Annotated in this window: 55 protein-coding genes and 4 pseudogenes (1 of these 59 cut by a window edge); 21 read left to right on the forward strand and 38 right to left on the reverse strand. The window is 72.8% G+C overall.

The annotated features are described in order from the left end of the window. Nucleotides 1–163: 163 nt before the first annotated feature. From ligA to ACIP60_RS25150, 9 genes are all read right to left on the reverse strand, one after another. On the reverse strand, nt 164–2,218 hold the full coding sequence (gene ligA / locus ACIP60_RS25110; RefSeq protein ID WP_400687981.1) for an NAD-dependent DNA ligase LigA: 2,055 nt from the start codon (nt 2,216–2,218) through the stop codon (nt 164–166). Between the two features lie 244 nt (nt 2,219–2,462). Beyond that, the gene (locus ACIP60_RS25115) at nt 2,463–3,803 is read right to left on the reverse strand and encodes a cytochrome P450 (RefSeq protein WP_400687983.1); all 1,341 of its coding nucleotides are present in this window, start codon (nt 3,801–3,803) and stop codon (nt 2,463–2,465) included. A 656-nt stretch (nt 3,804–4,459) separates the two neighbouring features. Further along, the gene (locus tag ACIP60_RS25120; protein ID WP_400687985.1) at nt 4,460–5,029 is read right to left on the reverse strand and encodes a hypothetical protein; all 570 of its coding nucleotides are present in this window, start codon (nt 5,027–5,029) and stop codon (nt 4,460–4,462) included. Further along, nucleotides 5,026–5,517: a hypothetical protein gene (locus ACIP60_RS25125; RefSeq protein WP_400687987.1), complete on the reverse strand. Its 492-nt coding sequence runs from the start codon at nt 5,515–5,517 to the stop codon at nt 5,026–5,028. Before ACIP60_RS25125 ends, ACIP60_RS25120 begins: the two co-directional genes overlap by 4 nt. Nucleotides 5,518–5,700: 183 nt before the next feature. Further along, entirely contained in the window at nt 5,701–6,405 is a 705-nt protein-coding gene (locus ACIP60_RS25130; protein WP_400687989.1) for a hypothetical protein, read from the reverse strand. 76 nt (nt 6,406–6,481) lie between these two features. Further along, nucleotides 6,482–7,636 carry an IbrB-like domain-containing protein gene (locus ACIP60_RS25135; RefSeq protein ID WP_400687991.1) on the reverse strand — a complete coding sequence of 385 codons (1,155 nt, stop codon included), beginning with the start codon at nt 7,634–7,636 and terminating at the stop codon, nt 6,482–6,484. Then, nucleotides 7,633–8,079, reverse strand: a complete 447-nt coding sequence (locus tag ACIP60_RS25140) for a GNAT family N-acetyltransferase (RefSeq protein WP_400687993.1) — start codon at nt 8,077–8,079, stop codon at nt 7,633–7,635. Before ACIP60_RS25140 ends, ACIP60_RS25135 begins: the two co-directional genes overlap by 4 nt. Next, nucleotides 8,066–9,451, reverse strand: coding sequence for a DUF3440 domain-containing protein (locus ACIP60_RS25145; RefSeq protein ID WP_400687995.1), 1,386 nt, complete (start codon nt 9,449–9,451; stop codon nt 8,066–8,068). Before ACIP60_RS25145 ends, ACIP60_RS25140 begins: the two co-directional genes overlap by 14 nt. Continuing rightward, the gene (locus ACIP60_RS25150; RefSeq protein ID WP_400687997.1) at nt 9,403–10,929 is read right to left on the reverse strand and encodes a hypothetical protein; all 1,527 of its coding nucleotides are present in this window, start codon (nt 10,927–10,929) and stop codon (nt 9,403–9,405) included. Before ACIP60_RS25150 ends, ACIP60_RS25145 begins: the two co-directional genes overlap by 49 nt. Nucleotides 10,930–11,082: 153 nt before the next feature. Here ACIP60_RS25150 and ACIP60_RS25155 point away from each other — a divergent pair, with 153 nt between their 5' ends. Genes ACIP60_RS25155 through cas5e form a run of 5 tightly spaced genes read left to right on the forward strand, consistent with a single transcriptional unit; the run spans nt 11,083 to nt 15,885 of the window. Further along, nucleotides 11,083–11,865, forward strand: a complete 783-nt coding sequence (locus tag ACIP60_RS25155; protein WP_400687999.1) for a hypothetical protein — start codon at nt 11,083–11,085, stop codon at nt 11,863–11,865. Nucleotides 11,866–11,898: 33 nt separating this feature from the next. Then, nucleotides 11,899–13,326 carry a type I-E CRISPR-associated protein Cse1/CasA gene (casA, locus tag ACIP60_RS25160; RefSeq protein ID WP_400688001.1) on the forward strand — a complete coding sequence of 476 codons (1,428 nt, stop codon included), beginning with the start codon at nt 11,899–11,901 and terminating at the stop codon, nt 13,324–13,326. 11 nt (nt 13,327–13,337) lie between these two features. Then, nucleotides 13,338–14,015 carry a type I-E CRISPR-associated protein Cse2/CasB gene (casB, locus tag ACIP60_RS25165; protein ID WP_400688003.1) on the forward strand — a complete coding sequence of 226 codons (678 nt, stop codon included), beginning with the start codon at nt 13,338–13,340 and terminating at the stop codon, nt 14,013–14,015. Continuing rightward, nucleotides 14,012–15,193 (forward strand): type I-E CRISPR-associated protein Cas7/Cse4/CasC, encoded by a 1,182-nt coding sequence (cas7e, locus tag ACIP60_RS25170; RefSeq protein ID WP_400688004.1) that lies wholly within the window; start codon nt 14,012–14,014, stop codon nt 15,191–15,193. Before casB ends, cas7e begins: the two co-directional genes overlap by 4 nt. Then, the gene (gene cas5e / locus ACIP60_RS25175) at nt 15,190–15,885 is read left to right on the forward strand and encodes a type I-E CRISPR-associated protein Cas5/CasD (RefSeq protein WP_400688005.1); all 696 of its coding nucleotides are present in this window, start codon (nt 15,190–15,192) and stop codon (nt 15,883–15,885) included. The genes cas7e and cas5e overlap by 4 nt, the downstream gene beginning before the upstream one ends. Before the next feature lie 114 nt (nt 15,886–15,999). Here cas5e and ACIP60_RS25180 read toward each other — a convergent pair whose 3' ends face one another. Both ACIP60_RS25180 and ACIP60_RS25185 read right to left on the reverse strand, forming a co-directional pair. Further along, nucleotides 16,000–16,185: a hypothetical protein gene (locus ACIP60_RS25180; RefSeq protein ID WP_400688006.1), complete on the reverse strand. Its 186-nt coding sequence runs from the start codon at nt 16,183–16,185 to the stop codon at nt 16,000–16,002. Between the two features lie 236 nt (nt 16,186–16,421). Then, nucleotides 16,422–17,171: a hypothetical protein gene (locus ACIP60_RS25185; RefSeq protein WP_400688008.1), complete on the reverse strand. Its 750-nt coding sequence runs from the start codon at nt 17,169–17,171 to the stop codon at nt 16,422–16,424. Between the two features lie 734 nt (nt 17,172–17,905). Between ACIP60_RS25185 and ACIP60_RS25190 the strand changes: the two genes are divergently transcribed. The 3 genes from ACIP60_RS25190 to ACIP60_RS25200 all read left to right on the forward strand — a co-directional run bounded on the left by ACIP60_RS25190 (nt 17,906) and on the right by ACIP60_RS25200 (nt 19,305). Then, nucleotides 17,906–18,070: a hypothetical protein gene (locus ACIP60_RS25190; RefSeq protein ID WP_400688010.1), complete on the forward strand. Its 165-nt coding sequence runs from the start codon at nt 17,906–17,908 to the stop codon at nt 18,068–18,070. Nucleotides 18,071–18,247: 177 nt separating this feature from the next. After that, the gene (locus ACIP60_RS25195; RefSeq protein ID WP_400688012.1) at nt 18,248–18,919 is read left to right on the forward strand and encodes a hypothetical protein; all 672 of its coding nucleotides are present in this window, start codon (nt 18,248–18,250) and stop codon (nt 18,917–18,919) included. Beyond that, on the forward strand, nt 18,916–19,305 hold the full coding sequence (locus ACIP60_RS25200) for a hypothetical protein (protein WP_400688014.1): 390 nt from the start codon (nt 18,916–18,918) through the stop codon (nt 19,303–19,305). Before ACIP60_RS25195 ends, ACIP60_RS25200 begins: the two co-directional genes overlap by 4 nt. A 141-nt stretch (nt 19,306–19,446) precedes the next feature. Here the strand turns inward: ACIP60_RS25200 and ACIP60_RS25205 are convergent, their stop codons facing one another. Both ACIP60_RS25205 and ACIP60_RS25210 read right to left on the reverse strand, forming a co-directional pair. After that, nucleotides 19,447–19,590: a hypothetical protein gene (locus ACIP60_RS25205; protein WP_400688016.1), complete on the reverse strand. Its 144-nt coding sequence runs from the start codon at nt 19,588–19,590 to the stop codon at nt 19,447–19,449. Between the two features lie 4 nt (nt 19,591–19,594). Continuing rightward, nucleotides 19,595–20,341 (reverse strand): SpoIIE family protein phosphatase, encoded by a 747-nt coding sequence (locus ACIP60_RS25210; protein WP_400688018.1) that lies wholly within the window; start codon nt 20,339–20,341, stop codon nt 19,595–19,597. A 351-nt stretch (nt 20,342–20,692) separates the two neighbouring features. On the opposite strand from ACIP60_RS25210, the gene ACIP60_RS25215 reads away from it, so the two are divergent. Continuing rightward, nucleotides 20,693–21,880 (forward strand): hypothetical protein, encoded by a 1,188-nt coding sequence (locus ACIP60_RS25215; RefSeq protein ID WP_400688020.1) that lies wholly within the window; start codon nt 20,693–20,695, stop codon nt 21,878–21,880. Between the two features lie 26 nt (nt 21,881–21,906). Continuing rightward, nucleotides 21,907–22,100, forward strand: a pseudogene (locus ACIP60_RS25220) (transposase); the annotation flags it as partial. Between the two features lie 2 nt (nt 22,101–22,102). Here ACIP60_RS25220 and hemC read toward each other — a convergent pair. From hemC to ACIP60_RS25295, 15 genes are all read right to left on the reverse strand, one after another. After that, a complete protein-coding gene (hemC, locus tag ACIP60_RS25225; protein ID WP_400688022.1) occupies nt 22,103–23,038 on the reverse strand; it encodes a hydroxymethylbilane synthase in 936 nt (311 codons plus the stop codon). 130 nt (nt 23,039–23,168) lie between these two features. After that, the gene (locus tag ACIP60_RS25230; RefSeq protein ID WP_400688024.1) at nt 23,169–24,266 is read right to left on the reverse strand and encodes an NUDIX domain-containing protein; all 1,098 of its coding nucleotides are present in this window, start codon (nt 24,264–24,266) and stop codon (nt 23,169–23,171) included. Then, complete coding sequence (locus tag ACIP60_RS25235; protein WP_400688026.1) at nt 24,263–25,756, reverse strand: B12-binding domain-containing radical SAM protein; 1,494 nt, start codon at nt 25,754–25,756, stop codon at nt 24,263–24,265. Before ACIP60_RS25235 ends, ACIP60_RS25230 begins: the two co-directional genes overlap by 4 nt. Beyond that, complete coding sequence (locus ACIP60_RS25240; RefSeq protein WP_400688028.1) at nt 25,713–26,549, reverse strand: hypothetical protein; 837 nt, start codon at nt 26,547–26,549, stop codon at nt 25,713–25,715. The genes ACIP60_RS25235 and ACIP60_RS25240 overlap by 44 nt, the downstream gene beginning before the upstream one ends. 173 nt (nt 26,550–26,722) lie before the next feature. Next, entirely contained in the window at nt 26,723–28,060 is a 1,338-nt protein-coding gene (locus ACIP60_RS25245; RefSeq protein ID WP_400688030.1) for a tetratricopeptide repeat protein, read from the reverse strand. 72 nt (nt 28,061–28,132) lie between these two features. After that, entirely contained in the window at nt 28,133–29,005 is an 873-nt protein-coding gene (locus ACIP60_RS25250) for a hypothetical protein (protein ID WP_400688032.1), read from the reverse strand. Nucleotides 29,006–29,019: 14 nt separating this feature from the next. Beyond that, the gene (locus tag ACIP60_RS25255) at nt 29,020–29,883 is read right to left on the reverse strand and encodes a hypothetical protein (protein ID WP_400688034.1); all 864 of its coding nucleotides are present in this window, start codon (nt 29,881–29,883) and stop codon (nt 29,020–29,022) included. Continuing rightward, entirely contained in the window at nt 29,880–30,722 is an 843-nt protein-coding gene (locus ACIP60_RS25260) for a hypothetical protein (RefSeq protein ID WP_400688036.1), read from the reverse strand. Before ACIP60_RS25260 ends, ACIP60_RS25255 begins: the two co-directional genes overlap by 4 nt. After that, nucleotides 30,719–31,747, reverse strand: coding sequence for a phosphotransferase family protein (locus tag ACIP60_RS25265; protein WP_400688038.1), 1,029 nt, complete (start codon nt 31,745–31,747; stop codon nt 30,719–30,721). Before ACIP60_RS25265 ends, ACIP60_RS25260 begins: the two co-directional genes overlap by 4 nt. 61 nt (nt 31,748–31,808) lie before the next feature. After that, the gene (locus ACIP60_RS25270) at nt 31,809–32,027 is read right to left on the reverse strand and encodes a hypothetical protein (RefSeq protein ID WP_400688040.1); all 219 of its coding nucleotides are present in this window, start codon (nt 32,025–32,027) and stop codon (nt 31,809–31,811) included. A gap of 64 nt (nt 32,028–32,091) precedes the next feature. After that, complete coding sequence (locus ACIP60_RS25275; protein ID WP_400688042.1) at nt 32,092–33,633, reverse strand: hypothetical protein; 1,542 nt, start codon at nt 33,631–33,633, stop codon at nt 32,092–32,094. A 92-nt stretch (nt 33,634–33,725) separates the two neighbouring features. Continuing rightward, on the reverse strand, nt 33,726–34,211 hold the full coding sequence (locus ACIP60_RS25280) for a hypothetical protein (RefSeq protein WP_400688044.1): 486 nt from the start codon (nt 34,209–34,211) through the stop codon (nt 33,726–33,728). A gap of 56 nt (nt 34,212–34,267) precedes the next feature. Next, entirely contained in the window at nt 34,268–34,837 is a 570-nt protein-coding gene (locus ACIP60_RS25285; RefSeq protein ID WP_400688046.1) for a hypothetical protein, read from the reverse strand. A 295-nt stretch (nt 34,838–35,132) separates the two neighbouring features. Then, entirely contained in the window at nt 35,133–35,840 is a 708-nt protein-coding gene (locus tag ACIP60_RS25290) for a hypothetical protein (protein WP_400688048.1), read from the reverse strand. A 20-nt stretch (nt 35,841–35,860) separates the two neighbouring features. Further along, nucleotides 35,861–36,304: a recombinase family protein gene (locus ACIP60_RS25295; RefSeq protein WP_400688050.1), complete on the reverse strand. Its 444-nt coding sequence runs from the start codon at nt 36,302–36,304 to the stop codon at nt 35,861–35,863. Nucleotides 36,305–36,774: 470 nt separating this feature from the next. Here ACIP60_RS25295 and ACIP60_RS25300 point away from each other — a divergent pair, with 470 nt between their 5' ends. From ACIP60_RS25300 to ACIP60_RS25310, 3 genes are all read left to right on the forward strand, one after another. Beyond that, the gene (locus tag ACIP60_RS25300) at nt 36,775–38,076 is read left to right on the forward strand and encodes a hypothetical protein (protein WP_400688052.1); all 1,302 of its coding nucleotides are present in this window, start codon (nt 36,775–36,777) and stop codon (nt 38,074–38,076) included. Nucleotides 38,077–38,094: 18 nt separating this feature from the next. Beyond that, complete coding sequence (locus ACIP60_RS25305) at nt 38,095–38,649, forward strand: GNAT family N-acetyltransferase (RefSeq protein ID WP_400688054.1); 555 nt, start codon at nt 38,095–38,097, stop codon at nt 38,647–38,649. 535 nt (nt 38,650–39,184) lie between these two features. Beyond that, entirely contained in the window at nt 39,185–40,003 is an 819-nt protein-coding gene (locus ACIP60_RS25310; RefSeq protein WP_400688056.1) for a hypothetical protein, read from the forward strand. A 350-nt stretch (nt 40,004–40,353) separates the two neighbouring features. On the opposite strand, the gene ACIP60_RS25315 is transcribed toward ACIP60_RS25310, so the two are convergent. After that, the gene (locus tag ACIP60_RS25315) at nt 40,354–40,974 is read right to left on the reverse strand and encodes a peptidase inhibitor family I36 protein (RefSeq protein ID WP_400688059.1); all 621 of its coding nucleotides are present in this window, start codon (nt 40,972–40,974) and stop codon (nt 40,354–40,356) included. A gap of 410 nt (nt 40,975–41,384) precedes the next feature. On the opposite strand from ACIP60_RS25315, the pseudogene ACIP60_RS25320 reads away from it, so the two are divergent. The 3 genes and pseudogenes from ACIP60_RS25320 (at nt 41,385) to ACIP60_RS25330 (ending at nt 43,188) form a co-directional block, all read left to right on the forward strand. Next, nucleotides 41,385–41,740, forward strand: a pseudogene (locus ACIP60_RS25320) (phosphotyrosine protein phosphatase). 26 nt (nt 41,741–41,766) lie between these two features. Beyond that, nucleotides 41,767–42,228, forward strand: a pseudogene (locus ACIP60_RS25325) (GNAT family N-acetyltransferase); the annotation flags it as partial. Between the two features lie 423 nt (nt 42,229–42,651). Next, a complete protein-coding gene (locus ACIP60_RS25330) occupies nt 42,652–43,188 on the forward strand; it encodes an NUDIX hydrolase (protein WP_400688173.1) in 537 nt (178 codons plus the stop codon). Between the two features lie 418 nt (nt 43,189–43,606). Here the strand turns inward: ACIP60_RS25330 and ACIP60_RS25335 are convergent, their stop codons facing one another. The 6 genes and pseudogenes from ACIP60_RS25335 to ACIP60_RS25360 form a co-directional block, all read right to left on the reverse strand. Continuing rightward, complete coding sequence (locus ACIP60_RS25335; protein ID WP_400688061.1) at nt 43,607–44,227, reverse strand: hypothetical protein; 621 nt, start codon at nt 44,225–44,227, stop codon at nt 43,607–43,609. Between the two features lie 117 nt (nt 44,228–44,344). Continuing rightward, on the reverse strand, nt 44,345–45,043 hold the full coding sequence (locus tag ACIP60_RS25340; RefSeq protein WP_400688063.1) for a hypothetical protein: 699 nt from the start codon (nt 45,041–45,043) through the stop codon (nt 44,345–44,347). A 51-nt stretch (nt 45,044–45,094) separates the two neighbouring features. After that, entirely contained in the window at nt 45,095–45,715 is a 621-nt protein-coding gene (locus tag ACIP60_RS25345) for a DUF4328 domain-containing protein (protein ID WP_400688065.1), read from the reverse strand. Nucleotides 45,716–46,132: 417 nt separating this feature from the next. Next, nucleotides 46,133–46,300, reverse strand: coding sequence for a hypothetical protein (locus ACIP60_RS25350; protein ID WP_400688067.1), 168 nt, complete (start codon nt 46,298–46,300; stop codon nt 46,133–46,135). Nucleotides 46,301–46,445: 145 nt separating this feature from the next. After that, a complete protein-coding gene (locus ACIP60_RS25355) occupies nt 46,446–46,985 on the reverse strand; it encodes an SMI1/KNR4 family protein (RefSeq protein WP_400688069.1) in 540 nt (179 codons plus the stop codon). A gap of 56 nt (nt 46,986–47,041) precedes the next feature. Continuing rightward, nucleotides 47,042–47,227 (reverse strand): annotated as a pseudogene (locus ACIP60_RS25360) (DUF4259 domain-containing protein); the annotation flags it as partial. Between the two features lie 104 nt (nt 47,228–47,331). Here ACIP60_RS25360 and ACIP60_RS25365 point away from each other — a divergent pair. Continuing rightward, on the forward strand, nt 47,332–49,038 hold the full coding sequence (locus ACIP60_RS25365; protein ID WP_400688071.1) for a proline--tRNA ligase: 1,707 nt from the start codon (nt 47,332–47,334) through the stop codon (nt 49,036–49,038). Between the two features lie 280 nt (nt 49,039–49,318). Here ACIP60_RS25365 and ACIP60_RS25370 read toward each other — a convergent pair whose 3' ends face one another. After that, nucleotides 49,319–49,783 (reverse strand): ATPase, encoded by a 465-nt coding sequence (locus tag ACIP60_RS25370; RefSeq protein WP_400688073.1) that lies wholly within the window; start codon nt 49,781–49,783, stop codon nt 49,319–49,321. 233 nt (nt 49,784–50,016) lie between these two features. Between ACIP60_RS25370 and ACIP60_RS25375 the strand changes: the two genes are divergently transcribed. Continuing rightward, the gene (locus ACIP60_RS25375) at nt 50,017–50,169 is read left to right on the forward strand and encodes a hypothetical protein (RefSeq protein WP_400688075.1); all 153 of its coding nucleotides are present in this window, start codon (nt 50,017–50,019) and stop codon (nt 50,167–50,169) included. A 329-nt stretch (nt 50,170–50,498) separates the two neighbouring features. Here the strand turns inward: ACIP60_RS25375 and ACIP60_RS25380 are convergent, their stop codons facing one another. Continuing rightward, a complete protein-coding gene (locus tag ACIP60_RS25380) occupies nt 50,499–51,056 on the reverse strand; it encodes a DUF4328 domain-containing protein (protein WP_400688077.1) in 558 nt (185 codons plus the stop codon). Nucleotides 51,057–51,620: 564 nt separating this feature from the next. Between ACIP60_RS25380 and ACIP60_RS25385 the strand changes: the two genes are divergently transcribed. Continuing rightward, the gene (locus tag ACIP60_RS25385) at nt 51,621–52,094 is read left to right on the forward strand and encodes a hypothetical protein (protein ID WP_400688079.1); all 474 of its coding nucleotides are present in this window, start codon (nt 51,621–51,623) and stop codon (nt 52,092–52,094) included. 425 nt (nt 52,095–52,519) lie between these two features. Here ACIP60_RS25385 and ACIP60_RS25390 read toward each other — a convergent pair whose 3' ends face one another. Then, nucleotides 52,520–53,497 carry a glycoside hydrolase family 16 protein gene (locus ACIP60_RS25390; RefSeq protein ID WP_400688081.1) on the reverse strand — a complete coding sequence of 326 codons (978 nt, stop codon included), beginning with the start codon at nt 53,495–53,497 and terminating at the stop codon, nt 52,520–52,522. 440 nt (nt 53,498–53,937) lie between these two features. On the opposite strand from ACIP60_RS25390, the gene ACIP60_RS25395 reads away from it, so the two are divergent. Both ACIP60_RS25395 and ACIP60_RS25400 read left to right on the forward strand, forming a co-directional pair. Beyond that, nucleotides 53,938–55,116, forward strand: a complete 1,179-nt coding sequence (locus ACIP60_RS25395) for a glycosyltransferase family 2 protein (protein WP_400688083.1) — start codon at nt 53,938–53,940, stop codon at nt 55,114–55,116. Nucleotides 55,117–55,137: 21 nt separating this feature from the next. Further along, a protein-coding gene (locus ACIP60_RS25400; RefSeq protein ID WP_400688085.1) for a hypothetical protein crosses the window boundary here: on the forward strand, nt 55,138–55,342 show its 5' portion. It continues 2 nt past the right edge of the window; 205 of the gene's 207 nt are visible here — the first part of the coding sequence; its start codon is at nt 55,138–55,140; the stop codon is cut by the window's right edge — 1 of its three bases falls inside, at nt 55,342.

Genomic DNA, 55,342 nt, shown 5'->3' on the forward strand with positions numbered 1-55,342 from the left:
CCGGCGGGGCGCCCCCCCCCCCCGGGGGGGGGGCCCCCCCCGGGCGGGGGGGGGGGGGCCCCCCGGGGGGGGGGGGGGGCGGGCCCCCCCCGGGGGGGGGGGCCCCGGGGGGGGGGGCCCCCCAACGCTGTGCACCGTGGTGGGCCGGGGCCTTCTGCCGGAGTCAGGACACCGGGATGTAGTCGGCCACGAGGACGGCGAACTCCTCGGGGGCGAGGATGCGGACACCGAGCTCCTCGGCCTTGGCCCGCTTGGAACCGGCCTTCTCTCCGGCGACGAGCACGGTGGTGCGCTTGGAGACCGAGGAGGATGCCTTGCCGCCCGCCCGCTCGATCAGCTCGTTCATCTCGTTGCGGGACAGCGCGGCCAGCACGCCGGTCATGCTGCCGGTGACCACGACAGCCTCGCCCGTCAGCGGTCCCGCTGCCCCCGTAGAGGCGGCGGCAGCCCCCTCGGTCGTGCTGACGGCTCGCTGGGGTTCACCGATCTGGACGCCGACCCGCTGCGCGGCCAGCTTGTCGAGCAGCGGCGCGATTTCGGCCAACTCGGCGGTGATGACCCGGGCCTTCTCGGTTCCGATGCCGTCCACCATCGCCAGGGTCTCCGCGTCGGCGGCCCGGATCGCGGCCATCGACCCGAAGTACGCGGCGATCCGCCGCGCCATGGCCCGGCCGGTGCCCCGCACGCCCAGTGCGCCCACTACCCGGTTCAGCGCCGCTCCGCGGGCTGTCTCGATCGCCGCGAGGAGGTTGTCGGCGCTGGTGGCGCCCATCCGCTCCAGCCCCAGCAGCTGCTCGCGAGTCAGGGTAAACAGGTCGGCGATGTCGGCCACCAGGCCGCTCTCCACGAGCTGGACGGCGCGGGTGCGGCCGAGCCCCTCGATGTCGAGCTGGTCGCGGCCGGCCGCGTAAATGATCGACGCCACCGCCTGGCAGTTGCGGCCCCGCACGCACCGCCAGCGCTGCTCCGAGCGGTCCACCTCGTCGCCGCAGCGCGGGCAGACCTCGGGAAAGACGATCGGCGTCTCGCCACCGGTGCGCTGATCGACCAGCGGCGCCTCCACCCTCGGAATCACATCCCCCGCGCGGTAGACGAACACCTGATCGCCGATCATCAGGCCGCGGCGGGTGATGTCGGCCGGATTATGGAGGGTCGCATACGTGACGGTGACACCTTCGATCACCACAGGCTCCAAGACGGCGCGCGGCGCGATGATGCCGGTACGGCCCACCGCCCACTCCACCTCGAGCAGCCGAGTGGTCTTGTGTTCGGCCGCGAGCTTGCGGGCGACCGCCCACCTGGGCGCCCGGGAGCCGGAACCGGCCTGCGCCTGGTCGGCCGCCGCGTCGGCCTTCACCACCACGCCGTCGATGCCGAAGGGGAGTCGGGGGCGCAGCGCGGTGATCTCCTCGATCCGCCGCTGCACCTCCTCGATGCTCTCGCAGCGCAGCGGGGCGGCGGCCGTGCTGACGGCGGTGTTCGCGCCGAGCTGCGCCAGGCGCTCCAGCAGCGCGTTGTGGCCGAGGCCCTCGTCCAGACCGACCGCGCTGTAGGCGAAGAAGGTCAACTCGATCCGGTAGGGGCGATCCTTGGCCCGTAGCGTACCGGCCGCGCCGCTGCGCGGATGGACGAACGGGGAGGCCTCGTGCGCCAGCCGGATGCGGTTGGCCTCCTCGAACTGGGCCGTCGTCAGCAGTACTTCGCCGCGCAGTTCGACGTCGACCGGCTCCGCGAGGACCGCGGGCAGACCCAGCACGTCACTGGCGGCATGCGTGATGTCCTCCCCCGCGAGGCCGTCGCCGCGGGTCAGCATCCGCCGCAGCACACCTCCTTCGTACCGGGCCGCGACCGCCAGCCCGTCCAGCTTCGGTTCCACGCACCACCCGGCCACCGGCCGGCCCAGGCGCCGCTCCAGGCCCGCTGCCCAGTCCGCGAGCTCCTGCCCGGAAAAGACGTTGTCGAGGGAGAGCATCGGCGCGCTGTGCGGCACGTCGCCGACCACCGCACCGCCGGCCACCTTGCCGGTCGGCGAGTCGGCCAGCACCTCCTGCGGGTTCTCCCGCTCGTACGCCTCGATCTCCCGCACCAGCGCGTCGTACTCGTCGTCCCCCAGCGGGGAACTGCCGTCGGTGTAGTAGGCGGCGGAAGCCGCCACAGCGGTGGCCACGGCGGCGGCGTAGTCATCGGAGGTGGACAGGGCTTCGGCAGGTGATGTCATGGCGGCATGATCCCGCGCGGCAGTGACAGCTCCGCGGAGCGGCTGCTGCGCCTGGCCGGGCGTACCGGTGCGAAATGAGGGGCCGGCAGGCAGAGGCAGCCCTTCCGGCGGGCGGCATGCCTTCTGGCCGCGTTGCGCGTTCGGCGCGGCGCGGCCATCCGGGCACCCGGGCCGCGCCGGTGGTGGCCCGTCAGTGACCGGGCCACCACCGGCGTGGTCAGTTGTTCGGGGCTCCTGCGCCAGGCTAGGACCGGGCGTGGAGGGTCATGAGGACCTTGCCCGGTGACACTGTGACCCCGTGGATGGGCTGGACGACGTGTCCGGGAGCGGGTTCGAGCCGCCAGCGGGCCAGCAGCGTGGCCATGACGACGACAGCCTGGGTGGTGGTGAACACGTCGCCGATGCACTGCCGGGCACCGGCGCCGAAGGGCAGGTAGGCGGTGCGCGGCATGGCTGTGGTCTCCGGTCGTCCCCATCGGTCCGGGTCGAAGCGGTCCGGGTCGGGGTAGAGGGCCGGGTCGTGGTGGAAGAGGAGGGGGCTGGTCATGACCTCGGTTCCGGCGGGAAGCCGGATTCCGTCCAGTTCTACGTCGGTGATGGCCTTGCGCATCAGGAGGTTGGCCGGCGGGTGCACGCGCAGCACCTCCTTGACCGCGTGCTGCAGGAAGAGCATCTGCGGCACGTCGGTGGCGGTGACCGCTTCGGCGCCCACGGCCCGGTGGACTTCCTCATAGGCCCGCTCCTGCAGGTCGGGGTGCTGGCCGAACTCGTACAGGGCCCAGGCCACGGTGTCGGAGGTGGTGTCCATCCCGGCCGCGAAGATGGTGACGAGCTCGTCCCGGATCTGCTCGGCGGGCATCGCTTCGCCGTTCTCGTCACGCGCGGCGATCAGCAGCGAGAGCAGGTCGCCGCGGTCGACGCCCTCCTGCCGGTACTCGTCGATGACCCTGTCCAGGATGCCGCGCATCTGGGCGGTCGCCTGTTCGAAGCGTCGGTTGGCCGGGGTGGGGAGCTTCTCGAGGAACGGGATCGGGGACATGGTCCTGCGGGCGATGGTGTCCTGGAGGACGGGCATGGACGCTTGGGCCTGCCGGGTTGCGGCGCTGCCGAGTTCGGTGGCGAACAGGGTCCGCCCCAGGATGGTGATCATCGTGTCGTTGAGCTCGGCGCGGACGTCGACCGTCTGCCCGTCTTCGAAGGTGTCGGCCAGGTCTCGGGCGAGGCTGCTCATGACGTCGATGTAGCCGGCGACGCGCTCGCGGTGGAAGGCCGGCTGGATGAGGCGACGCTGCTGCCGGTGGAAGCGGCCGTTGCTGGTCATGAGCCCGTTGCCCATGACCGGCCGGATCTTGTCGAAGAGCCTGCCCTTGTGGAAGGACTTCGCGTCCGTGACGAGGACGTGCCGGGCGAGGTCGGGGGTTGCCGCGACGACGACGGGCCTGGGCCCGAGGTAGATGCGGACGAGCGGGCCGTACTGGGCGAGGGATGAGAGGAAGGCCAGCGGGTCGCGGCGCATGGCCAGGCCGTGGCCGATGCCGGGCAGGCGGCCGGGAGCGACTGGGATGGCGGCGAGGGGGGATGTCATGCCGTCTCCTTGGGGGTGGTGGCCAGGGGGTGGTGGTATCCGGTTGGGCAGCGCGAAGGGCTGGGGCCTGGCACTGCCGCGGTGGGTGGGGCGCTGGTTCGGCGGCGTCCGACGGGTGTCGTGGCTGGACGTGCGAGAGGATCCTCATCCGGGTCGCCTGTGGACAGAGACCGCGCCCGGGAGCAGGCGAGCGTCGTCGAAGAGCGGTGCGCGGCAGCGGCGGTCGGCGAGGACATGGGCGGGACGGTGGCCCGCGGCCGCTCGGGGGCGTTGAGGGCCAGCCGGTCGAGGTGGTGCCGCATTCCCCGGTTGTCACCCTACGGCGGCGTGCTGACGGCTTCGCGGACCGCCGCCGTCCGAGGCTTGTTGCGCGGAAGGCCGCGTGTGGGGCCGGGTGAGGAGGTTCTTCGCGACCCGGTCGGCGGTGCCGGCGCCGCTGTCGCACGGCGGCGGCTGGTCTTCGCCGGAATCCGGGCGCTGAAGCGTTTCGGGATCAGCCGCCGGTCCAGCGGCTGAAGGGCCTTGCCGCAGGCCGTCCGGTCCGTTTCGGCGCCGGGCTCGGAAGGGTCAGTGGTCCTGACCGTCCCGGCTGAGTTCCCAGGTTTCGGCTTTCCGTTCCGTGGTGCGGCTTCGGCCCGGCCTGCTGGGGGAGCCGTTCACAGCTGCGGCCTGCCCTCGTCGGAGGCGAGGGGACCGAGGTGTTCCGTCTGCCCCGGTGCGCGGGACGGAACGGGGAGCAGCGCGATCGCCTCTGTCGGCAGACCGTGTTCCAGGAGTTGCTCGTTCGGCGGAGTGCGGAAGTCGTGGGGGGCGTCGGCGAGGAGCGGCGCGCACTGGCGGCGGGTCTGCTCGGCACGCCGGAAGGCGTGGGTGTTGGGAATGCCAAGGTAGTGGGTGGCGTGCCCGTCCGGTAGCGACGGGTCGGCTACGGCGCCGTCCGGCTCCAGGCACCAGGCGTGTTCGAAGACGGGCCACTGGTGCAGCGCGGGGGCGTAGGCGAACCCTTCGACGTAGATCGCCCCGGTGGCTTCGGCGTACTCGGTGGCTGCGTCGAAGCAGCGCCCAGGGGCTCGCTGCGGGCGCCTGCCGGGCCATGGCGCGGCCGGGAACAGGATTCCGAGGTCGAGGATCGCGGCGGCGAAAGACCGGTAGCGCCACCCTTCCGGACCTACGTGGAGTCCGGCGAAGACGGCAACCCGACGCAGCAGTTCCTGCTCGCCGCTCATCTCCGGATCGGGTTGGGCTCATGCACCTCGATGACGCCGCGGGAGGCTGCCAGACGCATCACCAGCGATCGGGGGCCGGCCTGGGCGTGGCTGGCGAACCAGGCGCACACAGCGGCGGGCAGATCGTCCGGGTTGCCGGGCAGGGTCTTGTGGCACACCGTGTGGCCCTCATCGAACGTGCCGTCACCCTGGCAGCCGGCGAGTTGGCCAAGCCGTTCGGGATCCAGCCCTGCGGGATTGCCGCGCCGGCCGATGCACGTGGTGCACTGGCCGCCCATCACCCGGACTCTGCCGGTCGTCTCGTCGATGACCGGCGGCGCTGCTCCGGCCGGATCGGCCGTCGGAGCGGCAGGGCGCCTGGCTGGTGCCGTGCGAGGGGCGTGATTCGCGGGGTCGCTGGCGAACTGGCGGAAGCTGACCAGGTCGGCCTGCTCTTCGGGTCCGGGAACGAGCTCGCGGATGCCAGCCCGCTGAATCGAGTCCGTCACGGTCTACTCCCTTGTCTGACTTGCGACCGGTCTGCGCCCTGGATTGTAGGCACTTCGGCACGTGCGGGCACAGGCGTTTCCGCCACGGCCTGCCACCGGCTGATCGGGGCGTCTCGGGCGCAGCCGGAGCAGCGTGGGAAGGCAGCGCCGCTCAGAGCCCGTTCAGGACTCTGGCCGGGGCGGTCAGTTCGCTCGACGGAGGAGCTCGGCCACCGCTGCGGCGTAGTCCCTGGCTCGCTCCCACACCGCATGCTGGTTCAGGAATGCCTGGTCGAACGCGTCCGTCATGTCGGCGCGCACGCGTATGCCGAGCCCGGGCCTGAGGGAGGTCCAGAGCTTCAAGTTCGCCTTCGGGCTCAGTCCTGGAGCGGCAGGAACGGACGGCCCTTGGCCGAAGGTCTCGAGACGTCCGGTACTGACGTAGGCCTCGTAGTAGTCGTCGCGTGCGAGATACCCCTGCAGGCTGGCCTGTAGAAGCAGGGCTTGTCCAGTGACACCCAGCACCGCTGCGTCGCTGCCGAAGAGCCCCACTCGCTCTTCCGGCCCAGCGTCCGGGATGAGTCTCCAGATTCCGGCGTCATCACGGAAAACCGCCCGACACCACCAGCCGGGAGTGACTCGGCCGGGCAGGAGGCGGCCGGACAGAAGCCGCCGCGGTGCGGAACGCCCATCTGCTCGGCGCTGCAGCAACCAGCGGGCCGAGGACAGAAGTGCCGCATCGCTGGCCCTGCTCAGAGCCATGGCCGCACGCACCGCCCGCCTGTCATGCCCATTTTCCTTCGGGTTCTCCCGGGCGAGGCGATCATCCGCCTCTTCGGCAGCCGACCATGCGGAACGGGTCAGGTCGACACGCGCGTCCAGCGCATCGGCGACTTCGCTCCAGTCCATTTGCTCACGGCTCCTCTCCAACCAGGGGACCGTGCAATCATGTCAGCGGATGCCGACGTACCCGGTCGGCCCGGGGTCAGGCGGCTGTCTCGATGGCGGCGAGGGTGATCGGTGCGGGGAGGTCGGCGAGGTCGGGTGTGCCGCCGCCCAGCAGGATGCCGTACGCGACCAGGCGCGCGTCCTCGTCGGCGAAGTCGCCGGGGAGGTCGGCGAGGCCGGGCACGCTCAGGCCCTTACTGCGGGCGTGGTTCTCGACGTCGGCCACGGTGGTGGGCCGCCCGGCCTCCCGGGTGTCGGCGGAGTGGACCTTGAGGTCGTCGAGGGGGAAGTGCTTCTCTCCGCCGAGGAAGACGCCGTAGGCGACCAGGACCGCCGCCCGGTCGGCGTACGCGCCCGGCAGGAACTGCCCGTCGAGGGCGATGGTGTAGGCGGGCGGCTCGTCCGGCAGCTCCACTAGGTAGGCGGTGAGGCGGCCGATCGTCTCGCTGTTCTCGGGGCGGGAGGGGCTCCGCGGGGGAAGCGGATCGGTGCGGTCGGTGCCGGTGAAGGCGTCGGGTTCCCAGCCAGCGCTGAACTCCTCGGCCGAGTAGAACGCGGCCAGGGAGCTGACCTGGCGCAGGCGCAGCACCTCGTCGGGGTCCATACCGAGTTCGCGTCCGATCCACTCATCGCTCTTGCCGCGCAGGTGGAGGTCCTTGACCATCTCGCTCATCGGCTCGACGGAGTGCTCGCCGCGGGCGCGGTTGTGGCGGATCGTGGACGCCTGCCGGTCGGAGCGGTCGGAGCGGTCGGGCCGGATGACGGTGACCGGCAGGCGGCCGTGCAGCGCCGCGGCGAGGCCCTCGCTGCGGCCGATGAGGTGGCGGTGGAAGCCGTCGACCACCTCGTAGCGCTCCTGGTCGGGGTCCTGCCGCCAGGTGACGATCGGCTGGGTGAAGCCGTCGGATTCGATGGACAGCTTCAGCAGCTCCATCTCCGGCGGCGCCACGCTATTCGGGTTGTAGTCGTTGCCGCGGACTTGCTCGGCGGGCACCCACAGCACGCAGTCGACGGGCTGGTCGCGCATCGGCGAGTGGGGGCGCAGGAGCAGCTTGAGCGCGTTGATGGTGTCGATGCGCTGCTCGTCGGGCAGCTCCTGCAGCCGTGCGAAGAGGTCGGCGGCCTGCTGGAGGATGCTCTCGGCGGTCTGGTCGGCGAGGACTTGGTCCAGGCCGGTCTGCTCGGCGCTCACGTCGGCTGCTCCGTGGGGTCGGGGTCGCGGTGCATCCGCGCGTACTTGTCGGGGACGGCGGTGGTGGCGAAGCCGGCCGCCGTGTAGGCGCCCACGAACTGCGGGGGCACGACGGCGCGCAGGCGGCGGGGGCCGGCCGCCTGGACGACGGCGGCGACCAGGCGCTGGGCGAGGTCGGTGTCGCGCCGGTCGGGCACGGTGTAGAGGGACTCGACCCGGCCGGTGCCGTTCTTCAGGAGCACGACGCCGACGAACCCGAGCGCGGGCTCGCCGTCGGCGCCGGCGGTGACCCAGACCTTGCCGTCCTCGTCCCACGGCGGGCCGCCGAGCGCCTTGTGGACGGTGTGGGAGGCCAGGTGCGGGCCCATGACCTGGTAGAAGCCGGGGTCGGTGTTGGTGCGGACGGTCAGCTCGACGGCCGCGGGCCGGTCAGAGTGTGCCATCGAACTTCCACTCCAATCGCTTGGCGCGCATGCGCGCCTGGTGCTTCTCGTACGACTTGGCGTTGGCGGGCGGGGCCATCGCGAACTCCTTGCACCAGTAGTCGAAGGAGAGTAGGGCCTTGCACACGCGCTTCCAGGACGGCGTCTGCTTGTCCATCGGGCCCTCGTCGGGGATGCCGTCGGGGTAGCCGCGGGTGGAGTACCAGAAGATAAACCGGGCGATCTTGTTGCGGAAGTGATCGGCGGTCTGCTCCGGCATCGTGCCTAGCAGGTACTGGGCGTAGCCGAGCCAGGTCATGCCGTCGGGGCAGGTGATGGTGATCCGCCCGCTGATGTTGCCGGTCTTCGTGGAGTACTTGGCGCCGAAGTTCGCGCCGCTGACCCGGGCGACGACGCGGCTCCAGGTGCGGGGCTCCAGGATGTGGTAGAGCCACAGCCCCAGTTTCTGGTCGTCGCCGTAGGGCTGGCACAGCCTCATGCTGTGGATCGTCAGCCCGGCCTGGTGCATCAGGTCGTAGACCTTGTTGTACGGCGCCCCGAATCGTCCGTTGAAGATCCAGATGTCCCGGGTCTGCCAGTCGTAGATCGGATACGCGTTGTACAGGTAGGGGCCGTCGCTGACCAGGGTCGTCCAGCGCAGGCCCTCGTGGGTGCTCTTCTTCAGGGTCGCGATGGTGCGGAAGCGGTTGAGGCTCTCGTCGGAGCGGATGCCGACCAGGCAGGCGGTGAGCCGGTTCCCGTGCCGGGCGGCGTACCAGTGCCCGAAGGCCGGGGTGAACTCTTCGAACTCCATGTACCGGCCGCCGGCCGCGGTGACGTTCGCGGCGGTGTGCTTGGCGTAGAAGTCGAAGAACTCGGGGTCGGTGATCGCCCCGTACGGCACCTCGCGGACCCACTTGTCGCGGGCCTCGGGGTCCCAGCACGTCCACTGCGGGTCGATGCTGCTGACGGCGTTGCGCATGTTGAGGGGCAGGCAGACCCAGTAGGGCTCCAGGACGTCGGCGTGCCGCTCCAGCATGGTGCGGATGAAGTCCTCGGTGGCCCGGTAGCCGGCCTCGAGGTCGACGATGAGGACGCCGAGCTTTTGGCGCAGGCGCCGGGCCTCGTTGGCCGCGATCTCCAGCAGTACCCCGGAGTCCTTGCCGCCGCTGAAGCTCACGTACACGTTCGGGAAGTCGGCGAAGGCGCGGCGCACCCGGCGCAGGGTCTCCTCGTACACGCTGCGGCCGGTGGCCCGCTTGCCGCCCCGCAGCGGCCGGGCCGGCTGCGGGAGCAGCGCCGGGTTCTGCGGGGGCGGGGCGGCGCCGGGGGCCTGGGAGGTGGTCACCGTCGTGCCTCCGGTGTCGCCGTCCCGGCGGTGTTCCTCAGCCACGCCTCTGCCTGCTCCCTGCTGATCCGTTCGATGTCGCCCTGCGCGGTCACCCGCAGGAGCGATCGCTCCTGGGCGGTGACCCGGGTCCGGGCGCCGGTGCGGCGGATGCTGCGCCAGGCGGGATCGACCGGGTCCACCGGCCAGCCGGCCTCGTAGACCCGGTTGGTGCGCAGCGTCCACAGGTACTGCACGCCGCGCCATCCGTACCGGTCCTGGAGCGCATCGTAGCCGCGCCGCGCCGGGAGGAAGGTCCGCTGCAGGCCGTAGCGGGGGTGGTGGCCGGTGATCTCGGCCAGCCAGGGGGCGTCGCCGCAGATCCGCTCCCGCTGCCAGACGGCCCGGTACTGCGAGGCGACAGGGGCGGCGTCGAGGTCGAGGTCGGCGCGCTCCACGAGCAGCGGGATCGCCTCGTCCCAGGTGGCCGGGCGCAGCAGGGCCAGGGTACGGCCGTCGCCGTCCGGGTCGGTGGCGTCCTCGACGGTGGCGATGAGCTCGGCGAAGCCGCTCTCGTCCAGGACGCGGGCGCCGGGGGCGTGCTGGGGGACGGGCGGCTCGCCGGGGCGGGGGCGCAGGCGGACGGTGGTGGTGGCGCCGGGGGCGAGGAGGGCGGCGGCGGGGCGGCGGACCAGCCAGAGCGGTCCCGGAGCGTGGTCAGGGCAGGTGGTGTGGCGGTGGGTGCGGTCGGGGAGGCGGTGGCCCTGGCCGGGGTGGATACGGCGGCGGCAGTGTGCGCACCAGCGGTCGTCGGTGGTGAGGGGGCCGGGTACCGGGGTGGCGGGGCAGGTGCGGTGTTCGGGGGCGTAGCGGGCGCGGCGGGCCGCCGGGGCGGCGGTGAGGGGGCCGGGGGCGGCATCGAGGAGGACGGCGCGGCCGTCGCCGGCGTCGACCCAGCCGTCGCACAGCAGGCACCGGCCCGGGTAGGTGTTGGGCTCGACGGTCTCGGCGGGGGGCGGGCAGTCGCCGGGGCGGTGGGTGAGCAGGTGTCCGTCCGGTCCGCGGTGGAACCAGCCGGTGCGGGCGGCCACGTGCCGGGTGCAGCGGTGGCAGCGGCCGGGGTGCCGGTTGGCGGTGATGGTGGCGGCGATGGTGTGGCCGGCGGCGTCGGCGGCCAGGTGGGCGCGGACGGCGTTGAGCTGCTGGGGGCCGAGCGGGGTGCGGCGGGCCCAGTGCGCGAGGGCGGTCAGGCCATTGTCGGCGTCGGGGTCGGCGCGCAGCAGGGTGATGCGCCACTGACGGCCGGGGTGCTGGTCGGCGGTCAGCAACAGGGCGCCGGCGGGGAGGGCGGCCAGGGAGTCGGGGGTGAGCCAGTGGCCGTCCAGGGCCTGGGTGTCCATGCCGGGGGCGACGGCGGTGACCAGGCGGGCCCAGGAGGTGAGGGTGTCCGCGCCCGCGGACGGGACCTGGACGACGACGGCCTCCGAGGCGCGGGCGGCCGGATTGTCAGTGGCGGCCGACACGATGGCCGTAGCGGAGTGCATTCGCCCGCTCCCTAGCAGTGATCATGAAGCGGCGAGTCCAGAGCTTCATCCGCGACCGCTAATCGTAACAAATCCTGCGATTAGCCGCGAGTCGATGAAAAACTGACATCCCATCACTTTCCTTTTAGGGAAAGCAAGTTGAACGGAACTACCATGCACAGCAGCACCGACCCCACTGAGGGTTCGGCACCCGACCGGCGGGCCGTCACCACCGGCCCCGTCCCCGGCGGGTGGGTCCGGTTGACCGTCCCGCCGGTCCCCGGCGGCGGCCGGCCCGGCAGCTGGCGGTTGGCCGCCATGGGCACCGGTCCCGCAGCGCCGGGCGGGCAGGCGCCGGCCGGCACCCGGCTGTATGCGGGCGACACCGTCGCCTGCCCGGCCGGGACGCTGCTGCTGGTCGTCGACAAGAACGCCACCGGTACCGACCGGAACTTCCGCACCGGCCGCACCTACGTCACCGAGGACGCCACCGTCACCCTCACCCGCGTACGGGCCGACGGGACCACCGAAGTCCTGTGGGGGCCGCGGCACTTCGCCAAGGCCGCCACCGCCCTCGGTGCCACCGTGCGGGCACAGATCGCCAAGGCCCTGGCCGAGCAGGCCCCGGCCGCCGAGCCGCTGCTGCTGGAGGAGGTGCAGCGGCCCAACCGCCGCTACGAGCCCCGCTGTTCCCGGTGCGAGCGCCCGGTCGCCGCCCGCCGCGGCCACCTGGTCCGCCCGGCCGACGGCGACCGCTTCGCCGTCGAGCACTGGCCGGCCTGCCCCGCCGACGACAAGAGCGACCCCGAGCCGCCGGTCAAGCGCGGCAGCTGCGCGGAGTGCGGCACCCGCCGCGGCGTCGTCGAGCGCCACGACAGCAACGGCATCCCCGGCAAGGTCTGCCACCACTGCGACCGCTGGAGCGAGGACGCCGACTACCTGCTCAGCTTCGCCTGAACCCTCTTGCCGGCTACGACCCGAGAAGGCCCCGTGCCCGAATTCGACCTCACCGCCCGTCCGTGGATTCCCGTCCTGGACGGCACCGACCACCGCCACGTCAACATCGCCGACGCCCTCACCCACGCCCACCGCCTGCACCTGGCCACCACCGACCCCACCGAACGCGCCGTGCTGCTGCGCCTGCTGGCCGCCGTCCTGGAAGCCGCCGCCGGCACCGACACCACCGCCCGGTGGGACGCGCAGTGGCGCAGCCCCGTCCTGGACGGCGCGGCGATCACCTCCTACCTGGAGCGCCACCGCGACGCGTTCGACCTCTTCCACCCCAAGCGGCCCTTCGGGCAGTGCGCCCTGCTCACCGCGGCGAACCGGGACAGCCACGCGCTGCGGGCCGGCTCCTGGTCCGGCACGGCCTCGACCCTGTTCGACTGGGCGCAGCTCGGCCCCGCCCGGCCGCTCGCCCCGGCCGAGGCGGCGCTCGCCCTGCTCGTGCTGCAGGGCGTGCACCCCGGCGGCATCCAGTCCGGCCACCCCGGCGACCCGCGGACCAAGGGCGGCAAGGTGTACGGCTCCCACCCGGGCCTGCTCAGCTGCGCCACCCACGTCACGGTCGAACCGGCGGGCGCTCCGCTGAAGGACCTGTTGCTGCTGATGAACCCGCCCGGCCCCCGGGCGGCGGGCGACCGGCCGGCCTGGGAGCAGCCGCCCCCTGCGGCGGCCGGGCGGGAGCGGGAGCCCGCCGGGCGGCTCGATCTGCGGACCTGGCCCACTCGCAGGGTGCGGCTGATGCCCGACGGCGGCGGCCACGTCGCCGCGCTGGCCCTGCACGACGGGGACCGCACCGCCGACCCGGGTGCGGCCGTGCGCGCCGCGGACCCGTGCGCGGCCACCTCCCCCAGCGGGGCCCGCTTCGACCTGCGCGGGCGCGACGGCCGGGGACGCGACCGCGGCTTCGAAGCGCCGTGGGCCGCCGTCCTGGCGCTGCCCGGCGGCGACCGCACCGCCGCCGCGCCGGTGATCGCGCACCTGGTCGACGCCTGCGAACGCTCCGCCGTCGCCCCCGAAACCGTCCTGGCGCTGCGCTTCCACCGCGTCGAGCACACCACCGCCCACCGCGCCGCGATCAGCGCCGTCCTCGCGCCCCTGCTGCCGCTGGGCCCGGCCGCGCACCTGGCCGATCCGGCCGTCCGCGACCAGCTGCTCGCCGCCGCCCGCCGCGCCGCCGCCCTGCGCCACCGCATCCACAAGCTCGCCGAGGACGCCCGCCTGCCCGGCGGCGACCGGATCGACCTGGCCGCCGACCCCGGCGTCCGCACCGCCTGGGACCTGTACCTGCACGACCTGGACCGCCCCGCCTTCGAGGCGGCCCTCGACGACGCCCTGCGCCGGCGTATCGCCCGCCACCTCGGCGCCACCCCGCTCACGCAGGCCGCCGCCGTCCACCAGCTCACCACCGCCTAGAGAGGAACCCCGTGCACCCCCGCCAACCCGACCCCGACACCGTCCTCGACCTCGTCCGCCGCACCACCGACGCGGAGATCGACCGCCTGCTGAACCGCTACCTCGCCGACGCCCCCGACGGCGCCGCCGCCCTCGCCCACCTGCGCCGCACCGGCAACGACGGCGTCCTGTCCCCCACCGCCTGGTCCTACCTTCGCGTCGACCCGCTCCTTCCCCCCGACACCGCGCCCGACGACGACCCCCGGCGCCACGCCCTGAACGCGGCGACCACCGCCCTGACCCTGTGGGCCCACCACCAGCAGTCCCAGCGCAAGCGGATGCACCGCACCCCCCGCCCCGGGCGCACCGACACCTCCCTCGACCTCGGCGGCGCCCTCAGCCGCCTCGCCCACGCCGGCGACAACGCCTCGCTCACCCCCCGTTTCACCCAGCTCACCCGCATGGCGCCCGCCGGCCTGCCGACCACCGCGCTGCGCCCCCTGGTCCGCTGCCTGCGCGAGGGCGGCGTGCCGCTCGACTACGCCGAACTGGCCGTCCAGCTCACCCGCTGGCGCCTGCCCGGGGGCCGTCGCGCAGTCCAGCGCCGCTGGAGCACCAGCTTCTTCGAGACCCGCCCGGCCCCCCGGCCGGACAGCAGCACCGACCCCGAGACCGTCACCGCCGTCACCATCGCGAAGGACACCCCGTGAACACCGCCACCACCGCCGGCCGCCGCGCCCGCTTCCTCGACCTGCACCTGCTGCACACCCTGCCCTCCCACGGCGTCAACCGGGACGACACCGGCGCCCCCAAGAGCGCCCAGTTCGGCGGCGTCGAGCGCGCCCGCGTCTCCAGCCAGGCGTGGAAGCGCGCCACCCGCACCTACTTCGCCCAGCTCCTGGACCCCGCCGAGCTCGGCGTGCGCACCGTGCACCTGGCCGCCGCCGTCGCCGACCGCCTGGCCCTCCTCACCCCCGGCCTCGACGACGCCGCCCGCGCCCTCGCGGCCCAGCACACGGTCACCGCCGCCGGGATCACCCTGGACAAGCCCAAGCGCTCCAGCGCGAGCGGCACCGAGCTGCCCACCGCGAAGGCGCTGGCGTTCCTGTCCGCCGCCCAGCTCGACGCCCTGGCCGCGCTGGCCGCCGAAGCCGGCGCCGACCCGGCCGCGTTCTTCAAGCACAAGACCAACGGCCAGCGCGCCCAGCACCTCGCCGCCACCGCCCACTCCGTCGACATCGCCCTGTTCGGCCGCATGGTCGCCGAGAGCCCCGAGCTGAGCGTCGACGCCGCCGTCCAGGTCGCCCAGGCCATCGGCGTCCACGCCCTGGAAGCCGAACTCGACTACTTCACCGCCCTGGACGACCTCGCCGGCCAGGCCGCCGCCACCATGATCGGCACCCGCGGCTTCAACTCCACCACCTTCTACCGCTACGCCAGCCTCAACCTCGACGCCCTCGCCGCCAACCTCGGCCGCCTGCCCGAGCACACCGAAGGGCGCACCCCGCTGGAGCGCGCCGTCGCCGCCTGGATCACCGCCTTCACCTCCTCCATGCCCACCGGCCAGAACAGCGGCACCGCCCCCCACACCAAGCCCGAAGTCGTCCTCGCCCAGCTGCGCACCGAACCCGCCTCCTACGCCGCGGCGTTCGAGGAGCCCGTCCACCCCGCCGCCGGCGGCCACATCCGCCCGGCCTGCCAGGCGCTGGCGGAGCACGCCGCCGAGCGGGACGCCGCCTACGGCGGCCTCGTGGCCTCCTGGCTGCTGCGCGTCGGCAACGCCACCGAACCGGCCGAGCCGCTCGGCACGCGGATGGCGACCCTGGACGAACTGGCCGGCGCCGCGACCGCCGCCGCCGCCAACCACCTTGCCGGGGCCGCCGCGTGAGCACCCTGCTCCTCGTCCTCGCCGGGCCCATGCAGTCCTGGGGCGGCCCCACCGCCACCGGCCGCCGCGACACCCAGCCCATGCCCACCAAGTCCGCCGTCACCGGCCTGCTCGGCGCCGCCCAGGGCCTGGCCCGCACCGACACCGCCGGCCTCGCCCGCCTCGCCGCCCTGCGCTTCGGGGTCCGCACCGACCAGCCCGGCACCCTGCTGCGCGACTTCCACACCGCCCCCGGCCGCAACCGCACCCGCACCGTCTCCGACCGCTACTACCTCGCCGACGCGGTGTTCACCGCCGCCGTCCAAGGCGACCGCGCGCACATCGGCGCCATAGCCGACGCGCTGCGCAACCCCGTCTACGCGCCCGCCCTCGGCCGCCGCTCCTGCGTGCCCAGCCGCCCCGTCCTCCTCGATGTCCGCCACGACCTCACCCTGGAAGAAGCCCTGGAGGTGACCCCCTGGCAGGCCGCGCCCTGGTACCGGCGCCGCCACGGCCAGCCGCACACCCTGCCCGTCCACACCGACACCCGCCCCGGACAGCGCCCCACCCACCACAGCGGCGACCACCCCCTCGACTACCACCACCGCCGCCTGCGCGCCCGACCCGTCACCGCCACCACCGTCCCGCTCCCCCGCGAACCCGCCGAGCCCGCCCACGACCCCTTCGCGATCTTCTTCGACCAGCTCGACTGACCCGCAACCAGCACTCCCTGTGCCGGGCCGCGCCGACAGCGCGGCCCGGCACAGGCGTTTACTCCCGGCCCCGCCTCGGAGCCCTCCCGCCACGGCCCCGGCCGAGCCGGCGTCCTACTCCATCCCCGCGGCCCGCAGCACAGCGAGCAGTTCCCCGGCCGCCTCGGGCGTCGGGCTCTCAAGCACCCGCGCGCCCGCTTCCTCGATTCGGCCGCGGGCCTGCGCATCCAGATCGCGCACCCGGGCCCCGAGCTGGTCGAGACGGGCGGTGTCCCCCGGCGCGGGGGTGAGGTCGTCCATGCCGCCATGATGCCCCGTCAGGAACAGGCCGCGCCGGGCTTCACCGATCCCGGGACACCGGACGCCCCCTCCACCCGGCCCGGCGTGAACGACCGCTCCGCCCAGCCTCGAACTCCCTGCCGACGCGTTCGCCGACGCAGGCCAAGGCGGTCCACGGCGCGGTTCCGGGCCCCGCGGAACCCCCTGGGCGCTGTGTCGGCCTCTCGAAGCGGCCGGTCCGTACCGGCGGCGTCGGGCTACAACGCGGCGGGATCTTCGCCGTCAAATCCGGCCCAGCCCCTCCCCCCGGGCTCGACATCGGACCTGACCCAGTCCTCCGCGGACTCGTCATCGTCGCCCCCGGGACCGGCCCCCTCCGCAGGCTCGTAGGCGTCGCCGAGCTCCTCCCTCACCGCGGCCCAGCGCGCCTCGCTCGCGGCCCACTGCTGCTCGCGTCGGGCCCTGTCGCGCTCCCGACCCCGCTCCCGCACGTAAGCGGCAACGGGCCTGCCGGGCGGGCACTCAGCCACCCACCCGGCTTCCTCGGCCAGGTCCGCGGCGGCCTGCGCGGCCTGCCCAGCGACGGCGACGGCGTAGTGAAGGGCCTGGGCCACCACCGCGAGCACCGCATCAGCGAACGCGGGCGCGGTCAGAGCGTCGGCCGCCGCGATGCACGCCACCGGGTAGTGCACCCGTGCCACAGGGGTCGGCACCACCCACTCGCCGGTCGGCAACTCGACCGGGAGCAGCGTCGGCATCAGCATGTCGGCGTGGGCGTCGATTCGCCGCTGCAGGCTCTCGTCCTCCGGATCGCCGCTAAGGTGGTCGGCCTGACCGACCCTCACGTACACGGTGAACTCGCCGCAGGCGTAGCGGGCGGTCAGGTCCCGGTCGATCCGCACCTCGGCCGGCCCGGAGCCCCACGCGGGTGGGGCGACCTGCCGCAGCCCGGGGAACGCCGCGGTGACGGCAGAGGTGATCTCTCCGGTGGCAGTGCTCTTGAACATCGACGGCTCCTCGCGGAAGGTGACAGGGGTACACACCCGTGGTGAATCCCGGGTGGAGCCCTGCACAGTGCAGGGAGAGGACGCCCGAGGGGGCGCCGGAACGACCCCGCGTTCGCGGGGAGAAAGTGGCCAATCGGCGACCGCCACCGGGTGGTCGGCCGCCCTGACACCATGATGGCAGTCCGTCAGGGCCGCACGGTGCTGTGGCAGGGCTGGCAACGGGCGAGCCCGGGGGGCGACCTGGCCGCCTATCAGGCGGCGGTCGCCAGGTAGGCGCCGGCTTCTGCCACCAGTGCGTCGCAGGCGGCCTTCGCCCTGATGCGCAGGCGGTCGACCTCGGCGAGCGAGGCGCGGCGGCATCGTCGGCACCCGACCCGGCCCAGCCCCTCCCCCGGGCTCGACGTCGGACCTGACCCAGTCCTCCGCAGACTCGTCATCGCCGCTTCCGGGCTCGTCCCCCTCCGCAGGTTCGTAGGCGTCGCCGAGCTCCTCCCTCACCGCGACCCAGCGCGCCATGCGGCGGAGGCGGCCCGGCGGCTGGCATGCCTTGCTCGCAGCCACTCCGGGAACTTCGCGACCCTGGAGGCCGGCCGCCTAGACTCATACCTGCACTCCCTGACGCTCCGCTGGCGGCGCGCCGTCGCCGACACCTGCCGGGACGGCAGGTCGGGGTGGCGCTGTTCCTCAAGCGCCTCTGACCCCCTCACGGCACCACCACCCAAGGAAGCTTCCCCGTGACCGGATGGACCGACCTCCCCCCGCCGACACCGGCAGCCGAGTGCGCCTCCTGCGGCGACGAGCCCTGCCCCCAGTGCGGAGGCTGCTACTGCCCCGACCTGTACTGCCCGTGCGACGGACCGGGCGTACCGGGGGAACTGGACACCCTCGACGCGCCGTGACCGACGCCCGGGGCCCGGAGAACTGCCCAAGCCTGCGGGCGAGCCGCCGCAGCCGCTACGCTGAACCCGGGCGGCCCCCGCGCCGCCCGGATCATCGTCCCTGGAGGGATGCCTGGCCGCCCGGCCGGGCCGGCGCCGCGACCACGCGGCGCTTCGACGTGCCTTCAGGAGGCAGTAGTGCAGAGCGTGTTGACCCGGGATCTGATCGGTCTCGCGACCCGGTCCCTCGACCGCCCCGGCGCCGGGGGCGCGCCCGACCCGGTCCTCCTCCCCCTCCCCGACACCCTGCCCGCCTCCCGCGGCCGTACGGTCCGCTGGCACCCGCTGGTCGCCCTCGCGGTGGCCGGACACATCTGCCGCCACTGGGCCCAGGGCGAGGGAGCGGACGGCCCGTTCGAGGTCGAGGACGGCCAGTCGGCGTCCGGCTGGATCGTGCTCGCCTCGCCCGGCGACGGGCGGCGCCTGCAGGCCGGCGGCGATCCGTGGGCACCGTCCGGGATCTGGATCACCGAGCTGTGCGGACACCCGGCCTGCCCACAGGCCGCGCCCGCCGGGCCCGGCACCCGCTGCCCCGACCACTTCACCGACCCCGACCCGTACGGCGCGCCGGGCACCCACTGGGCCGACCTCGCCACCCGGGCGTGGGGCGAGCGCTACGGCGGCGACGGCCCCGAACACCCCCGCCGGACCGACGAGCGCCGCCGGTGGCTGGTGGAGGCGGCCGTGGCCGCCGGCCTGCCCGAGGACGAGGTCGCCACCGCGATCGGCACCGGCCCGGCCACCGTCCGGGAGATCCTGCGCCCGGCCCCGCTCCCGGCCCTGGACGCCAACTACGACGAAGGGGTGTGACCGTGGCGCCCTACGTCGCCTCCACGCCGGACCCGTTCCGCTCCCCGCTGACCCCCGCCCAGCGCAGGACGGCCCGGGTGCTTGTCCAACGCCTGCGCGACCGCGGGGTGGTGGTGAACGGTCAGCAGGTCGCCGAGCACTTCGACGCCGCCATGGCCTGGCACCGGGGAACCCTCCGCACGCCCTCCCTCCTCAAGGCCACCGGCTGGGAGCACACCTGGCCCGCCGTCTTCCCCGAAGAGGCCATCTGCCGCGTCGAGCTGACCCTCGACGCACTGGACCACATCCGCCACCTGCTGACCCAAAACGCCACGCCGGAGTCCGAGGCGGCGCTGCTGCTCCTGCCCGTGCCACCGCCGCCAACGAGAACACCTGCCGCGAGGTGAAGGCTTGCTTCGACACGGCCGGGCGCACCCAGATGCGCGGCGGCCCAGGGCGCCTCGCCAGCGGCCCGCTGCTGCTCGCATCGGTCACGGCCCCGCTCCCGCACGTAGGCGGCAACGGGCCTGCGGACGGGTAACGGCCGCTCACCCAGCTTCCTCGGCCAGGTCCGCGGCGGCCTGCGCTGCCTGCTCAGTGGCGGCGTGGTGGAGAGCCAGAGCCACCACCGCGAGCACCGCGTCGGCGAACGCGGCGCTGGTGAGCTCGTCGGTCGCCGCGATGTACGCCATCGGATCACGTCCAGGCGACCACCAAGGCGGTCGCGTCGTCGCGGTAGCCGTCCGCGTCCGGCCGAGCGCCGGCCACGATCGCCTCCACCAGCGCCTGCGGGTTGTCCTGGTGCCTGCGCACCAGGGTGGCCAAGTGCTCGGCCTGGTACTCGGGCAGGGACCGCTGCGGCTCCTCGGCGTCGTGCTGGCCGTACGCGCCATCGCTGGCGATGATCACCAGCCCGCCAGCGGCCTTGCACATCAGGGGGACCGCGTAGGCGCTGATCCGGGCGAGGGTGAGGGTGACGATGTCGGCGAGCGCCCCGACCGGCACGCTCTGCGCCGTGCCCACCGACTTGTTGAGGTAAGCGGCGAAATTGTGGTCGCTCGTCCACAACGTGAGCACCCGGCCGTTCCAGTGGTAGACCCGGGTGTCGCCCGTCCAGGCGACCTCGACGCTGCCGTCGGGGCGGGTGACAACGATCGCGCCGACGGCGTCGGGACGGCTCTCGTCGTCGGTGAGCGGGCCGGGGTCGGCAACATCCTCCCCGGCCGCGAGCAGGCCCGACACCGCGCCCTTGCGGGCCCCGGCCCGAGCGGCATTCCTGGCCATCGCCGGCACCAGGTCCACGATGGCGGGGTCGTGGCCCATGCCGTCGATCACCACGAAGGCGCTCTGGCCGTTGCTGGCGGAGGTGAAGTGGGCGACGCCGTCGGCGAGCGGGCCGGCGGTGCCCTCAAGGGTGGCGGTGGCGACGGTGATGGTGGTCATGATGTTTCCTCGATAGTGGAAGGGGCGCCCGTCCGGCCGAGGCGGGCGGTGACGGCGAAAATCCGGGCCTTGTCCCACTGCGCGAGGCGGGCGAGATGCTCGCCAGCCCACATGCCCAGGGTGAGCAGGAGTTCCCGGGCGTCCTCCACCCATCGGCCCGGGCGGGCGTCCTTTGTGCGCCGTACACCGCCCGGCCCCGTTCGGAGCCCAGCAGCGGGACAGTACCTCCGCGCGCAGACCGGCACTCCGCGAGGGGTGACGGATCATCCGTCACCCCTCGTGGACATCCGACCCTGCCTGGACTAACCTGGTCGATGACGGATTATCCGTCATCCATAATCTGGAGTCATCATGGCCACACGCGAAATCGACAGCGCCGAAGCTGCGGAACTCGGCTTCGACACCGAGGACCCGACCGCCGACGCACTCTGGCACGTGGACGTCGGCACGATGGCCGGCGACTACGTCCCCGACATGGTGCTCGCCGAGACCGGGCCGGGTCCCTGGATCTGGCACTACGCCGAACAGACCGTCCTGTGTGACACGGAGGCCGAGGCGAAGGCGCTGTTCGGCACCGAACTCGCCGACCTGGTACGCACCTGCGCCGAATCCGTCGACCGCGGCGGCAGCGACTTCCTGTGGGAGAGCGGGCAGTTCCTGATCGCCACCGTCGGCCACGCCGAGTACGGGGACGACACCCTCCTCGTCTGGCGGACCGACGGGGATATCTCCTGGCGGGACTGCGCCACCTCCGAAGAGGCCGTCGGCGGCGCGCTCCAACTGGCCGAGGGAACGGTCGAGGATGAAGCGGTGCCCGCCGCCGCCCGCGCCGCACTCGCGGAGCACATGCTGGAGGTCCGCATCCGCCTAGCCCTGTCCTCCAAGGAGGGCGTCGAGGAGTTCTGCCGGTCCTTCAAAGTCGAGGACGCCGACGCCTGGTACCCGGAGGAGTTCGGCGGCATCGCCCTGGCCGAAGCGGGCGGCCGGTGGGTTCTCGCCGTCGAGAACAGCGACCCCGTCAACCCGTCCTACGCGCTGTTCGACGACGAGGCCGCGGCCCGCACCGCCTTCGCGCACAACGTCGCCTCCTACTACCAGTTCGCGCAGGACCGCGCCTACGACTGGACCAGCCTCGACCGGACGCAGGTCGTCCGTGCGGCGCCCATCGAGTCGAGCAGCGACACCTACGCGGTCGTCGCCGCGTTCGGCGACCGGGAGCACGAGCTGACCACCGTCGAGGGCCGTGACGCCGCCCGCTTGCGGGCCGCCGGCATCCTCGCCACGCACTTCCACCGGCTGCCGCCCGTGGAGAAGGCCGCCGACACCGAGGCGCTGATCGCCTACCAGGCCCTGCGCCGCAGGGTGATGCTGGACGAAGCCGCGAGCAGCGAGGCCGTCTTGGGCGCCGCGATCCGCCGCGCCGACAAGCAGAAGCTCTACGGCCACGGCCGCGGCCGTCCGACCTGGACGGAGTTGGCCAACCATCTCGGCGTGCACCGCGACACCGTGACCGAGATCCGCAAGGGCCGGGCCTGGTGACCTGCTGATCTAGGGTCCAGCCCGGCGACCTGCCGGTGCAGGTCCTCGGCCGGCTCCGCTCGGACCGGGCGGTGACCACCACTGCGACCGCACTACGGCACCGCCGTCATGCGGGCCTGGGGGCCGGGCCCATCCGCGGCTGTCGCGCCGCGCGGCCTGGCTGGACCACGACGGCGACCTGCCCCTCCGCGAAGGCGCGGTGTTCCGGCTGGCCGTCGAGAATCAGTGCAGGATCGCGGTGATCAGTTCGGTGGCGCCCTGGCGTTTGAGGGCCAGGGCGGTCGAAGTTCCAAGGTCCTCGGGGCTCAGCGAGCCGGCCCACTCGTGGGCGTCCAGCACGCGCTTGCCGTCGGGGGTGAACACGCGGCCGCGCAGCGAGAGGCGGCCGTCCGACTCGAGCTTGGCGTAGCCGGCGATCGGGGAGTTGCAGTGGCCCTGCAGGACGTGGAGGAACATCCGCTCGGCGGCGGCCTCGCGCCAGGTGCCGGGGTGGTTGAGGCCGGTGACGGCGTCGATCGTGGCGGTGTCGTCCTCGCGGGTCTGGAGGGCGAGGATGCCGGCGCCGATCGGCGGGCACATCGTCTCCACGGGGAGGATCTCGGTGATCCGGTCGGCCGCGCCGATGCGCTCCAGGCCGGAGACGGCCAGCAGCAGCGCGTCCGCCTCGCCGCCGTCGAGCTTGGCCAGGCGGCTGTTCGCGTTGCCGCGGACCGGCACCGTGGCCAGGTGCGGGTGGCTGGCGGCGAGCTGGGCGATCCGGCGCACCGAGGAGGTGCCGATCCGGGTTCCGGGCGGGAGGTGGTCGAGGGTCAGGCCGCCGGGGTGGATGAGGGCGTCGCGGATGTCGTCGCGCTCCAGGTGGGCGGCGAAGATGGTGCCGGCCGGCAGCGGGCGGTCGGCGGGGACGTCCTTGAGGCAGTGCACCGCGAGGTCGGCTTCCCCCGCGAGCAGCGCGGCGTCGACCTCCTTGGTGAAAGCGCCCTTCCCGCCGAGCGCGGCGAGGTCGCCCATCCAGCGGTCGCCGGAGGTGGTGACGGGTACCACCTCGGTGCGGATGCCCGGGTGGAGCGCGGCGAGCGCGGCTCGGACGCGCTCCACCTGGGCGAGTGCCATGGGCGAGGACCGGGAGACGATGCGGACCAACTCGGCAGGGGCCATGTCGAAATGATAGACCGTCAGAAATTATCCTCTGCGGACAGCCCGGGCGCCCAGCACATCGACGTGAACACGTCCCGCCCACTGGCGTATCCGCGGTCCGATGCCGCGCAGGGGCCGGTACTGCGGGGTGCTACGGCCAGTTGTGGTAGGTGAGGCCGCCCGGGTCGGTGAGGCTGCCGTACAGGCCCGCCGCGGGGTAGGGGATCAGGTCTTCGGGGAGGTCGTGGATGGCGAACCATCGCAGATCCAGGCACTTGGCCGGCTCGCGGTTCTGCGGCTCACCGGACCAGGTGGTGGCCTCGAAGAAGAAGCCGATCCGGTCCGGGGTGCCGTCGCCCTGGTGGTGGATGACGGTGTGCATGAGGCGCAGGGCGGCGGGGTCGGTGGTCAGGCCGGTCTCCTCCTCGAGTTCTCGGGCCGCTGCGGCAGCGGGGGTCTCGCCGGCGTCGAGTTTCCCGGACGGGGCGTGCCACTGGCCGTGGCCGTAGGGGCCGCCGCGCTGGGAGAGCAGGATCTTGTCGCCGTCCCTGACGTGCACGTGGACGTCCACGATCGGGCGGCGGACCTGGGCAGGGGAGGTGGTGCTCATGAACTCTCTAACTGTTATGGGGGTGTTGGTGTCGGTAGGGGCCGGGAGCGCGTGCGCGATCCGGGCGGCAACGCCTTCGGGGGTGAGGCGGGTGGTGTCGATGGTGAGGACTGGGAAGTCGAGTCCGGTCAGGACGGAGGTCGCTTCGGTGTAGAGGTCCAGTTCACGGCGGGTGGCCGCGGCATCCAGCTCGAAGCGGTGCCGGGTGCCGCGGTGGGCGAGGCGGCGCAGGATCGTGTCTTCGTCGGCGGTCAGGATGACGGCCAGGTCCGGCACGTCGATGCCGGCGTTGATGGCGAGGAGCAGTTCCAGGGGAACTCCGTCGATGCGTTGGAGTACAAGGGTGGAGGGGAGGTAGCGGTCGAGCAGCACGGTGTGTCCGGCGTTGAGCCGGGGCCGGATCTCGGTGGCCAGGGCGTGGTGCCGGTCGGCGGCCACCGCGAGGGCGAGCGCTGTTCCGGTCATCTCGGCGGCTACCTGCCGCACGGCTGCGCCGTAGGGGGTCTTGGAGGGCTGGGTGGCGGTGTGGATGGTGTGGCCGGCGGCCTGGAGTGCCGTGGCGAGGTGGGGGATGGCGGTGGATTTGCCGGTGCCGCCGGGTCCGTCGATGGTGATGAACGTGCCTGGTCCGGCCGTCACGCTGTCACTGCCTGGCTGCGTTCGAACTGCTGGCGGGACAGGTCGGCCAGGTGCCGGTTGAGCTCGTGGGGCGTCAGTTCGCCGAACTGCAGGCCGGTGGTGAAGTTGAACTCGTCGCGGCCGCGCATCGCCTCGTCGGCGCCGTGGTCGGTGAGGTCGACGTCGCTGTAGGTCTGCATCTGGACGGGGTCGTAGCCTTGCCTCACCAGGTGGTCCCAGACCGGGGAGCCGGGGTAGGGGCGGAAGGTGAACACCGAGGCGCGGAAGGTGCCCGGGTGGTGGTCGGAGAGCTTCCACAGGTCGTGGATGTGACGGATGGTGGCGTCGGCGTCGGCTCGGGTTTCGCCGGGGAAGCCCAGGATGAAGTAGCCCTTGACGTTGATGCCCTGCTGCAGGAGCCGCCGGGTGGTTCGCTCGGTCATCTCGGCGGTGATCCGCTTGTCCATCTGCTCCAGGATCCGGTCGGAGCCGGACTCGATGCCGAGCGCCACCTCCCGCAGGCCGCAGCCGGCCATGGTGGTGAGCATGGTGTCGGGCTCCCGGTTGAGGACGTTGATCCGGCCGGTAGCGTCCCAGCGGGCCCAGTCCCCGATGCCGGCGCGGTCGAAGGCCTCCATGGCCGGGTGGATCACCCGGCGGGCACCGAGGAACAGGTCGTCCACGGCCCGGAACGCACTGACCCCGTACAGGGAGTGCAGTTCTTCCATCTCCGCGATGATGTTGTGCGGGGCGCGGGGCCTGATCTTGACCTCGGGGTTCGTGCTGGCGGCCGCGCCGCAGAACGTGCACTCGTACGGGCAGCCGCGGGAGCAGACGAGGTTGGCCTCGAGGCGGCCGTCGCCGGCCCGGTAGGGGTCTTGGGGGAGGAAGTCGCGGGCGACGAAGGGCAGCGCGTCGAGGTCCGGGGACAGCCACCGTTCCGGGTTTCCGTGGTGGACGCCGGTGGCGATGGTGCCCAGGAGGCGATCTCGCCACATCACCTTCGGCAGGCTGGTGCGGCGGCGGTGGTCTCCCAGCAGTTCGGCAACCCGGGTCTCGCCTTCGCCGATGATGAGGGCGGCCAGGTGCTGGAAGCGCGGGTCTTCCAGCACCTGGCAGGGGGCGGCCTTCGCGTGGTGGCCGCCGGCCATCAGCATGATCTGCGGGTCGAGGAGGGCGGCGATCCGTGCCGAGATGGCGTAGGTCGGCGCCAGGAGGTTGAACGCGGCCCAGCGCGGCTTGAGCGTGTTGATGATCTCCGCGGTGTGCTGGATGCCGAGACCGTGCGCCTCGGCGTCCAGCACGCCGACGTTGAATCCCTTGGTGCGGGCGTAGGTGGCGATGTAGGCCATGCCGAGCACCGGGAGGGTGTAGTCGTTGACGCGGGGCCGCACCGCGTAGTCACGCAGGGGTGCGTTGACGAAGACCGCGTCCAGGACGCGGCCGGGGTCGGCCCCGGCGATCAGGTCAAGGTCGTGCTGCGGTGCCTCCGTGCTGGTCGTCTCGGGCATGGGCCCCCCAGGTGAGTGTGGTCAGGGTCAGGGTGTGCAGGGCCCCCGGCTGCCGGCCGGCCAGGCGGCGCCAGTACGTCTCGAACGCGCCGTTCTTGAGCGCCGGCCAGCTCTGATCGGGGGCGATCCGGGCGGCCCAGGTGCGGACCGCCAGATCGTTGTGCGGGTAGTGCGTGAAGTCGCCGGTGAAGTCCGCGGCGGCGGCCGCCGCGGTCCACGGGCCGATGCGCTCGACGGTCATCAGCTCTTCGACCAGCGGCGCGGCCGACAGCCTGCTCCAGTGCGCGCCGCGCTCCAGGTACGCGCTCGCAGCAGCGCGCAGCGTGGTCCGGTTGAACGCGGCACTGACCGAGTCGAACTGGCTGTCGGTCAGCTCCAGGACCCGTTCGGGTGCCGGAGCGAGGTACTGCGGGCCGTGCTCGGTGTCCACCGCGCTGCCGTAGGTCCGGCACCAGGTGCGGTACTTGTCCCGGGCCGTCTTCGCCTGGACGACCTGCCGCATGATCGCCGTGGTGAGCGCGTCCCACAGCCACGGGTTGGCCACACGCAGCGTCGATCCCAGTTCGGACAGGCCGGCCGCGAGTGCGGCCGGGACCGTGGATGCCCACCCTTCGGCCGCGGTGGTGATGATTTCCGGCTTGTCGTTCTCTTCCCCCGCCACGCAGACGACTTCGACGCCGCCCGACGCCCACGACAGCAGCCACGTGCCGTCACCGCTGCGCACCAGACGCGTGGGCACGCCGGCCGGACCGGCGCTCTGCCAGGCGGGGTGTTCGGTGGTCAGGACGGACATGGTGGCGCTCCTCGCTTCGGGTGGCACACAGCTTGCCCTCTCAGCAGCGGCCTGCTGGCCGGTTCGGTCAAAACTGTCGGTGCGCGGCCGGTAGGGAAACGGCTACGGGATCAGAGGGGAGGTCGCCTCTGCGGAGGACCAGGTGACAGCCCCGTGCTGGCCGCGTCCGACGATCACGGCCCCGTCGTGGTGCGCTCGGTGGCGCGGAGTTCGGCGAGCTGGGCCTCCAGGCGCGCCAGGTGGGCGAGTTCTTCGAGTCGCTCGTACGCGGCGCCGGCGCGCTGCAGGAAGTCCAGGGCGGCGTCCTTCCGGCCGGCGTGGGCGGCGGCGTTGCTCTGGTACTCGAAGGTGTGGGCGCTCCACAGCGGCGCGCCGGCGTCGACGAAGAGCGGCTGGGCGCGGGCGAGTTCGGTCATCGCGCCGGCGTGGTCGCCGTTCATGCCGTGCGCCTCGCCCAGGTAGAGACGGGCGCGGCCGTGGTTGAGGGGGTCCATTTCGAGTGGCCCCTGGTGCAGGTGAAGGGCCTTGGTGAGGTGGCGGATCGCGACGGCGGGGTTGTCGAGGCGGGAGTGGGTGGAGCCCAGCAGGATAAGGGCGAGCATGTGCTGGCGGCTGTCGTCGGGCCGGCTCAGGTCGTACTGGGGCAGGAGTTCGCCCAGGATCTGAGCGGCGGCTTCGCAGTCGCCGGCGTGGTACCGGCACGCGGCGAGGCTGCGCCGGTGGTGGAGGACGGCGCGGTGGTCGCCGGCGGCGAGCGCGAGGTCCATGGCTCGCTCGGTGAGCCGGATGGCTTCGTCGGTGGCGCCGGGAACGGCGCGCAGGAAGGTGCCGAGGGTGAGGGCCATGGAGCGGATTGCCGTCGGGTCGCCCCAGGCCTCGGCGTGGGCCAGGCCGCGGCGGTAGACGGCGGCGGCCCGCTCGCGGTGGGCGTGGCGGTGCAGGACGGGGAACATCGCGTACACGAGGTTGGTGGCGGCCTGGTGCTCGCCGTGCTCGTCGGCGAGGTCGAGGGCGGCGTCGAGGGTGGGCAGGGCGGCCAGCAGGTGGTCCATGGCGCGCGTGGTCGAGCCGGCGGGGTCGAAGGTGGCGATGGCGGGGTGGTGGCGGGCGGTGCGGGCGAGGCCTCCGCGGTGGGGGGTGATCGCGTCGGAGGCGGCGTAGGCGCTGGCGACGGTGTAGTCGAAGTAGCGGGCGACGGCCTGCGGCGCGGCGGCGCGGTCGTGGGCTCGGGCGAGGTCGAGCAGGTCGGAGGGGATCGTGTAGAGGCCGTGGAGGGGGTCGCCGGCGCGGTCGAGGGCGTCCGCGTTGGCGAGGTCCTCCAGGAGCAGGTTGACGTCGGTGGGGGTGATCGTGTTCTCGTCCTGCGGGTCGGCGTCCGGGTCCGTGGCGATGGCCGCGGCGGTTCGCTCGTTGAAGGGGAGGCTGGTGGCGGCGGGCAGGTAGGACAGGCGGGCCAGCAGCAGTCGGCCCGTCGGGGACAGCTCGTTGTGGAAGGTCGGGTGGATGAACATCGGTTCTCCCTGCGGAAGGTGGGCCTGGGCCGCCACGCGCCGACGGCGGCACCGGGTGGGTTGCGGTCCGGGTCAGGCGAGGGTGGCGGCTGCGGGGTGGGGGTGGCGCTGGAGCCACAGCTGCGGGTCGCCGAGTTCGGCGACGCCGGGTAGGCGGTCGACGTGGTCGAAGATCGAGGCGATCAGCTGGGGGCCGCCGGTGGCGGCGAGGGTGTTCATGAACGGCAGACCCCGGTGGTAGAGCTGTTGACGCATGCGTTCTTGCTGCGGCCGGACGGCGCGCAGGCGGCGCCGCATCCAGGGCACAGGCAGCGGATCGCCGGGGAAGGTGTCGTCGCCCTCGCCCCCGAGGGCGGTGACGATCTGCCGGTGGACCCACAGCGCGTGCCCCTCCACGATCAGTGGCAGAGGGATGATGTCCTGCGGGGCGCGCAGCCCGAGCCGCTGCTCGGTCAGGTGCGTGAAGAACAGCTGCTCCAGGTCGGGCAGGCGCTGCTGCATGATGTGGACGAGTTCGTGGCCGGCTATCTGGGTCAGCAGCCGGTCGGAGCTGCGCAGCGCGGTGTGCACCGCCGGCACGAAGGCCAGGTAGGGTCCGGTGTCTTCGTCTTGGAGCATCCTGCCCTTGACGATGAACCAGTTCTCGCGCTGGAGGCGCACGAGGCCCTCGTACGCGTCGAGGACGGTCCGGCGGGCGGCGGCCCGGTGCTGGCCCTCGTAGCTGGCCGCAATGCCGCGGCTGACGAGGTCGGCGTGCCGGCGCATCGCGGCGACCACGCCCTCGGGGGTGAGCAGGCGCACGGTGACGCGCTCGGGCAGGCGCATCTCGGCGTATTTCTCGGCCATGGATGCCGCGACGGGCAGCACCCGCTCGACTTGGGTGAGAAACCCGGGGTGGCGCGCGGTGATCCGCGGCGCCTGGTCGATGATCTCAAACGTTGTCATGTCTCGCTCCTTGGTCAGGTCGTGTTCGGGGCGGCGCGCAGGTAGCGGGCGCCGAACGCCCGGATGGGCAGGGTCGCGGCGTTGGTGTTGGCGGCCTGCGGCGCTCCCCAGCCCGGCGCGCCGGACCGGGCGATCCGGGCGATCCGTTCGGCCAGGCTCGGCGGGTGGACGATCAGCGGGCGCTGGCCGGTCTGCCGCTGCCAGTGGCGCTCCAGGCGGCCGCTCGCGGAGGGTACGTCGGTGGCGATGCCGACCAGGGTGAGCGTGCTGCCGGGGGCGAGCGTGGTCAGCGCGGCGTCCAGCAGGGCGCCGGCGCCGGAGTGGGGGCTGCGGTGCAGGCCGGCCAGCACCATGGCGATGGGCCGCTCCAGGTCCAGGGCCAGGCGCAGGTGGGGGTTGTCCAGGAGCTGGCCGAGGTGCTGCGGGTAGGAGTACAGCAGCAGCGGGACGTCCTCGCAGCGGCTGAGCGCGTAGCCGTAGGCGTAGCGGCAGGTCGTCACCGCCACCGTCCGCTGCCCGGGCCGGGCGGCGTGCACGTCCTCCCACCGCCGGTACAGCGCGCCTCCCGCCCGGTCGAGGCCGAAACCGACGTGCAGGACCTGGTCGACCTCGGCTGCGGCGCGGCGGACGGCGGCGTCTTCGAGGGCGTCCGCGGCCCGCACCGCGCGCGGCAGTCTGCTCCTGGTCAGGGTGTCGAGGGTGGTGGCCGCGCGCCGGGCGGAGGCGTTGGTGCGCGGGGACCACAGGTTGGGGGAGGCGAGGGCGAGGTCGACCCGGCTGGGCAGGGGGTACTGGGTCAGCGGTCCCTTGTTCCAGTCGGGCGGTACGGCCTGGCCCGGGGGGACCGGCGTGCAGTCGGCCGGGAGCGGGAGCGTCACGTCGGCCCCCCGATCCGGTACACCGCGCCGATGGCGTACACGCCGGGTTGCGCGTACTGGTGGGGCGGTAGGAGGGCGGCCTGTTGGTCGAAGCGGCGTAGTCTGCTGATCAGGCCGCCCGGGCTGCGGTGGTGCAAGATGGCCGAGCGCACGCCGGTGTACTGCGCCCAGTCGGCTTTCAGGGCCTGGCGCTCGGCTTCGTCTTCGGCGGCGAGCCCGGTCAGGGCGAGTGTGCTGCCCGGCGCGAGGGTTCCCAGCAGGAGGTCCAGCAGCACCGCCACCTGCGTCCGGGGGGCGCGGTGTGTGCCGGCCAGTACCGCGTCGACCGGCCGGGTCAGGTTGATCGCCCACCGCAGATACGGGTTGTCGAGCAGCAGGGGCAGGCGCTCGGTGGGCTCGTACAGCAGCTCGACCGGGTCCGTGCAGTGCTCCAGGGCGGCGTTGTAGGCGTGCGCGCAGGTCGTCACGGCGACCGGACGGGGCTGCTGCGTACCGGAGCGCCGCCACCACTGGTGGGGTTCGTAGTGGCGCCGGCCGAGGCCGTAGCCGATGTGCAGGACCTGGCGGCCGCCGCGCAGGGCCCGCCGCACGGCGGCCTCCTCCGCTGCGCAGGCGTGGCGTACCGCGTGGGACAGTCCCGGGTGCTGCTGCAGCAGCGCGGCCGCCGCGACCTGGTCGGGCAGGGAGGGGCCCTGTGCCCAGCGGTCGGCGAGGGCGAGTTCGACGTACGCCACCGCGCGCTTGTTCGTCGGCGGCTGCCCGCCGGCCTCCGGAGGCAGGGCGGCCCCCGCAGGCAGCGGGACGGCCGCCGGGAGGCCGGCGGGCAGCAGCGGCTTCACCGGGCACCGCCGGCGGCGGGCGCGGTGACCAGGGCGGGGATCTTCCAGCCCCAGGGCTGCGGCCGACCGTCGAGGATCGTCTCCAGGCGCCGCTCGGCCTCGCTGCGCACGTCCGGCCGGGAGACGGACAGCTCCAGGTACGTCAAGAGGGGGCCCAGGCTCAGCAGCGGGACCAGCGCCCGGTAGCGGTGCGGGGCGGCGGAGGCGATGTCGTAGCCGTACCCGGCGACGAACCGCCGGTTGTACGCCGTGGGCAGGTCGAAGGCGCCGGTGGCCCAGGCCGGCATCGCCTGGTCGGTGCACGGGTTGCCGACGGCCAGGCTCTCCAGGTCGATCAGGGCCGCGCCGCGAGGGGTGAGGACCGTGTTGGAGGGGCTGACGTCGCCGTGCACGACGCACGGAGCGGGCCAGTCGGTGCGCGCGTACTCGGCGGCTGCCCGCTCCAGGCACTCGCGCAGCTGTGCGCGCTGGCGGTCGGTGACGGCCTGCGGCGCCAGCGCGTCGATCCGAGCCGCCAGGTGGCCGCTGCGGTCCGCCGCCGGCAGCTCGACGCCGGGCAGCGACGGCAGCCGGTGCAGCCGGGCCAGCAGTTCGCCGAGATGGCAGGAGGTCGCCCTGTCCGTGCCGAGGTCCTCGGTGAACGTCACCACGGCCTGGCCCGCGATGATCGGGTGGGGCACGGGCCCGGCCGGGGCGGCGGTCAGGATCCCGGCGGCCAGCAGCGCCCGGGCCGCGCGCAGCTGCCGGTCGGCCTGGTCGTAGCTGGCTCGGCCGTGGACCTTGCCGATGACGCCGGCGGCGGGCAGGCGGTAGACCCAGTTCAGGCCCTCCTGGAGCAGGTGCGCGCCGCCGGCGTTGAAGCCCTGCCGGGCCGCCGCCGCGGCGAGCGCGGCCCGGGCCTGCGCCGCGGGATGCTGCTGCGCGCCGCCGCCGTGGCCGTGCGTCCGTACGGGCCCGGCACCGGGTAAGGGCGCGCGGGCGGTGGACAGCTTGGGTGCGGGCGTGGTGGAAGTGGAACTCGTCACTGGCCTGGTCCTGGTCCTGATTCTGGTCGTGCGGATGGTGTGCGGGCGGGCTGAGGGGCAGTCAGGCCCGGCAGGGGCCCGCGGGCGGCCCGGCCCGCCACCGTGCGGCCTGGCGGCGCACCGCGAGGGCCGTGAGCTGCGCGGCGGCGTCGGGTATGTCGCTTCGTTCCGGTCGCGGGGCGGCGACGAAGACGATCTCGGGGCGTTCGCCGCGCGGCGGCGGGTCGTCCAGGACGGCGCGCGGGGTGCGGCGGGGCAGTGCGGTGCCGGCGGTCGGCATGGAAGGTGTCCCCCTCGGGTGTCGGGCGACCCTCTCCCCTGAGGGCCGCTGGCGGTCGTGTCGGTCAGAGCTCGGTGGCGCGGGCGGTGAAGTGCGCGATCAGGCGGGGCCGCAGGGAGTTCAGGCCCAGTCCCTTGAGCAGGACGGCGCAGCCGGTCGGCAGGGTGTCGAGGAACCGGTCCAGGGCGGCTGGGGCCGTGGCGCTGAGCAGTTCGGCGTGCTGGACGCCGGTGTCGGTGGCCGCGCTCAGCAGCGCTCGCAGGTTGGCCTGCGTCTGGGCGGCGCCGGTCGTCATGTGCGCGTCCGGGCCGGTCACGACGGCCAGGCGGCGCACGCCGGCGGCGGCCAGCGCCGCTCCCGCCAGGGCGTGCACGTCCAGCGGGTCCGCGCCGGGGCCGACGTCCAGTTCGCCGACGATCGCGCACAGCTCCCGGTGGCGGCCGGCGTGCAGCGGCAGCGCTTCGGTGGCGGCCAGCAGGTCGGGCAGCGCGCAGGTTCCGGTGTCGTCCACCAGCAGTCCGCGCCCCGGCAGGTTGCCGCGCCACATGCGGCCCACCTCGCAGGGGTTGGCGTAGTACAGGCGGCCGATCAGGTCCTTGAAGCCGTCGCGGTCGACGGTGAGGGCGGCGTCGGGGGTGGTGAGGCCCTTGGCGGCGAGGAAGCCCGCGAAGCCGGCCACGGCGGACAGGCCCGCGCTCGACCCGGCCACCGGCAGCGTCGCCGTGGCGGTGTGCCCGGCCCAGGTGATCGTGGCCTTGGCCGACAAGATGTGATGGAAGTCGGCGACGTGGACGCTCGCGCCGGAGTCGATGGTGCTGACCGTCACCACCTGCGGGCCGCGGATGCGCCCGGCCAGCTCCCGCAGTGTGAGGTCGTCGGTGCACAGCACCACCACCTGGTCCGGGCGCATCTCGCGGGTGATGGCCAGCACCTGGTCGCGGACGCTCCCAGAGTTGGCCGCCCGCGGCAGCAGGTCGCTGTCGGGCAGCACCACCAGCACGTCCGGCAGGGTGAGCGCGGCGGCGGCCTGGGCCGTGGCCACCTGTCGGCCCGGTGCCTCGTACAGGGCGATCTGCGGGCCCTGGTCGGCGACCTGGGTGAGCGTCATCGGCAGCGCCAGGTCGGCCGGCAGCTGCGTGTCGGCGGCGACGAGGGTGTGGCTCTCCTCGTCGAACATCCTCTGGCACACCCGCAGCGCGGTGGACAGGCCGCGCCCGCCCATCACCAGCACCACCGCGCCGTGCGCCGAGGCCGGCGCGTACCGCCCGGCCGTCCACGCCGCGGCCTTCCACAGCGCCGCCCACACGCTGGCCACCGTCACCGTCGGCACGCCCGGTACCGGCGCGGTGCCCTCCAGCAGCACCGCCCCGGCCCCGCCGGCGCAGGCGGCCTCGGCTGCGGCTATCGCCTCCCGCCGGGGTGTGCCCGGCAGCACCACGCACACCCCGCCCGGCACGGGCGGGCGCTGGACGGCGGTGAACACCGGCCGCACCTCGACGTCGACGTCGGGGTGGACGGTGTGCGCGACGCCGCCGACCAGCTGCGCCAGCTCGGCGATCGACACCGCGTCCACCAGACTGCCCTGCCGCTCCAGCGGGTGACTCATCGTCGGGTCAACTCCTCGTCGGGGCGCGGCACGCTGCCGCGGAAGGGTTCGGGTCGAGAGGGGGTGCGGGTGCGGCGGGGGCGGGCCGGACCTCAAAGGGGCGCTCCGCTGCGGCGCAGCTCGCGGTGGACGCGCTCCAGCACCACGGCCAGCAGCCAGGGGTCCGTCCACTGGTAGCGGTCGGGGTGCGGGGGCACGAGCCATTCGACGGTCAGGGCGTCGCCGGTCGGGGAGGGCACGTCGAGTACCCCGCTGGTGCGCATCCGCGCCTGCGGCACCGGCAGGCCCCAGGGCGGGGTGCCGCGGGCAGGGACCGCTGTCAGGAACTGCGTTCGCGCCGCCCGGTCCCGGACCACCGCCGTGTGCTGCAGGACCGGCCCGATGGGCACCGTCCGCCCCCGAGCCACCTGCTGCCGGGCCAGCTGCTCCAGCCAGGTCAGCGCAGCCTGCCCCCATATCCGGCCCGGCAGCTCGACCACCGCGAAGGATTCGCCGATGGGGAACTGCGCGAGCCCCTGCCGGCGCCAGACCTTCTGCGCCTGGGCCGGGTCCTTGGCCAGGCTGGCGAAGCGCTCCACCAGGCGCCGGTTCGCATCACGCTGACCGGCGATCTGCGCCGCGGCGCTCCGGGCCGCTACCACCGCGTACCCGCCAGCGCGATGGCGAGCTGCTCCCACTCCACCGCCAGCCGTTCCTGCTCCGGCAGCACGTCCCGTTCCCGCTCGCGCGCCGCCCGCCACTGCTGCTGCTCGGGAGCGGTGACCGCGCGCAGCACCCCGGCCAGCAGCTCCGGCATCCACGGCGCCGCCGCGGCGTCGGGCGCCACCAGCCACACCGGATCGGCCACCGGCCGCCCGGCCAGCACGCCGATCGGCACGGCCTCCGGCTCCCGCGGGCACACCAGCGTGCCCGCGACCCGCAACTCCCCCACCCCGCAGGCATGCTCGGCCAGGCGTGCGCAGTCGCGGGTGGGCAGCGCCAGACGCCCGATGCCCGTGGCGTACAGCGGCGGTAGCAGCAGCACCGGCCGGTCGGCGGCGGCGAAGTTCCGCAACCGCCGCAGCACTTCCGCACCGATCCCGGCCGACATCACCAACACCGACCGCTCGGCGCTCAGGGCCACCGTCCCCGCCCACCCGCCCGCCGGATCCTGCGGCGGCCGCTGGCCGAGCACACCGGTGCTCCCGCCCGACTGCGTGTACATCCCCGTCGTCTCCCTCGTGATCGTGGCGTAGATGGAGCTGCTCCCCCTACGGGTGGCCCGGGCCCCTTCGGCAAGTTCCGGGCCACCCGTCGGCGCCGCGGGCCGCTCCACTGCTCGGCAGCGGCCTGCGGCGGTGCGCGGCCGCCGACACCCGGGGGGACGGCGCGGCACGGCCGCGGTGCAGCGAGCTCGGCGCGCTGGGGGGAGGAAGCACGCTGCCCTGCTGCACAACCCGCCCGGCAAGGCGGGGGCTGGAACCCCCCGGCACGACCCTTCCGGCCGTGCCGGGGGGAGATCATGACGCCGCGCGGATCTCCTGCCGGGCGCTGACGAACCGGGCGAGGGCCGTCAGGTTCGGACCGCGGCCCGCCGCAGCCGGTGTCGCCTGGTCGGGCAGGGACCACAGGTAGTGCAGGTCAGCGCCCACAGCGGCCACGACAGTCGCGGGATCCCACAAGTGCCCGTTGCCGAACGGCTCCACCACCCACCCCGCCCCGCCCCGGCGCAGCAGCGCCCGGCCCGGCGCCGGGCACATCAGCGTGCCGTCGACCACCAGCTCGACCAGCCCGGCCAACTGGTCGGCCGCCGTCACCCGGCACCCGGCGGTGCCCGGCCCGGCCGGTTCCCGGTCGGCTTCCCGAGGGCCCGTCAGGCCCGCCAGGTCCACCGACCCGCACTCCCCCGGCCGATCCGGCAGGCGCAGAGCGGCGGCCGGCGGCGGCGGGACGAGGAACAGCGTCCCCAGCGCCGGGTCGTAGAGCACCGGTGCCTGCTCCCGCGGTGGGCGGCCGTCCGCTCGCAGCAGCCGTCGCCCCAGCTCCGGCGCGACCCGCAGCACCGCGATGTGGTCCAGCGGGATCGGCGCGGCCTCGCCCCGCAGCCATGCCTCCCGGCACGCCGTCGGATCCGGCGCCAGCCGGGCCAGCCACCGCAGCCCGGCCGAGTTCCCAGCCGGCAGCGCCACCCGCAGCGGCGGGAACTCCACTGAACGCAGGTCAGACATGGTCTCTCTCATCATCGGGATCAGGAGGCGGCGGGACGGACAGGCAACCCGGGACAGACGGCGCCGACGGCCAGCGGGGGGTGGCGCAACTCGGACAGCCGGTTCGGATCCGGGCCCAGCCGGTAGGGCCGCCCCCGCCACTCGGGGTCGGCGCACAGGATCGGAACCTGGTGGTCCGCGGCCCACGCGGCCAACACCTCCACCTCTCCCAAGGTGCAGGCCACGTCCTCCACCCGCGCCACGACCAGAACGTCGGCCCGGCCCCGCAACGCCATGGTGCGGGCCCCGCCCCAGCCGTCCGGCGGGTCGAACCGACATCCGGCCAAGGCCAAGTCCCAGAACTCCCCGACCACGACCCAGCCCCGCCGCTCCGCCATGGTGCGCAGCAGCGTGAACGTCAACGCGGGCGGCCGGGGCACGCTGGACGAGGCGTAGACAACTGCGCGTAGGGCGGTTTCGGACACGGGGGTCCCCCTCCGAGGTTCGGTAGCGTCGCGGCTCCCGGGCGCAGGCGGTACAGCGATGCGCCCGGGAGCCTTGTGCGTCCGGCTCGACTACTCGTCGCCGCCGTTGTTCTCGTGCTGGTTGCCGCTGTCGTCGCTGTCGCCGTGGACGTTGTTGCCGTCGCTGCTCATGGGCGTGGCCTTCCTGGGAGACCGCCGAAGCCGGCGGTGTCGGACATCCGAGGGCGTCCCGCAGTGCGGGACGCCAGTTCGTGCCGTGCACCGTTGCACGGCGCGAGCAGCAGCACGGCCTGGTCCGTCTCTCGAACTCCGCTCGCCATACCGGCTGCTGACATTCAGTGAACCGGCAGTGACTCGGGCTGGAATAGGTCATTCTGGGACGGCCGTCTTCACGCACCCCGGACATTTCCGCGATGCCAGCGGTGTGCGGAGGCGATCGGAGTCGCCTTCTACCGGACCGAGGAGCGCCCATGGCAGACGTCCGCCCGAATCACGTACTCAGGGCCCTGATGCAGCGTGCCGGCCTGTCCGCGCAGGACCTGGCGACGGCCGTCAACGAGGCAGAGGAGAGGCGGTTCAAGCACGAGGCGAGCATCACCGGCCGGCACGTGCGCCGGTGGCTCTCCGGCCAGACCGCACAGCCGCACCTGCACCAGTTGGTCGGCCTCATGGACGTCTTCCACCTGCAAGGGGACGAACTCGGGTTCACCCTCTCGGGTAGAAGATCACGCGAACTTGCCGGTTTTCGGCCGGGCTCTACCCTGCTGGTGGAGACCCCTGCCGAGGAGGACCACGTGCTCCGCCGTTCGTTCATGATCGCCGCCACCGGCAACCTGTTGTCCGTCGCCTTCGCTCCGCTGCCCGCATCCGGACGGATAGGAGCCAGCGACGTGGACCGGATCCGCGAGTCCATCGACCGGCTGCACGCGGTGGACGACGCCTACGGCGGAGAGCAGCTGGCGGACATCGCGGAACAGTTCGTCGCCCAGATCGAGGCCGCGATGGGCCGCTGCCTGTACGGCCCCCGGGTCGAAAAAGCCCTGTACCAGGTGATCGGCCAGCTCCACGCCTCAGCCGGCTGGTTCAGCTTCGACAGCGGCGACCAGGCCCGCGCCAGCCGCAATTTCGACAGCGCCCTGCGCGCCAGCCTGCTCGCCAACGACCGGCTGCTCCAGGCCCGCGTCTGGGCGTACATGTCCCGCCAGAGCTGGGAGCTCGGACGAGCGACCGAGACCGTGACCATCGCCCGAGCCGCGCTCGACGCGACCCGCAACGCACGCGACCACCGCCTCAGCGCCCTTCTGCACGGCCGCTTGGCCCTCGGTCATGCCTCATCCGGACAGGGAGCCCAGTGCGGCACCGCCCTCGCCCGCGCGGAAACCGCGCTCGATCGCATCGGGGACGAGCCAGCCGACGCCTGGCTCGCCTTCGTCGGTCCCGGCGAGGTCCTCGGAACCGCCGCGATGGCGCACATGAACCTGGGCCAGCCCGACCGAGCCGCACACCAAGAAGAACAGGGCATGCAGCTCCTGGCGCCCGAGTTCCGCCGCAACCGGTTCGCCAAGAGCATCCACCTCGCCGAGTGCTACCTCGCCGCCGACCAGGTCGAGCAGGCCGTCAGCATGGCCGACACGGCCCTGGACCTCTACCCGTCGGTGAACTGCCCGCGCTGGGCCGTACACCTCGGCCAGTTCCGGGAAAAGGTGGCCAGCGTCGACCTTCCGGTCGCCACCGCCTTCATGGAACGCTACGACGTCACGATCGCCTCGTAACGAGCAGGAGCAGCAACGTTGAACGGGCCCGCAACCGATACCCTGACCGTCGGCTACTACACCGCCGGCGATCTGCCCGCCATCGAGCCAGTGCTGATCGACGTCTACGCCGAGGTCTACGCCACCGAGGCCGCCGCCGACCCGTTCTTCTCCGTCGCCAAGTTCACCGAGCGCCTGCACGCCCACGCCCGCCAACCGCGCTGGGGCTGCGCCCTCGGAGAGGTCTCCGGCAGCCCGGTGGGCTACGCCTACGGATTCGCCCGGACCGCCGAGTACCGGTGGAACGGCCTACTGACCCCCGTGCCGGCCGCCGACCTGGAGGAGACCGACACCCGCACGTTCGCCCTGTGCGAGGTCATGGTTCAAGCCCAGTGGCGCGGCACCGGCATCGCCCGCACCCTGCACGAGGAACTACTGTCCCACCGCATCGAAGAGCGGTCACACCTCCTGGTCGAGGAGGACCACCCAAAGGTGAGCGCTCTCTACGAACGCTGGGGCTACCAGCACATGGGCACCATGCAGCCCTACCCCGACTCCCCGCGCTACAACTCCATGATCCGAACAATCCTCTGAACGTGTCGCCCCTCTCCAGGGAACGTGCTTCTCTAACCACAGATCCCTGCGATGGCGACATGGTTGGAGACGTCGCCCTGATCACGCCTTCGCCCGAGAAGCTGGGCGCCGCCATGGAACGTGCCCGCCTACACCCGGTGGTAGTCGCAACTCGGCCTCGCAACGTCCATCTCAGCGAAGAGGTCGATTCGCGGGACCCGGCCGAAGTGAGGTGGCCATGGGCGTCACCGACGTACTGGAGGGCCGGGCACGCCACCCGGAGGTCTGCATCGAGATCGCCGCCCGGCGCTGCGGTCGGCGACTCGATCACCATCCACCTCGCTGCTGATGTGCCCCCGCTGCAGGACTTCCTCAACAGGCGTCAGCCGTAAACTCACGGCCTGGCGGGACGCGGCAGGAGGGAAGGGACGGGGCATGGGAACGATCTACGACGCAGTCGGACAGGGCTTCAAAATCCCGGTGGCGGTGGCTCAGCCTCGCACAGAGGCCTGAGGTGGCAAGTCGCTGTGACGCGATTCGGACCTTCGTCTGGGCCGTGTCCAAGACCTACGGGTGCGCGATCACCGCTGAATACTACGACCACAAGAAGCGGTGGGAGCTGCGCTGGCATGACGGCCCGACGGCGGCCACCGTGCTGGCCGCCGTCGGCCGACAGATCCCGGAGCACCGGGAGATTGTCTACGCCGCGCGGTACTTCTCCGACGAGGCGATGGTGCTCGCCGCGATCCGGCTGTATGCCACCGGCAAGGAGAGCGAGTACTACTCACTCGGCTACGCGGCCGAGCGCTTCCTGGAGGACGTCGCCGATCCGATGAGCACGGCCACCGAACGGGAGGCCGCCATGGTGGACCAGGCACTGGACGCCTCTGCGGGCACCAACCAGTGGGGTACCCGGGAGTGGCGCGACGCGCTGGAACTGCTCACGCTGCACGGCGGGATCGGGTGGCTCCTCGCCCCGCCGCCCCCGGCCGAAGGGGATTACCGGTTTGAGGTGGACGCCCTGTCGGCCGCAGCCCCGTCCCTGGCGCCGCTAGAGCGGCTCACCGCCCGCTACGCCCGGGGCGAGGACCTGCTCGCGTGGCGCAGGGGCGCCACCACCATGCCGGTGCGGGCCGCCGTCGACGCCGTGCTCGGGGATCCGGAGGCCGACAAGGCCGCCGTAGTGGCGGCATTGGAGTTGGTTCCGCTGTTGCAGGCCGAACTGGATGCGCGTACCGCCGATCTGATCGACCTGGTTCGGGCCGGTGGCGGCTCGTGGGCGGAGGTCGGCCGGGCGATGGGCGGCATCACCAAGCAGTCCGCGGCGGCGAAGTACGGGGTGCTGCGCGGTGCCCGGCCGTTGACAGGCGGTTGACTCGGCCTCGGACAGTCCCCGGTGACGGCGTGTCTTGCCGGGTCACTCGATCCGGGCGTTCGTAGCGATCCGGCGGACGGATGCCGTCTCGGCGGCCTACCGTGGGTCGGGTGACCCGAGCTGCCCTTCCCCTTGTCGCCGCCGCTGCGGCGGCCTTGCTGTTCGCCGGCGGGTACGCCGTCGGCCACCACAGCGCCACCCCGCCGCCGCCCCTGCCGGCCGGGCCCCCGTCTCCGAGCACCAGCGTGCCCGCTCCCTCATCGACCACTCCCGGCCCCGTGCGCTCCTGACGCGACGGCGGGGGTGTGAGCGGGCCAGCCACGCCCGCTCACACCCCCGCTCAGGTCCTGCTACTCCCGGATGGACCAGAACCTGTCGGCGCTGTCGTTGGCCCAGCCGACGTTCGAGGACAGGGTGCGGCTGCTCTCGGTCCACAGCAGCTGCCAGTTGCCGCCGCCGGCGTCGTTGTCGACCACGATGTGCGCCCAGTTGGTGTTGTCGACCCAGCTGGTGGTCTGGTCGCGGAAGCCGTAGTTGTTGAAGTCGACCGGGGTCGTGTCGTACACATAGGAGAACTGCAGTCGGCGCCCGAGCATCCCGGCGTCGGCGTAGAAGCAGTACCAACCGTCGGGGCAGCCGTACCAGTCGCTCGCGAGCGATGCGGTCGGTGTCTTCGAGTAGGCGGGGGCGGCGCCCTGGCCGGGCAGCGGGAACGACATCACCGTGCCGTCGGCGTAGGTGATCTCGTTGGCCGCGGTCTGCGTGGCCGAGACCTTGCTCGCCTTGATCTGCTGCTCGACCTGCTTTTGCAGTTCGCCGCGCTGGGCCGTGCTCAGTGCGGCGATCGCGGGACGGGAGTCTTGGACGGTGCCGCTCCCGGTGGCGTGCGCGGGGACGGCGGCGGCAGCGACGCTCAGCGCGAGAGCGCCGGCCGCCAGAGCGCGCACCAGGGCGCGTGAGGTGTTCGTCATGGACCTGACCCTAGGTCGCCGAAACCGGGGCGAGCCAGAAGAGATCCCGAAATCGAACACATTGGCGTTCCATCAACTACACTTTTGCGAGCCAAAGTTGGAGCAGAGCACGCTCACTTTCGGCGCTCCCGGCTCGCCAGGTGCGCACGAGCTCATCTACCAGCCGCGATGCGCCTCCGCCCGGTCCGGCTGCCGGTGCCAGACCCGTCGGACCGTCAGTCAGCGGCTGACGGCCCGACGGGGTCGGACTCGCTCAGAACGGCGTCTCGGTACAACCCGAGGACGCGGTCCGCGCTCAGCTGAACCGCGCCCTCTCCTGCACGCCCTCTGCTCGAAGGACGAATCCCCGTGACCGCTCCCGCCGCCCCTCCGTGCTCTTCGTCTGCGCGCACAACGCCAGCCGCTCCCAGATGGCCGCAGCCTTCCTCACCTGCCTCGGCGGCGACCGCGTGCAGGTCCCCCCGCCGGATCCGATCCGGTTGACACCGTGAACCCGGCCGTCGTCTGAGCCTTGGCCGAGGTCGGCATCGACATCTCCGCCGAGATTCCGAAGGTCCTCACCACCGAGGCGGTGCAGGCGTCCGACACAGTGATCACCATGGGCTGCAGCGACGCCTGCCCGTACTTCCCCGGCAAGCGCTACCTCGACTGGAAATTGGACGACCCGGCCGGGCAGGGCGTCGACGCCGTCCGGCCGATTCGCGACCAGATCGAGCAGCGCATCCGCGGCCTGCTCGCCGAGCTCGGCATCCAGGCCGCCGCGTGAGTGCCGCCGCAGCGACCGTCACCGCGATGCTCCCCGAGCACGCCGACCAGGTTCTGGCGATCTACCAGGCCGGGATCGACGGCGGCGACGCCACCTTCGAGACCACAGCACCGACCTGGGAGGCGTTCGACGCCACCCGGCCCGCCGAGCACCGCCTGGTCGCCGTCGACGACGGCCGAGTGCTGGGCTGAGCCGCAGTGGTGCAGGTCTCCGACCGGTGCGCGTATGCCGGGGTAGTCGAGCACTCCGTCTACGTCGCCCCCCGCGTTCGCGGCCGCGGCGTTGGTCTGGTCCTACTTCAAGCGCTCCTGGCCTCCACTGATGCCACCGGCATCTGGACCGTCCAGTCCGGGATCTTCCCGGAGAACACCGCCAGCCTCGCCCTGCACACCCGGGCCGGTTTCCGCCTCGTCGGCACCCACGAATGCCTCGGCCGGCACCACGGACGCTGGCGCGACGTCGCCCTCGTCGAGCGCCGCAGCCCCGCCGCGACCCGGCCCGGCGCGGGCCGGGCCTCAGCCACTGTCCGGACGCTTCGGATAGGGCCGGATGCCCGGCCCGCTCAGCCGGGTGCTCTCCCGCTTGCACCGGCTTCGACCGAGCCAGTGCGCATAGCGAAGGTCCCGCACTGGCACCCCAGATTCCCCACCGCATCGCGCAGGCCGGCGCCGCCCTGCGGGCATGAGCGCCACAGGCCGCCGGCCCGACGGGGCCGGCGGTTCGGCGCGGGTCCTGGCCGAACCGCCCTCGGGCGGCCGGCAGCGCGCCCGCGCGGTCCGCGACGTCTGCGGCGTCTGCGGCGTCCGGGACACCGCGGCGCAGGCAGGCGGCCTTGGCGGCAACCGCGTTCCGCAGCGCCGACCGCCCGGAACGTGAACTGGCGGACCGTCAAATACCCTATGGTGCTGGCCATGGAGCAGCACCAGGCGTGGCGCGAGATCACCCGCGAGACCGCCTTCACCAAGTACGGCAGGTCCGTCGAGCGGGTCGCCTTCGAGCTCCCCGACGGCAGCAAGAACGACTTCTACCTCAAGTGCGAGCGGCCCGCCGCGGCCGTCCTGGCCCTCACCGCCGACCGGCAGGTCATCCTCGCCCGCCAGTTCCGCCCCGGCCCCCGCAGGATCCTGAACGAACTGCCCGGCGGCTTCGTCGAACCGGCCACCGACCCGGCCGCCACCGCCGCCGCCGAACTCCTCGAAGAGACCGGCTACCAGGGCACCCTCCAGCCCGTCACCGAGGTCTGGGACGACGCCTACTCCAACGTCATCCGCCACGTGTTCGCCGCCACCGACTGCGTCAAGGTCGCCGAACCCCGGCCCGAGCACACCGAGTTCGTCGACACGGTCCTGATGCCCCTCGACCGCTTCCGCAGCGAGGTCCTGCGCAAGGGCCAGCTCACGGACGCCGAGGCGGCCTACCTCGCGCTGGACCACCTCGGCCTGCTGTAACCCGGCCGACCGGTCCGGCCCCCCACCTCACCGAAGCAGTCCACCGTGAAGAACCGGACCAGCACCACCGATACCACCGACTGGTGCACCAGCACCCTTCGACCGATGCCCGCCGACGCCGCCGCCCCCGCCCTCGTCCTGGCCGGCGGCAAGAGCACCCGGCTGCGCGCAGGCACCGACCCGGAACTGGCCACCACCCCGAACCGGTTGAAGCAGCACACGGCCGGGGCCGCCCCGATGCGGGGCGGGGCGGAAGCCGTATCGCCCGTACCGGCTGCGCACCGGAACGCCGCTGCCCCGCCCGATGAGACCGGACGGGGCAGCCGGGCTTCTCGGTGCGGCACCACCGTAGCGCCCGGCACCGGCAGGCGTACGTGCACCGCGCCGCCCGGCCCGGCCGCTGACCTGCGCCGCCGGCTCACTGCTGCAGGTTCCCCAGCCAGTCCCCCCGAAGGCGGTAAGCGCGGCCGTCACCGACCTGCTTGATCCCGCCGGGAACGACACTCCGGTAATACGGATACCGCTGCGTCGCCGCCGCCAGCAAGAACTCCAGGAACCCTCCTTCGAAGAGGTCCCACTTCTGCCTGGACTCGAACCTGGCGACGACCGGCCACCGGTCCGGATCCGGCCCGCGCATCAGCCAGAAGAACTGGTCGGCGTTCCAGTTGTTGGCCCACTTCAGCAGCCCGCCCCCGGCCGGGAACACCGGGTACGGACACTCCTCGTACTCCCCCTCCGCATAGGCCTCGGCCAGCATGGCGCAGTACCCGTAGGGATCCGTCGTGTAGTACAGGAACCCCTCGAACCCGAGCGGCTGACCGATCTTGCTGGTGGGCGCCAACGACGGGGCGTAGACGTGCAGCTCACCGCTGATGCTCGCCATCCCGTAGCGGTCGACGAACGCCCGGTAGTCCGCGGGCAGCTGGAAACCCATCGCCCCGGGCGCGAGATCCCACGGGACCGGCGCCACATCGCCCTCGGGCGGCGGCCCGATCACCGCGCCCAGCCGCTCCAGCACTTCCTCGACGTCCACGTCCACTCCCCTTCCTCTCCGCCACCGCCCGGACCGCCCGGGCAGCCCGGGCTGCCCGGGCTGCCCGGCCAGGATGACAGCGCCGCTCTGCGCGTCCTGACGCCGCCGGCCGCGGGCCGCCGTTCAGTCCTGCACCCGGACTTCCACCGCGGCGCGGATGTCCAGCGTGCGGGCGGCCAGTTCCTGCGGCTCGCTGGGGCCGGCGGTGTCGGTGACGATGCCCACCGTGCTGCCGTCCGCCCAGGCGCAGGTGCTCTGGGAGAGGGACGGGTAGACCAGCACCGCGCACACCAGCTCGCCGCCGAGCGGGCCGGCCGGCATCTCCTGCAGCCCGGTCACCGTCTCGCTCATCACGTCACCGCCCTCCATCCGGCCGAAGTACTTCTCCAGCTCCCTGCGGGGGTCGGGGAAGCTGCCGCTCAGCCCGACTACGGCCAGGGTGTCCCCCGGCGCCCCGTCGCTTGCGTAGCGGGCCACCGCCAAGTCGCGGTACGGCCGCAGGGCCGTCATCCGCCGCTCGTAGCCGGCCCGCAGCGCCCGGGTGTCGCCGTCGTCCGCGAGCCGCGTCCAGCCGCCCGCCCGGTCCGCCAGCACGATCCGGTGCCGCGCCGGGGCGCCCGCGCCCGTCACCGCCGCCACCACCACCGCCACGCCCAGGGCCGCGGCCACCGCTGCCGCGGCCATCAGCTTGGGAGACGTCCTGCGGTACCAGGGCAGCGGCGCCACCGGTTCCAGGGTGTTGGCCCAGATCGCCCGCAGCCCGCTGAGCTCTTCGGGAACCCGTTCGGTCTCGGGCACGGTCTTGGCGTCGGCGTGGGGCACGGAATCTCGCTTCGCGGAACTGGCAGGGGAACGTCGGGACGGGGAAACGGGTCAGGCGTGTTCGGCCGGCACCCAGGAGAACGTGGGGGCGGCGGTGCGGGCGGCCTCGGCGTGCCGCTCCTGCATGGCGGTCAGGCCGTGCACCACTAGGACCGCGAGGACGGCGGCCACCGCGGTGACGAGCTCGGACGCGATCTCCAGCACTGGCGCCTGGAGGCGGCCCAGGACCAGGCTGACCACCCAGGCGGTCCACCAAGCGTTGACCACGCCGGTGCGGACGGGCTGCGGCACACCGTGCCGGTCGGTGGGGCCGCTGGCGTTCCAGATGTCGGCGGTCACCCGCCAGGGCAGGTAGAGGTTGGCGAAGGGGATGAACCACGCGCCGATCGTCCAGCCGCGCCCGCGCTGGTAGACCTGGGGGCAGATCACCTCGACGTTCACCCGCACCCGGTAGAGCCAGACGATGAACACCACCGCGGTGGCCAGCGTCAGCAGCACCTCGACGATGTCACCGGCGCCCAGGAAGGCCGTGTCGGTCGGAGATTGGGGCGCGGCACCGAGTATGAGCACGGCTGCCGCGTTCCACAGGGCCGACAGGCCGGTCAGGCCCAGCAGCACCGAACAGGCGGTTGCCAGCGCGCGCGGACAGGCGTAGGAGGCGGGCAAGGACATGCGTACTCCGTGGTCGTAGCAAGAGGGAAGAGAGCCGCACCCTACCGTCCGCCCACGATCGAACTCCACGCGAAATCCCAGCTCACAGCCGCTTTGACCGCTTACGGGAGGGAAGATCCCTTCGCATGCGCGCTCCCCGGCCGGCGCAGCGTGCTCCGATGGCCGCCGCGGCCCCGGTCGTCGCGCAGCCCGCGATCCAGCCTGCCGGCACTCCTCGCAGGCCACGCACGCGGACGCCGCTCCTGCGGCATCGGCCCCGGCCGCGTGCTCGAAGCGCGGCCAGTCGCCGCAGGAGCGGCGTCTGCGCGGAACCCGGACCTGGAGGATCGGGTGCGCCCGCAGGACTGGGCGCGGGGTTCCGCACCACCCGTATGACCCGGACGGGGCCGCGCATGTGTCCCGGCCGGGCGAGGTACGTCAGAGCGGAAGAGCCCCATCGACCATGGCTTTCAGGTTTGCCGGCAGATCAGGCGAGTCCCGCCAGTGCTGGGCGATCAGTAAGAGCGCGACCCACGAGCCGTGCGCCTCGTCGTCCGGCTGCCCGGAATACACCGCCTCCAGCACCGGCCTGCCCAGAGCGTTCACGACCTCGTACAGGGCATCGGCCCCGTTCCGCTGTATACGCCATACCGGCCGCCTGCCCGCCGGTGGACTGCCAAATCTCCTTTGCAGGGGAAGAGTTGACGCCGCGTCGGGAGGGCGATGCGAAGCCGTGCCCGGGAACGGCCGGTCACGCGAAGTGGCGGGAGGGCTGGAAGTCGTGCGGGCAGGTGGGGAAGAGGTCGGAGAGGATCTCGCAGCGGATCGCCCCGGTCAAGGCCGCGGCCAGGAAGCGGGTGAAGGTGAGGTCGACGTGCTCCCACCAGGGGCAGCGGGCCTCGTTGACCATGACCGTCCAGGCGTCGGGGTCCTGGCCGGGGCGGGCGAGCCAGTACAGGAACTCCCCGTTGTCGGTGGACGCCCACGGGATGAGCCGGGCGCCGGCTTCGCCGAGTTCGGACGGCTTGGCCTCCCCGCCCTCCCAGAGCTGCCCGTTGGCCTCCGCGCGCTCCTCGTCGGCCGTGATGAGGTCGTAGAACGTGTTCGCGCAGCCCGGCTCCAGGACCCACAGGTAGCCGTCGACGCGGCCGCCCCCGTAGGCGTCGATGAAGGCCTTGTAGTCGGCGGGCAGATCGGCCCGGAGCCGGTCGCGTACCGCCTGCCAGTCCTTGGCCCGGACGCCGCCGGGCCGGGGCAGCAGGCCGAAGAGGGCATCGAGCGCGTCCTCCACAGGGCCTCACCTCCACTCGTCAGGGAGGACGAGGCTACCGGCACCAGCCCTGCGGCGATGAGGGCGGCGGCGGCAGCGACCTCAGCTCCCTCATGACTTTCAAGGCAGTACTGGGTCTGAATGGTGCGCATCAGCGTCGTCCGGATCACGGGCGCGCGCTCGTCCTCGGCGGCTTCGCCCAGCGCGCCGGCGAAGTCCGCGGCCATGCCGTTCTCGAACGGACCGATGCCCCAGGTTCCCATGATGATCTCCTCGCGCCGATAAGGCCGTCATGGGGCCAGCAGGACCCGCTCGCATACGATTCAACACTCGTCACCTGCCGAGTTCCCGACAGAAAGACAAGCCCATGCGTTGGTCACAGTTGTACGTTCCCACCCTGCGCGAGAACCCGGCAGACGCCGACGCCGTGAGCCACCGGCTCCTGGTGCGCGCCGGGTTCGTGCGGCAACTGATGGCCGGGCACTACTCGCTGCTGCCACTGGCGGTGCGGGTGCGGGGCAAGATCATCGAGGTGGTGCGCGAGGAGATGACGCGCATCGGCTCGCAGGAGTGGATCCTGCCCGCCATGCACCCCGCCGAGATCTGGCAGCGTTCGGGTCGCTGGGAGGTGATGGGTGACGAGATGTTCCGCCTGAAGGACCGCAAGGGCACCGACCTGGCCCTGGGCATGACGCACGAGGAGATCTTCACCACCCTGGCCCAGGAACTGTCCTCCTACCGCCAACTCCCGCAGATGTGGTACCAGTTCCAGACCAAGTTCCGCGACGAGCCCCGACCCAAGAGCGGCCTGCTGCGGGTGCGCGAATTCACCATGAAGGACTCGTACAGCTTCGACGTCGACCAGGCCGGACTGGACCGTTCCTTCGACCTGCACCACGAGGCGTACACCCGCGTCTTCGCCCGGCTCGGCATCCCCGCCCTCCCGGTCCAGGCATCCAGCGGCAGCATGGGTGGATCCGCCTCGGTGGAGTTCATGGCCCCCACCCCGGCCGGTGAGGACCTGGTCGTCCACTGCCCCTCCTGCCGGTACGCGGCCAACGTCGAGAAAGCCCTCTCCGCCCTGCCCGCCGTCCAGGACGGCGAGGCGCTCGCCACGCCCGAACGCTTCGACACCCCCGAAGTCCGCACCATCGAGGACCTGGCCCGGCTGCACGGCGTCCCCGCCGAGCACCAGATCAAGACCCTGGTGTTCATCGCCGACAGCCACCCGCTGCTCGTGCTGGTGCGCGGTGACCACAGCCTGGTCGAGCAGAAGCTCCTCGACGCCACCGGGGCCCGGGCCGTCCGCCCCGCCGACGCCGACGAGATCAAGAGCGTGCTCGGTGCCCTCCCCGGCAGCCTCGGCGCGGTCGGCGTCACCGGACTGACGGTGCTCGCCGACCACGCCCTGGCTGGTCGCACCGCCATGACCACCGGCGCCAACCAGGACGGCGTCCACCTCCGCGGCGTCGACGTCGCCCGGGACATCGCCGTCACCCACTGGGCGGACCTGCGCGAGGTCCGGGCCGGCGAGCCCTGCGTCGAGTGCGGTACCGCCCTGGAGGTGGTGCGCACGGTGGAGGTCGGCCACATCTTCAAGCTCGGCTACAAGTACACCGAGGCACTCGGCGTCACCGTGCTCGGCCAGGACGGCACCGCCGTCAAGCCGATCATGGGCAGCTACGGCATCGGCATCGAACGCGCCATCGCCGCCATCGTCGAGGCCCACCACGACGAGAAGGGCATCGTCTGGCCCGCCGCAGTCGCCCCCTTCGAGGTCGCCGTCGTTCCCATCGGGAAGAACGACGAGCAGACCGCAGCCGTGGTGGACGATCTGTACGCCCAGCTGCGGGCCGAACGCATCGACGTGGTCCTGGACGACCGGGACGAACGGCCCGGCGTCAAGTTCGCCGACATCGAACTGGTCGGCATCCCCTACCGGATCACCGTCGGCCCGCGCGGCCTGAAGGAGGGCGTGGTCGAGGTCACCACCAGGGCGACCGGAGAGACTGCGCAGGTCCCCGTGGTGTCCGCGGCTGCCCACGTCGCTGCCCTCCTGCGGTCGGCCGACTGACCGGCGAGAGCACGCGCAGGTGAAGGTGCTCGACGCTGGCTCCGGCGTCCGTGCCGGCGTTGGCGATGAGGTTGCACGGGCGGGCGGTCAGCTCGGCCGTCCGCCGCATCACCGCGGCGCTGACCTTCGGGTCGGCGGTGAAGTCCGGCACGTGCCTGGCCGTCACCGGGCGCAGCGGGACGATGGCGATCGCGCCCGGACACCGGCGCACCACCGCCGGCCGGGGCCCGGCCGGCGGCGATCGCGCAGAATGGGCACCCGCCCGCGCTGGGGCAGGCGTTCACTGCTGGATCATCGGCCGGCGCACGTGCAAGTGGAGCGCCTCGGCGCCGAGCCCGGCCGCGCGCACGCCCTCCCGGACCGCCCGGGCCACCCGAACCGACCTGTGCCGCCCCCCGACGCACCCTGCCGCGACGCGGATCAGCCGGTGCTGCGGGTCGCCGACCTCGGCGACCAGGTCGAGCACGGCGGCCACCGTGTGCCGCACCAGGGCGCCGATCCCCGCAGTGGCGTCCACGTGCGCGGCAACCTGGGCGTCGAACCCGGTCAACTCGCGCATCGCCGGGTCTGAGTGCGGGTTCCTGTAGGAGCGCCGGAGGTCGAGCAGGATATCGGCCTCCGGCACCGGGTCACCGTGGCCATAGCCGAAGGAGAGGATCTGCACCTGCACCAGGCGGTCGTCCGCCTCGAGCACCACGGCGTCGTCGGGGCAGGCCGGGGCCGGGTCCATCTGATAGGTCGTCATGCCTCTATACCACCGCCCGGGCGCTGCATCCGGTAGGGGTCGCCTGTCGCCTGTTGGTCGCTGGCGGCGCGGCCGGGTCCCGGACTCGAATGCCGAGGCACCACACCCGGACACGCGCCCCGGGCGGGGACGGCCAAGGCGCGGCGTGCCCACCGCAGTACGACGGACCCGGTGTGGCGCGGGATCGGGTGCGCTGTTCACCTGGCGACCGTACCCCGACGTCCCGGGCCGAAGTGCCGACGATCGTCCGCGCCACCCACCTCCGCAACCAGGCGACAGGCACCGGTATCAACCCCGGCAACCTGCTCAACCTCTTCGTCAAGGGCTACGTCGACACCGTCATCGCCCGCATGGGCCAGGAGAACAGCAGGGCGGCGAAGCGGTGACCCTGGCGGTCCGGCCGACCCGGTGCCGACGCACTGGACGACCGAGGTCGTCGGTGGGCGGGGGCGGAGGCAGGGGTGCTCAGGGCCGCCGACAGGGTGAGGGTGGCGGCTCACGCGGACAGCAGTGGGCACAGCGGGGCCGCCGGTGTCCGGCGGGTAGGCCTGACGGCCCGACGGGGCGCGGCGCTCACGTCCGCAGGCCGGCCCCGCCTTGGCGCGGCGGCATCCGACCGAGACCGGGTCAGCCCTTGCAGGCTCTTCGGAAAGCATCTCCTGGGCCGCTGCGCCGAACTCGGCGGTCCTGCGGTCCAGGCGGAGAGGGCCGACGGTCAGGCGGTTGGCGTCGGGGCGAGCGGCAGGGCAGCGAGGTGGGTGCGGACCTTCTCGTCCTGGCCGGCCGTGACCTGCCGGATGAACAGGATCGCCAGGGCCGCGGCGGCGACGCCGGTCACCTGGTGGTAGGGCGAGAAGCCGTCGGGGTGGTCCTGGAAGCGGATGGCGATCACTCCTCCGAGGGTCTTGGCGAGCCATGCGGCCCACCAGGCGTCGACCACCCAGGTGCCGCCGGTGCCGCTCGCGCGGTGGATGTCCAGCGCCACGCGGCGCGGTATCCACCACATCGCCAGCGGGATGAACCACGCGCCGACGGCGAAACCGGGCGCATACCGGTGCGTTCCGGGCGCGAAGACCTCGGCGTTGCGCCGGCAGCGCCGGAACCAGCACAGGAACACCACGATGCCGCCGAAGTACAGCAGCACGGACGCCGGGAGGGTCCAGGTGAACAGCGCCGACCTGGTACCGCCGGCCACTCCCACCGCAACCTGCAGGACGGCCTGCGCGCCGATGACCACCTGGGCAGCCAGGGCCAGGCGCCGGGGATCGGCCACCGCCCCTCTGTAGCCCAGGGCCCGCGGCGTGCTTCCCATAACAGATCCAGAGTCCACCACTGCCCCCGACAGCCACGCCTGCGGTGCCGGTCACGCGCAGAGATCGTCTGGAGGATAGGGGCCCTCCGGCCGCGCTGTCCACGCCCTTTTCCGGCCGCGCCCCGCTCCGACCTGTACGGATACCGCCCTCGACAGCACCCGGCTCTCGCAGGGGCGTGAGGTCCGGGCCGGGCAGCGCGGCGCGGGCGATTCACGGGGCCTGCTGCGCGTCCTGGAAGGCGCAGTGGATGGCAGGTCCCGCCCCGGCTACGGATAGAGCGTGACGCACGGTGTCCCGGCCGCTGCCTTGCACGCCGGGCAGTCCACGCCTGCGACCTGCTCCGCGGTGAGCTGCCGCCCGATCGACGGCGTGATCCCGGGGCCCCGGATCGTCCACGGCCTCGCACCGGCATCCGGTCGGCAGGACGGGCGGCGAGGTCCCGGAAAGGTGCCGATGGACAGTCACCTCCCGAACGGTCCACCTGCGGCGGCCGATACGGTGTGCCTTCGATCAAGGGAGGACGTTTGTCCAGATGCTTCGCCGCAGCCCTCGTCGTGGCGGCCTTCGCCGTCGCCGGCTGCACCACCGGCGCCGAACCACAGGCCGGCGGGCCCGCCTCCGCCTCCGTCTCCGGTGCCCCCGGGCCGGCGTGCAGCGCCGCGCCGAGCCCCACCGAGAGCCGAGACGACAACTGGACGGGGCCGCTCCCGGAGGAGATCCGCTGCTTGCCGCACGTCGCGGAGGGCTCCCTCACCTTCATGGCGAATGGACCGACCCCCGGCGGATGGAAGGCCCTCGACGTCCACGTCACCCCCGACACCGACCCCGCCCAAACCCGGGCACTGTGCCACCGCATCACCGAACTCGGATGGGGCAGCGGCGGTCCGCAGGACATCACCCTGCTCATGGTCAGCGGAGCGGGCCACTTCCAGTCGGTGCCCGGCCAGCCCGTCTGCTTCGACGGGAACCACCCGACCTCCTCGCCAACCGCACCGTGACGCTGGCGCCCCGGCGGGCCAGCCGGGGCGCACCAGGTGGCGGGCGGCGTCCGCGCCGACGACGGTGCGCTCGCACAGCGCGCACACCGCCCCGTCCTCGGCGGGCCGGGCATTCACCGTACGGCTCCACCGGCGCGCCTGGGCCCTCCCCGACCAGGTGCCCGGCCCCGGCGACGACGTCGGCGCTGTACCGCCGGCACACGCCGCGCTCCGGGTTCGGCGCGCTGACCGACGGCGCTGGGGCAGTTGACGGACCGGCTCGGCACAGCGGCTCGGAGGTGTGCCGGCAGAGGGTTCCCCTGGCCGGGCGCCCGTCCCGGGCCGGAGAAACCGCATCTCCAGGAAGCCTGGCGACAGCAGGGTCCCGGATCGCACGGAAGCGCGGGGAGATTGCCTGCCGCGCGCCGGGCGGCGTCCACGATCCGTCAGGAGATGTTGTCCACGAAGGCGATGTCGGCCGAGTAGAGGCCGTCGACGGCCCTTTTGACCTCGGCGAGCGGGACAGCCTTGTCCGCCTGGTAGTAGACCCAGTTGACCTTCGTGTCCCAGGTGCGGGTGCCGGTGACGCTGGCAGGCAGGTCGATGAGCCAGGAGCTGAAGCGGATGCTGAGAGGTTCGCGCGGGTAGGACTTGCCGTCGCTGGTGAACAGGTTGGTCCCGTCCATCGAGTACGTGACCTTGCCGTTGTCCGCGGTGATCATCATGGTGTGCCAACCGGCGAGGCTGCGCTTGGTGTCGCGGGTGTCGCGGTCCCCGGCGGTGGAGCTGCGCCAGCTGGTGGTGTCCAGCCGGGCTCCGACGGCCCCCCAGCCTCCGTTGGGCATGTACTCGAAGTCGAGCTCGCTGTACTTCGGCGTTGAGGGGCCGGGCGAGATCGCGTAGAAGCACTCGTTGATGTGGTCACCGTCGCGTCCGTTGCCGGCTGGCCGGTCGGTGAAGAACACGCGCGCGGCGAGCGTTCCGTTGACGAACTCGCCCCGGGTCCGGCCCACTTCGGTCTGCCGAGTGCCGGCAGGGGTGCCGTCGGTGGTCAGGCGCACTTGCATGGCGCGACCACCCTGGGCGTCGGCGGTCTCGGGGAACGTGGCGCCGTCGGTGGTCCAGGTGTCTTGAATGCCGGGGCCGCCGCCGTCGGTGCGGACCTCCCAGCCGTGCGCGGCGAGGGCGGGATCCTGGGGGCCGGTGTAGCGGAAGCTGTCGAACAGCACTCCGGGCGGTCCGACCTGCACAGTGGCGGAGGGCGACGGGGTTGTCGGCACCGCGGTGGCGGCCGTGGTGCCGGAGGCCGCATCGGCGGACCCCTGCGCCGTGCAGCCGCTCAGGGTGCACAGGGCGGTCAGCGGCAGGGCGAGCAGCAGGGTGTGCCGCAGCAGGCGGCGTGCACGCCGGACGGTTCGGGTCATTGCTGTTCCTCCGGCTGGATGCAGAGGGCGCGGCAACACGCTTCGCATCTGTCAGGTCTTCAGGATTGGCCGCCATCGTAGCCACGCCCCCCCTGCAATGTTCAATCCCGTCCCGGCCCATATTGGTCAGATGTGTCCGAATTATCCGGTGGATTCCCTCTTGGCGGACGCCTGAATCTTGGGCCGCAAACGCGAATGGAGTGTGGCAATCATCACCATAGGCGGGCGTCTCAACCAGGCGAGATGACCGTTTTGCCACGACCGAATCACCCTGGGCAATCACACCTCCCACCTTCCGTCACCCACGGTCACACTCCTGTGTCATCGGGGCGAATAATTGATGATCCGCTGACGATCCGTCGATATATCCTCTCGCTGGTTTTCACAGGAACCACACGTTCGGCGGTCCCGCCGTGACGCCAGGAAGCAGGGAGTTGGCCATGTCAGGCACAGTCGCGCCGAGCGCCGCGGCCGAGGCCGCGCGCAGCAGGCACCGCCGCGGTCGCGGTGTCGAGCCTGCTGCCGAGGTTCGCTCGGCGCGCTACGACACGATGATCCTGGTCCCGGCGCGCAACGAGGAGGCCGGCGTTCTGACTTCGCTGGAGTCCCTCGCGGCCCAGAGCCGGCGTCCGGACCTCGTCGTCGTCGTGGTCAACAACTCCACCGACCGCACACGGCAGTTCGCCCAGGAGTTCGCCGACCGCCCGGACTCCCCGCCCACGGTGGTGCTGAACCTGGACAACAACCCCCACAAGAAGGCTGGCGCGCTCAACTACGGCCTGAACTGGGTCCGGGAGGCGGTCGGCGGCCGGCTGACCGGCGCGGTGGGACACGTGCTCGTGATGGACGCCGACACCGAACTGCACCCCAAGTTCCTGGAACGTGCCCGCAACGTCATCGCCAGCGACCCTCGGATCGGCGGCGTCAGCGCCGCCTGCTTCGGCCGCACCGGCCTGTGGAGCAACCCCTGGCAGCGCTACCTGCTGGGCATGCAGATCATCGAGTACGGTGCCGCCGCCAGCGCCCGCTACCGCCGCGACGTCCACACCATGTCCGGCGCCGGGTCCTTCTACCGGGCCGAGGCGCTGCAGAGCCTCATCGACTGGCGCGGCGAGGTCTTCTGGGAGGACCACCGCAACCTCGTCGAGGACTACGAGACCACCATCGCCCTCAAGGAGTCGGGCTGGAAGGTCACCGCGAACGAGGCCTGCATCGCCTACACCGACCTCATGCCGTCCCTTCGCCAACTGACCCAGCAGCGTGAGCGCTGGAGCCGCGGCACCGTCGACACACTCCGCGCCCGCGGATGGACGAAATACACCTGGCACTCCATCAGCACCATGGTCCTGGCCCTGCTCGGCGCCGTCTACGTCCTGGGATGGGGCTCGAGGCAGATCGTCCTCGCCGCCCGCTACGGCCTTGACCACACCCCGCTGATGCTGGCCATGGTCGCCTTCTGGGTCCTCTACCCCGCCCTGCGCGTACGCAAGCTCGGCTGGAAGGCCATGCTCGTCGAAGCCCTCATCCTTCCTGAGCTCATCTACAACATCGTCCGCACCTACTGGCTCCTGTCCTCCGTCCTCAAGTCCTACTTCACACGCGTCTCCGCGTGGAAGTGACCGAGCAAGAACCCGGTAACCATGAACAGCCTCAAGGGCTTCGGCCTCTGCGCGCTCCTGGCCGCCTTCATCTTCGGCCTCACCCGCGTCCCGAACGCCAGCCACGTCTTCCTGGCGCTCAGCATCGTCATCATCGCCACCTGCACCGTCACCTTCGCCGCCTCCATCCGGCGCAGCCGCCGCGACCGACGCCTGGCAGGCGTCACCGGCCGCCGCCGCCGCGCCT

The organism is Kitasatospora sp. NPDC088783 (assembly GCF_044750705.1).
GTDB lineage: Bacteria > Actinomycetota > Actinomycetes > Streptomycetales > Streptomycetaceae > Kitasatospora > Kitasatospora fiedleri.

What these genes read in the sequence shown, in the direction of transcription:
- ACIP60_RS25140 (WP_400687993.1), bottom strand. Translation starts at nt 8,079, where the DNA reads ATGGCACACTCTGACCGGCCCGCGGCCGTCGAGCTGACCGTCCGCACC.
- hemC (WP_400688022.1), bottom strand. Translation starts at nt 23,038, where the DNA reads ATGGCCCCTGCCGAGTTGGTCCGCATCGTCTCCCGGTCCTCGCCCATG.
- ACIP60_RS25370 (WP_400688073.1), bottom strand. Translation starts at nt 49,783, where the DNA reads ATGACGACCTATCAGATGGACCCGGCCCCGGCCTGCCCCGACGACGCC.
- ACIP60_RS25205 (WP_400688016.1), bottom strand. Translation starts at nt 19,590, where the DNA reads ATGGCGTACATCGCGGCGACCGACGAGCTCACCAGCGCCGCGTTCGCC.
- ACIP60_RS25150 (WP_400687997.1), bottom strand. Translation starts at nt 10,929, where the DNA reads ATGCACTCCGCTACGGCCATCGTGTCGGCCGCCACTGACAATCCGGCC.
- ACIP60_RS25185 (WP_400688008.1), bottom strand. Translation starts at nt 17,171, where the DNA reads ATGTTCAAGAGCACTGCCACCGGAGAGATCACCTCTGCCGTCACCGCG.
- ACIP60_RS25245 (WP_400688030.1), bottom strand. Translation starts at nt 28,060, where the DNA reads ATGTTCATCCACCCGACCTTCCACAACGAGCTGTCCCCGACGGGCCGA.
- ACIP60_RS25345 (WP_400688065.1), bottom strand. Translation starts at nt 45,715, where the DNA reads ATGTCCTTGCCCGCCTCCTACGCCTGTCCGCGCGCGCTGGCAACCGCC.
- ACIP60_RS25290 (WP_400688048.1), bottom strand. Translation starts at nt 35,840, where the DNA reads ATGTCTGACCTGCGTTCAGTGGAGTTCCCGCCGCTGCGGGTGGCGCTG.
- ACIP60_RS25240 (WP_400688028.1), bottom strand. Translation starts at nt 26,549, where the DNA reads ATGTCCGTCCTGACCACCGAACACCCCGCCTGGCAGAGCGCCGGTCCG.
- ACIP60_RS25315 (WP_400688059.1), bottom strand. Translation starts at nt 40,974, where the DNA reads ATGACGAACACCTCACGCGCCCTGGTGCGCGCTCTGGCGGCCGGCGCT.
- ACIP60_RS25210 (WP_400688018.1), bottom strand. Translation starts at nt 20,341, where the DNA reads ATGACCACCATCACCGTCGCCACCGCCACCCTTGAGGGCACCGCCGGC.
- ACIP60_RS25215 (WP_400688020.1), top strand. Translation starts at nt 20,693, where the DNA reads ATGGCCACACGCGAAATCGACAGCGCCGAAGCTGCGGAACTCGGCTTC.
- ACIP60_RS25390 (WP_400688081.1), bottom strand. Translation starts at nt 53,497, where the DNA reads ATGACCCGAACCGTCCGGCGTGCACGCCGCCTGCTGCGGCACACCCTG.
- ACIP60_RS25395 (WP_400688083.1), top strand. Translation starts at nt 53,938, where the DNA reads ATGTCAGGCACAGTCGCGCCGAGCGCCGCGGCCGAGGCCGCGCGCAGC.
- ACIP60_RS25115 (WP_400687983.1), bottom strand. Translation starts at nt 3,803, where the DNA reads ATGACATCCCCCCTCGCCGCCATCCCAGTCGCTCCCGGCCGCCTGCCC.
- ACIP60_RS25155 (WP_400687999.1), top strand. Translation starts at nt 11,083, where the DNA reads ATGCACAGCAGCACCGACCCCACTGAGGGTTCGGCACCCGACCGGCGG.
- ACIP60_RS25365 (WP_400688071.1), top strand. Translation starts at nt 47,332, where the DNA reads ATGCGTTGGTCACAGTTGTACGTTCCCACCCTGCGCGAGAACCCGGCA.
- ACIP60_RS25130 (WP_400687989.1), bottom strand. Translation starts at nt 6,405, where the DNA reads ATGGACTGGAGCGAAGTCGCCGATGCGCTGGACGCGCGTGTCGACCTG.
- ACIP60_RS25250 (WP_400688032.1), bottom strand. Translation starts at nt 29,005, where the DNA reads ATGACAACGTTTGAGATCATCGACCAGGCGCCGCGGATCACCGCGCGC.
- ACIP60_RS25330 (WP_400688173.1), top strand. Translation starts at nt 42,652, where the DNA reads ATGGAGCAGCACCAGGCGTGGCGCGAGATCACCCGCGAGACCGCCTTC.
- ACIP60_RS25120 (WP_400687985.1), bottom strand. Translation starts at nt 5,029, where the DNA reads ATGAGCGGCGAGCAGGAACTGCTGCGTCGGGTTGCCGTCTTCGCCGGA.
- ACIP60_RS25235 (WP_400688026.1), bottom strand. Translation starts at nt 25,756, where the DNA reads ATGCCCGAGACGACCAGCACGGAGGCACCGCAGCACGACCTTGACCTG.
- ACIP60_RS25275 (WP_400688042.1), bottom strand. Translation starts at nt 33,633, where the DNA reads ATGAGTCACCCGCTGGAGCGGCAGGGCAGTCTGGTGGACGCGGTGTCG.
- ligA (WP_400687981.1), bottom strand. Translation starts at nt 2,218, where the DNA reads ATGACATCACCTGCCGAAGCCCTGTCCACCTCCGATGACTACGCCGCC.
- ACIP60_RS25270 (WP_400688040.1), bottom strand. Translation starts at nt 32,027, where the DNA reads ATGCCGACCGCCGGCACCGCACTGCCCCGCCGCACCCCGCGCGCCGTC.
- ACIP60_RS25300 (WP_400688052.1), top strand. Translation starts at nt 36,775, where the DNA reads ATGGCAGACGTCCGCCCGAATCACGTACTCAGGGCCCTGATGCAGCGT.
- ACIP60_RS25180 (WP_400688006.1), bottom strand. Translation starts at nt 16,185, where the DNA reads ATGGACGACCTCACCCCCGCGCCGGGGGACACCGCCCGTCTCGACCAG.
- ACIP60_RS25285 (WP_400688046.1), bottom strand. Translation starts at nt 34,837, where the DNA reads ATGTACACGCAGTCGGGCGGGAGCACCGGTGTGCTCGGCCAGCGGCCG.